41 protein-coding genes and 2 pseudogenes are annotated in these 43337 nt (G+C 57.3%); 33 read left to right on the forward strand and 10 right to left on the reverse strand.

Annotation, left to right across the window (positions count from 1 at the left end; all coding sequences use genetic code 11):
- Nucleotides 1-172 precede the first annotated feature (172 nt).
- Nucleotides 173-1426, forward strand: a complete 1254-nt coding sequence (locus GWQ22_RS05505; RefSeq protein WP_042037133.1) for a valine--pyruvate transaminase — start codon at nt 173-175, stop codon at nt 1424-1426.
- Between the two features lie 91 nt (nt 1427-1517).
- Here GWQ22_RS05505 and GWQ22_RS05510 read toward each other — a convergent pair.
- Both GWQ22_RS05510 and GWQ22_RS05515 read right to left on the reverse strand, forming a co-directional pair.
- Nucleotides 1518-1919: pseudogene (locus GWQ22_RS05510) on the reverse strand (Hsp20 family protein); the annotation flags it as partial.
- 92 nt (nt 1920-2011) lie between these two features.
- The gene (locus GWQ22_RS05515; RefSeq protein ID WP_042037136.1) at nt 2012-2425 is read right to left on the reverse strand and encodes an Hsp20 family protein; all 414 of its coding nucleotides are present in this window, start codon (nt 2423-2425) and stop codon (nt 2012-2014) included.
- A 282-nt stretch (nt 2426-2707) separates the two neighbouring features.
- Here GWQ22_RS05515 and GWQ22_RS05520 point away from each other — a divergent pair, with 282 nt between their 5' ends.
- The 4 genes from GWQ22_RS05520 (at nt 2708) to GWQ22_RS05535 (ending at nt 4958) form a co-directional block, all read left to right on the forward strand.
- Nucleotides 2708-3478, forward strand: a complete 771-nt coding sequence (locus tag GWQ22_RS05520; protein WP_275929694.1) for an MBL fold metallo-hydrolase — start codon at nt 2708-2710, stop codon at nt 3476-3478.
- 98 nt (nt 3479-3576) lie between these two features.
- On the forward strand, nt 3577-3741 hold the full coding sequence (locus GWQ22_RS05525; RefSeq protein ID WP_275929713.1) for a hypothetical protein: 165 nt from the start codon (nt 3577-3579) through the stop codon (nt 3739-3741).
- A gap of 65 nt (nt 3742-3806) precedes the next feature.
- Nucleotides 3807-4511 carry a YafY family protein gene (locus GWQ22_RS05530; protein ID WP_275929695.1) on the forward strand — a complete coding sequence of 235 codons (705 nt, stop codon included), beginning with the start codon at nt 3807-3809 and terminating at the stop codon, nt 4509-4511.
- A gap of 69 nt (nt 4512-4580) precedes the next feature.
- Nucleotides 4581-4958, forward strand: a complete 378-nt coding sequence (locus tag GWQ22_RS05535; RefSeq protein ID WP_275929712.1) for a VOC family protein — start codon at nt 4581-4583, stop codon at nt 4956-4958.
- A 112-nt stretch (nt 4959-5070) separates the two neighbouring features.
- On the opposite strand, the gene gyrB is transcribed toward GWQ22_RS05535, so the two are convergent.
- Genes gyrB through dnaA form a run of 4 tightly spaced genes read right to left on the reverse strand, consistent with a single transcriptional unit; the run spans nt 5071 to nt 11080 of the window.
- Complete coding sequence (gene gyrB, locus GWQ22_RS05540; protein ID WP_042037145.1) at nt 5071-7485, reverse strand: DNA topoisomerase (ATP-hydrolyzing) subunit B; 2415 nt, start codon at nt 7483-7485, stop codon at nt 5071-5073.
- Entirely contained in the window at nt 7482-8585 is a 1104-nt protein-coding gene (gene recF / locus GWQ22_RS05545; protein WP_275929696.1) for a DNA replication/repair protein RecF, read from the reverse strand. Before recF ends, gyrB begins: the two co-directional genes overlap by 4 nt.
- A 2-nt stretch (nt 8586-8587) precedes the next feature.
- Entirely contained in the window at nt 8588-9691 is a 1104-nt protein-coding gene (dnaN, locus tag GWQ22_RS05550) for a DNA polymerase III subunit beta (RefSeq protein ID WP_275929697.1), read from the reverse strand.
- 18 nt (nt 9692-9709) lie between these two features.
- Nucleotides 9710-11080 carry a chromosomal replication initiator protein DnaA gene (gene dnaA / locus GWQ22_RS05555; protein WP_043135284.1) on the reverse strand — a complete coding sequence of 457 codons (1371 nt, stop codon included), beginning with the start codon at nt 11078-11080 and terminating at the stop codon, nt 9710-9712.
- Between the two features lie 311 nt (nt 11081-11391).
- Here dnaA and GWQ22_RS05560 point away from each other — a divergent pair, with 311 nt between their 5' ends.
- From GWQ22_RS05560 to glmU, 23 genes are all read left to right on the forward strand, one after another.
- Nucleotides 11392-12150 (forward strand): amino acid ABC transporter substrate-binding protein, encoded by a 759-nt coding sequence (locus GWQ22_RS05560; protein ID WP_275929698.1) that lies wholly within the window; start codon nt 11392-11394, stop codon nt 12148-12150.
- Nucleotides 12151-12819, forward strand: a complete 669-nt coding sequence (locus GWQ22_RS05565) for an amino acid ABC transporter permease (RefSeq protein WP_157013389.1) — start codon at nt 12151-12153, stop codon at nt 12817-12819. It abuts the gene before it with no gap.
- Between the two features lie 12 nt (nt 12820-12831).
- Nucleotides 12832-13566 (forward strand): amino acid ABC transporter ATP-binding protein, encoded by a 735-nt coding sequence (locus GWQ22_RS05570; RefSeq protein ID WP_275929699.1) that lies wholly within the window; start codon nt 12832-12834, stop codon nt 13564-13566.
- Nucleotides 13567-13836: 270 nt separating this feature from the next.
- Entirely contained in the window at nt 13837-13971 is a 135-nt protein-coding gene (gene rpmH / locus GWQ22_RS05575) for a 50S ribosomal protein L34 (RefSeq protein WP_005307156.1), read from the forward strand.
- Nucleotides 13971-14330, forward strand: coding sequence for a ribonuclease P protein component (gene rnpA / locus GWQ22_RS05580; protein ID WP_042037151.1), 360 nt, complete (start codon nt 13971-13973; stop codon nt 14328-14330). The genes rpmH and rnpA overlap by 1 nt, the downstream gene beginning before the upstream one ends.
- Nucleotides 14297-14545: a membrane protein insertion efficiency factor YidD gene (gene yidD, locus GWQ22_RS05585; RefSeq protein WP_010635605.1), complete on the forward strand. Its 249-nt coding sequence runs from the start codon at nt 14297-14299 to the stop codon at nt 14543-14545. The genes rnpA and yidD overlap by 34 nt, the downstream gene beginning before the upstream one ends.
- A gap of 5 nt (nt 14546-14550) precedes the next feature.
- Nucleotides 14551-16197 carry a membrane protein insertase YidC gene (gene yidC / locus GWQ22_RS05590; RefSeq protein ID WP_042037152.1) on the forward strand — a complete coding sequence of 549 codons (1647 nt, stop codon included), beginning with the start codon at nt 14551-14553 and terminating at the stop codon, nt 16195-16197.
- Between the two features lie 99 nt (nt 16198-16296).
- Nucleotides 16297-17658, forward strand: a complete 1362-nt coding sequence (mnmE, locus tag GWQ22_RS05595) for a tRNA uridine-5-carboxymethylaminomethyl(34) synthesis GTPase MnmE (protein WP_275929700.1) — start codon at nt 16297-16299, stop codon at nt 17656-17658.
- Between the two features lie 541 nt (nt 17659-18199).
- Nucleotides 18200-18649, forward strand: coding sequence for an FMN-binding protein MioC (mioC, locus tag GWQ22_RS05600; protein WP_275929701.1), 450 nt, complete (start codon nt 18200-18202; stop codon nt 18647-18649).
- A gap of 509 nt (nt 18650-19158) precedes the next feature.
- Nucleotides 19159-21048, forward strand: coding sequence for a tRNA uridine-5-carboxymethylaminomethyl(34) synthesis enzyme MnmG (mnmG, locus tag GWQ22_RS05605; RefSeq protein WP_212514633.1), 1890 nt, complete (start codon nt 19159-19161; stop codon nt 21046-21048).
- A 21-nt stretch (nt 21049-21069) separates the two neighbouring features.
- Entirely contained in the window at nt 21070-21696 is a 627-nt protein-coding gene (rsmG, locus tag GWQ22_RS05610; RefSeq protein ID WP_108535733.1) for a 16S rRNA (guanine(527)-N(7))-methyltransferase RsmG, read from the forward strand.
- Nucleotides 21697-21722: 26 nt separating this feature from the next.
- Nucleotides 21723-22526 carry a ParA family protein gene (locus tag GWQ22_RS05615; protein ID WP_042037160.1) on the forward strand — a complete coding sequence of 268 codons (804 nt, stop codon included), beginning with the start codon at nt 21723-21725 and terminating at the stop codon, nt 22524-22526.
- The gene (locus GWQ22_RS05620) at nt 22523-23431 is read left to right on the forward strand and encodes a ParB/RepB/Spo0J family partition protein (protein WP_275929702.1); all 909 of its coding nucleotides are present in this window, start codon (nt 22523-22525) and stop codon (nt 23429-23431) included. The genes GWQ22_RS05615 and GWQ22_RS05620 overlap by 4 nt, the downstream gene beginning before the upstream one ends.
- A gap of 190 nt (nt 23432-23621) precedes the next feature.
- Nucleotides 23622-24029: an ATP synthase subunit I gene (locus GWQ22_RS05625; RefSeq protein ID WP_042037162.1), complete on the forward strand. Its 408-nt coding sequence runs from the start codon at nt 23622-23624 to the stop codon at nt 24027-24029.
- Between the two features lie 8 nt (nt 24030-24037).
- A complete protein-coding gene (atpB, locus tag GWQ22_RS05630) occupies nt 24038-24817 on the forward strand; it encodes a F0F1 ATP synthase subunit A (RefSeq protein ID WP_042037163.1) in 780 nt (259 codons plus the stop codon).
- 24 nt (nt 24818-24841) lie between these two features.
- Nucleotides 24842-25084, forward strand: a complete 243-nt coding sequence (gene atpE / locus GWQ22_RS05635; protein ID WP_042037164.1) for a F0F1 ATP synthase subunit C — start codon at nt 24842-24844, stop codon at nt 25082-25084.
- A 57-nt stretch (nt 25085-25141) separates the two neighbouring features.
- Entirely contained in the window at nt 25142-25612 is a 471-nt protein-coding gene (gene atpF, locus GWQ22_RS05640) for a F0F1 ATP synthase subunit B (protein ID WP_042037194.1), read from the forward strand.
- A gap of 13 nt (nt 25613-25625) precedes the next feature.
- Nucleotides 25626-26159, forward strand: a complete 534-nt coding sequence (gene atpH, locus GWQ22_RS05645) for a F0F1 ATP synthase subunit delta (protein WP_212514636.1) — start codon at nt 25626-25628, stop codon at nt 26157-26159.
- Nucleotides 26160-26174: 15 nt separating this feature from the next.
- Nucleotides 26175-27716, forward strand: coding sequence for a F0F1 ATP synthase subunit alpha (gene atpA, locus GWQ22_RS05650; RefSeq protein ID WP_042037166.1), 1542 nt, complete (start codon nt 26175-26177; stop codon nt 27714-27716).
- 43 nt (nt 27717-27759) lie between these two features.
- The gene (gene atpG / locus GWQ22_RS05655) at nt 27760-28626 is read left to right on the forward strand and encodes a F0F1 ATP synthase subunit gamma (RefSeq protein WP_042037167.1); all 867 of its coding nucleotides are present in this window, start codon (nt 27760-27762) and stop codon (nt 28624-28626) included.
- A gap of 33 nt (nt 28627-28659) precedes the next feature.
- Nucleotides 28660-30048, forward strand: a complete 1389-nt coding sequence (atpD, locus tag GWQ22_RS05660) for a F0F1 ATP synthase subunit beta (RefSeq protein WP_042037168.1) — start codon at nt 28660-28662, stop codon at nt 30046-30048.
- A gap of 18 nt (nt 30049-30066) precedes the next feature.
- On the forward strand, nt 30067-30495 hold the full coding sequence (locus tag GWQ22_RS05665) for a F0F1 ATP synthase subunit epsilon (RefSeq protein ID WP_042037169.1): 429 nt from the start codon (nt 30067-30069) through the stop codon (nt 30493-30495).
- A gap of 94 nt (nt 30496-30589) precedes the next feature.
- Nucleotides 30590-31951, forward strand: a complete 1362-nt coding sequence (gene glmU / locus GWQ22_RS05670; protein ID WP_275929703.1) for a bifunctional UDP-N-acetylglucosamine diphosphorylase/glucosamine-1-phosphate N-acetyltransferase GlmU — start codon at nt 30590-30592, stop codon at nt 31949-31951.
- Nucleotides 31952-32002: 51 nt separating this feature from the next.
- Here the strand turns inward: glmU and creD are convergent, their stop codons facing one another.
- The 4 genes from creD to blrA form a co-directional block, all read right to left on the reverse strand.
- Nucleotides 32003-33394 carry a cell envelope integrity protein CreD gene (gene creD, locus GWQ22_RS05675; protein ID WP_275929704.1) on the reverse strand — a complete coding sequence of 464 codons (1392 nt, stop codon included), beginning with the start codon at nt 33392-33394 and terminating at the stop codon, nt 32003-32005.
- Between the two features lie 118 nt (nt 33395-33512).
- Nucleotides 33513-34307: a class D beta-lactamase gene (gene blaOXA / locus GWQ22_RS05680; RefSeq protein ID WP_275929705.1), complete on the reverse strand. Its 795-nt coding sequence runs from the start codon at nt 34305-34307 to the stop codon at nt 33513-33515.
- A 77-nt stretch (nt 34308-34384) separates the two neighbouring features.
- Nucleotides 34385-35806 (reverse strand): beta-lactam sensor histidine kinase BlrB, encoded by a 1422-nt coding sequence (gene blrB / locus GWQ22_RS05685; RefSeq protein WP_275929706.1) that lies wholly within the window; start codon nt 35804-35806, stop codon nt 34385-34387.
- A gap of 34 nt (nt 35807-35840) precedes the next feature.
- Nucleotides 35841-36515, reverse strand: a complete 675-nt coding sequence (gene blrA / locus GWQ22_RS05690; protein WP_275929707.1) for a beta-lactam response regulator transcription factor BlrA — start codon at nt 36513-36515, stop codon at nt 35841-35843.
- 123 nt (nt 36516-36638) lie between these two features.
- On the opposite strand from blrA, the gene GWQ22_RS05695 reads away from it, so the two are divergent.
- The 5 genes and pseudogenes from GWQ22_RS05695 to GWQ22_RS05715 form a co-directional block, all read left to right on the forward strand.
- Nucleotides 36639-37412 (forward strand): DeoR family transcriptional regulator, encoded by a 774-nt coding sequence (locus tag GWQ22_RS05695; RefSeq protein WP_275929708.1) that lies wholly within the window; start codon nt 36639-36641, stop codon nt 37410-37412.
- 48 nt (nt 37413-37460) lie between these two features.
- The gene (gene glmS / locus GWQ22_RS05700; RefSeq protein ID WP_275929709.1) at nt 37461-39293 is read left to right on the forward strand and encodes a glutamine--fructose-6-phosphate transaminase (isomerizing); all 1833 of its coding nucleotides are present in this window, start codon (nt 37461-37463) and stop codon (nt 39291-39293) included.
- A gap of 134 nt (nt 39294-39427) precedes the next feature.
- Nucleotides 39428-40243 (forward strand): TnsA endonuclease N-terminal domain-containing protein, encoded by an 816-nt coding sequence (locus GWQ22_RS05705; protein WP_275929710.1) that lies wholly within the window; start codon nt 39428-39430, stop codon nt 40241-40243.
- Nucleotides 40233-42305 (forward strand): Mu transposase C-terminal domain-containing protein, encoded by a 2073-nt coding sequence (locus GWQ22_RS05710; RefSeq protein ID WP_275919810.1) that lies wholly within the window; start codon nt 40233-40235, stop codon nt 42303-42305. Before GWQ22_RS05705 ends, GWQ22_RS05710 begins: the two co-directional genes overlap by 11 nt.
- A 244-nt stretch (nt 42306-42549) precedes the next feature.
- A pseudogene (locus tag GWQ22_RS05715) lies at nt 42550-43101 on the forward strand (ATP-binding protein); the annotation flags it as partial.
- Nucleotides 43102-43337 lie beyond the last annotated feature (236 nt).

A 43337-nucleotide genomic window follows, 5' to 3' on the forward strand; every position in this document is an offset into this window, starting at 1 on the left:
GTCGCAAAATGCATCCTGCTCGGTCATTTTAAAACCAACAGTTGGTGCTTTTAACCACGCTTAAACTTTTGGCCATGTTCCACGTGGAACGTCCCATTTTTTTGATCGACACCCGCTTTTAAACTGAGCTATGGTGCTACATCCCCGTAACTGACTCTGGATCCGTCACCGAATGGAATTTTCCTTGTTCGGCGAGAAGTTCACTCGCCACGCCGGTATTACCCAACTCATGGATGACCTCAATCAGGGGCTGACCAATCCGGACGCCATCATGCTGGGTGGCGGTAATCCGGCCCCCATCCCCGCCATGCTGGAGCGCTTTCAGGCCGAGGCCAAAACCCTGCTCGACAACGGCGAACTGGTCAAAGCCATGGCCAACTACGATGGCCCCCAAGGCAAGGACAGGTTCACCAAGGCGCTGGCAGCCCTGCTCAGCAAAGAGCTGGGTTGGGATATTTCGGCCCGCAATATCGCCCTGACCAACGGCAGCCAAAATGCCTTCTTCTATCTGTTCAACCTGCTGGCTGGCGAGTTCGCCGATGGCCGCAAGAAGAAAGTGCTGTTCCCGCTGGCCCCTGAATATATCGGCTACGCCGACTCGGCCCTCACCGATGACTACTTCGTGGCGTACAAACCCACCATGGAGAAGCTGCCCGATGGCCAGTTCAAATACCATGTGGATTTCGAAAGCCTGCAGGTGGGCGACGATATCGGGGTGATCTGCGTCTCTCGTCCAACCAACCCGACTGGCAACGTGCTGACCGATGACGAGATAGAGCACCTGGATCAGATCGCTCGCGACAAGGGCATTCCGCTGCTGATCGACAACGCCTACGGCGTGCCCTTCCCGGGCATCATCTTCAGCGAAGCCAAGCCGTTCTGGAACGCCAACACCATCCTCTGCATGAGCCTCTCCAAGCTGGGCTTGCCGGGCACCCGCTGCGGTATCGTCATCGCCGATGAGAAGATCATCCAGGCCATCACCAACCTGAGCGGCATCATCAACCTGGCGCCGGGCAGCCTGGGGCCAGCCATTACCATCCCCATGATCGAGAGTGGCGAGATCATCGCCCTGAGCGAGCAGGTAGTGAAACCCTTCTACCGGCAGAAGGCCGAGCTGGCGGTAGCGCTGCTGCGTGAAGCGATCCCGGATCCGCGCTTCCACATCCACAAGCCGGAAGGCGCCCTCTTCCTCTGGCTCTGGTTCGAAGACCTGCCCATTCACTGTCAGGAGCTTTACGAGCGACTGAAAGCGAAGAACCTGCTGATAGTTCCGGGTCACTACTTCTTCCCCGGCATCGACGACCCCGAGTGGCGCCACAGCCAGGAGTGCATACGCCTCAACTACTCCCAGAGCGAGGAGCTGGTGCGCCGTGGCATCGCCATACTGGCGGACGAGATCAACGACCTCTACGGCAGCAACTAACCTGCGAGCCAAAAACAAAAAGGCCTGCAATCGCAGGCCTTTTCATTTCCCATGGCTTAGTTTGGCAGCGCCAGTGGCTCGGCTTTGCCGATGGGATGGCGCGAGGCTTGAGCGCCTCCGGCAGTTCGCGGGCCAAGTCGATGATCAGCAGACCATGCTCGAGCTTGGCACCCTGCACCTCAACGTGCTGACTCAGCTTGAAGGCGAGCTTGAAGTCACGCTCGGCGATACCCTGATCGAGGAACTGGCGCTCACCGGCAGCTGCCTTGCACCCCTTCACCTTGAGGGTGCCATTTTCGGTTTCCAGCTCCAGCTCTTCGCGCTCGAAACCAGCCACAGCGACCGTGATGCGATAGCCGTCGTGATCGCGCTTTTCAATGTTGTAAGGGGGGTAAGCGGCGGTCTTCTGATCGAACAGACCTTCCAGCTCACGGGCCATCCGCTCGAAGCCGACGGCATTGGAATGGAGATGAGAAAAATCGAGGTTACGCATAATCCTATCCTTCTAACAAGCAACAGGTTTGGTTCTCCACAGGCCCGTCATCGGCACCCGGGAAATTTGAAAATCGCAGTGAATTCGGGCTATCAGCCGTTGATCTCGATCTTGCGCGGCTTCATCGCCTCGGGCACTTCACGCACCAGCTCGATATGCAGCAAGCCGTTTTTCAGGTCCGCCCCTTTTACCCGCACATAGTCGGCCAGCTGGAAGCGGCGCTCGAAACCCCGTTCGGCTATGCCCTGATACAGATAGTTGCGGTCGGTCTCGGCCTGCTTGTTACCCTTCACCGTCAGCAGATTTTCCTGGAAGCTCAGCTCCAGCTCTTCCTGGGTAAAACCCGCCACCGCCATGCTGATGCGGTAGTCGCTGTCACCCAGTTGCTCGATGTTGTAGGGGGGATATCCGGCATTGCCATTGCTGGCCGCAGATTCGATGAGATTGGCCAGACGATCGAAACCGATGGCAGAACGATAGAGCGGAGAAAAGTCGATAGAACGCATAGTATTACCCTCTTATGAGCGATAACGGATGGTTTGCCCTCCTGTCGGACGGGCGTCTGGTCGAAACCTCTGTCGAGCGTTCCGGCCTTGTTACCTATATAGGGGCCCAGTTTTTTGCTTTCAAGGGGGATTCTTTCAGATTTTTTAAATGGCCGCGCCGACCTTTAGATCATCAGCCTATTGGCCCGATAGTGATGATAATCGACCCGTGGGCCACTGATGGCTGGCCGAACCATCCACCATACTTGGTTGCATATCCACCAACCAACATGGAGCCATCCCATGAATATTACCCAGGTTCGCAACGCCACCCTACTGCTCGACTATGCCGGCACCCGCTTTCTGATCGACCCCATGCTATCTGCCAAAGGGGCCTTCCCCGGCTTTGAGGGCACCGCCAGCAGCCAGCTGCGCAATCCGCTGGTCGAGCTACCGCTGCCGATCGATGAACTTGTCGATGTGGATGCTGTTATCGTCACCCACGATCACCCGGATCACTGGGATGACGCCGCCAGAGCACTGATCCCCAAGCATCTGCCACTGTTTGTACAACATCAGAAAGATGCTGACACCATACGCGCCAGCGGCTTTAAAGATGTGCGCCTGCTGAGCGAGCAGGCCGAATTTGCCGGTATTCGCCTGCAGCAAACCGGTGGCCAGCACGGCAGCGATCAACTGATGGCGGTACTGGGCGAACGCATGGGGGAAGTGTGTGGCGTGGTTTTCTCCCACCCCTCCGAGAAATGCCTCTATCTGGCCGGTGATACGGTCTGGAATGCGCAGGTAGAGCACGCTCTGCAACAGCACCAGCCCGAAGTGGCCATCCTCAACTGCGGCGATGCCCAGGTGCCGGGGCTCGGCGCCATCATCATGGGCAAGGAGGATGTCGCCGCCGTTTATCAGGCAGCGCCGCAAGCCACGCTGATCGCCAGCCATATGGAGGCAGTCAACCACGCCCTGCTGTCACGCAAGGAGCTGCGCGACTATCTGGCGAAACAGAGCATGATGGATCGGGTGCGGGTGCCGGAAGATGGCGAGGTGATATCGCTGTGATCCGCAGGAGGGCGGAGGGCCATGCCAGACATGGCCCTTCGGCTTTCACTGCCGAACGCTTATGATGAGGGGTCTGTGCGCAGAGAGGAGACAACACCATGCCCACCCCGATCATTGCCGTGGTGACCTTCGATCACTTCAGCCCTTTTCACTGCGCCATCCCCTGCCTTATCTTCGGCAATATCCTGGCCGAGCTGGTCGGCTTCAAGAGTGCCACCTCCCCCGGCGAGTGGCGACGCTCTTTTCGTGGTAACAACCCTTAATGACGCCCGCTGTACCCGCTCACCCCGCTATGGCAGGCTAACCAGAGATCCCGAGGAGTCATACCATGTCCCGTTCCGAACGCCTGCTGGCCCTGCTCCAGCTGCTGCGCGGCCACCGTTACGCCATCACCGGCACAGAGCTGGCCAGCCAGCTTGGCATTAGCCTGCGCACCCTCTACCGGGATATGGCGACCCTGCAGGCGCAAGGCGCCCATATCGAGGGAGAACCGGGGATCGGCTATGTGCTGCGCCCCGGCTTCATGCTGCCACCGCTGATGTTCAGTGAAGAGGAGCTGGAAGCGCTGGTGCTGGGTTCCCGCTGGGTGGCCGAACATACCGACAGCGCCCTGAGTGCCGGTGCCCGCAGTGCGTTGGCCAAGATAGAGGCCGTGCTGCCCGACGAGTACCGCCAGCAGCTCCACGCCAATACCCTGCTGATCGGCTCATCCCGCCACGACGCCTGCACCGATGAAGCCCCCCTGCGCAGTGCCATTCGTCAGCAGCGCAAGATAACCCTGAGCTACCGCGACCTGAGGGAAGCGAGTTCCGAGCGCACCGTCTGGCCATTTGCCCTTGGCTACTTCGAGCAGGTGCGGGTACTGGTGGCCTGGTGCGAGCTGCGGCAGGACTTTCGCCATTTCCGGGTGGACCGCATCAGCCAGCTGACACTGGAGCAGACAGGCTATCCCAGGAGCCGGGCTATCTTGCTCAAGGAGTGGCGCGCCGCCCAGCAGATCCCGCAACCAACATTCATTGCTGACAGAAACTGACAGCAGGTAGCGCCATGCTGACGAGGTCGGCGCAGATGCGCCCTCCCCGAATCAAGGAGCGTCACCATGTTGTTAGTCCCGTCATTCACCATTCTCTATGTCGCCAATCCTGCTCTCAGCGCCCTCTTCTATCGCGAGCTGTTTGGTCGTCCGCCAGTAGAAGAATCCCCCACCTTTGCCATGTTCGTATTTGAATCGGGGGCAAAACTGGCGCTCTGGTCCAGTGCCACGGTCGCACCCGCCGTTACCCAGAGTGCTGGTGCCATGGAGCTGGCCTTCCTGCTGCCAGATGAAGCCAGTGTTGATACGGGCTTGGCCGAATGGCAGGCGCGCGGCCTGACCATCATCCAGCAGCCGAGCCGAATGGAGTTTGGCTATACCGGCATGGCGCTTGACCCCGATGGTCATCGCCTGCGCCTCTACTGCCTGGCTCCGGAACTGGGCTAAGTCGGTACCATCAACACCAAGGCGGTTTCACGTGGAACGTACGATTTCCCCGCCCCTGAAAACGAGAAAAGCCGCTCACAAGGAGCGGCTTTTTGCTGTCTGACTGCGTCAATTAGACGTCGAGGTTGGCCACGCGCAGGGCGTTGGTCTCGATAAAGTCACGACGGGGCTCTACTGCATCACCCATCAGGGTGGAGAAGAGCTGGTCGGCACCGACGGCATCGTCTATGGTGACGCGCAGCATGCGACGCGCTTCCGGATCCATGGTGGTTTCCCACAGCTGGTCCGGGTTCATCTCGCCCAGCCCTTTATAGCGCTGGATGTAGATGCCGCGCTTGCCTTCGCCCATCAGCCAGTCGACCGCTTCCACGAAGTTGGCAACCGGCTTGACCTTCTCGCCACGCTTGATGAAACCGCCTTCCTCGATCAGGTTGGCGATCTCCTTGCCAAGTGAAACAAGCTGACGGTACTCACCGGACTGCAGGAAGTCGTAGCTGATCGCGTATTCACGGTCGACCCCGTGCTGACGCACCACAGCATGGGGGACGAACAGACGACGCTCTTCATCACGACGCACCTGGATCTGGTACTGGATACCGTGGTTGCTCTCGTTGAGCACGGCCTCCATGCCCTGACACCAGGCCAGCAGGTCGCTCTCGCTGGCCAGCAGGGTTTCGTTCAACTCAGGCTGATAGATAAGCTGAGTCAACACGGCATCCGGCGCCCGACGGGACATACGGGTGATCAGGTGAGACACGGCACGGTGCTGGTTGACCAGACGCTCCAGCGCCTCGCCACCGATGGCCGGGGCAGACTCGTTGACGTGCAGGGTTGCACCATCCAGCGCCATGGCGGTCTGGTACTGCAGCAGTGCATCTTCGTCTTTCAGATATTGCTCCTGCTTGCCCTTCTTGACCTTGTACAACGGCGGCTGGGCTATGTAGATGTAGCCACGCTCGATGATCTCCGGCATCTGACGATAGAAGAAGGTGAGCAACAGGGTACGGATGTGCGCACCATCGACGTCAGCATCCGTCATGATGATGATGTTGTGGTAACGCAGCTTGTCCGGATTGTACTCGTCACGACCGATGCCGCAGCCCAGAGCGGTGATCAGGGTGCCCACCTCTTGCGAGGAGATCATCTTGTCGAAACGGGCCTTCTCCACGTTCAGGATCTTGCCCTTGAGCGGCAGAATAGCCTGGTTCTTGCGGTTGCGACCCTGCTTGGCGGAGCCGCCAGCAGAGTCCCCTTCCACGATGTAGAGTTCGGAGAGGGCCGGGTCTTTCTCCTGGCAGTCTGCCAGCTTGCCGGGCAGGCCGGCGATGTCCAGCGCACCCTTGCGGCGAGTCAGCTCGCGCGCCTTGCGGGCCGCTTCACGGGCACGGGCCGCATCGATGATCTTGTTGACCACTATCTTGGCATCGCCCGGGTTTTCCAGCAGGAACTCGCCAAGCTTCTCGCCCATCGCCTGTTCAACCGCAGTCTTCACTTCGGAAGAGACCAGCTTGTCCTTGGTCTGGGAGGAGAACTTGGGATCCGGCACCTTGACCGAGATGACCGCAATCAGACCTTCACGCACGTCGTCGCCGCTGGCGGCCGACTTGGCCTTCTTGCTGTAATCCTCTTTGTCCATATAGGTGTTGAGGGTGCGGGTCAGCGCGGTCCGGAACCCTACCAGGTGAGTACCACCATCCCGCTGCGGGATATTGTTGGTAAAGCAGTAAACCCCTTCCTGATAGGCATCGTTCCACTGCATGGCGACTTCGACGCCGATGCCGTCCTGCTCTATGGAAAAGTGGAACACCTTGGGGTGGATCGGGGTCTTGTTCTGGTTCAGGTATTCCACGAAGGCCTTGATACCGCCCTCGTAGCAGAAATGCACCTCGCGGCCATCCCGCTCGTCCTGCAGACGGATGGAAACACCGGAGTTGAGGAAGGAGAGCTCGCGCAGACGCTTGGCCAGGATCTCGTAGTGATACAGGGTATCGGTAAAGATGGTCGGGCTCGGCCAAAAGCGCACCTCGGTACCCGTGCCACTGCTGCTGTCGCCAATCTGCTTGAGCGGCGCCTGCGGCTCACCCAGGTGATAGGTCTGCTCGTAGACATGGCCGTTGCGACGAATGGTCAGCAACAGCTTGTCAGAGAGGGCGTTAACCACTGAGACGCCCACGCCGTGCAGGCCACCTGACACCTTGTAGGAGTTGTCATCGAACTTACCGCCAGCGTGCAGCACGGTCATGATGACCTCTGCGGCGGAGCGGCCCTCCTCTTCGTGCATGTCTACCGGGATACCCCGGCCGTTGTCACGCACGGAAACGGAACCGTCAGAATGGATCTTGACCAGAATATCGGAGCAGTAGCCAGCAAGAGCCTCGTCAATGGAGTTATCGACGACCTCAAACACCATGTGGTGCAGACCTGAGCCATCATCCGTATCGCCGATGTACATCCCCGGGCGCTTGCGGACCGCATCCAGGCCCTTCAGTACCTTGATATTCGAGGAGTCGTAAGTATTTTCACTCATAGCTTACTCTCTGCCTTCTCTAACGTTTCGGAGATCTTGCCTTGTTCCACGTGGAACAACTTGCAGTCATTCGCATCCATCATGTCTGCGAGCTGACCGGTATCGATGGCGGTGATAAACACCTGGGACGCACACCGCTTCAGCCTTGCGGCCAGCAAGCGGCGCTTGTCGACATCCAGTTCAGAGGCAAAATCGTCAATTAAAAAAATACAGCCACGGCTGCTATGTTGATTCAAATAGAGCCCTTGGGCCAGTCGCATGGCACAGACCAACAACTTCAGCTGACCCCTGGACAAAATATCCTGAGCGGGCACACCATTCGCCTTGAGTCGCACATCGGCCTTCTGTGGGCCTACCCCTGTGTAACCCAACGAACGATCCCGCTCAAACCCCGCCTCCAGCAAGTCGCCGAGGGGAGTGTCTTTCTCCCAGCCCCGATAGAAACCGAGACTGATGTCGAATTCCGGCAGAAAATCTGCCGTCATCTCCTTGATCAGGGGCGTAATGGCCTGACAATAGCTCGCACGGAACATGGCCAGTTCCCCCCCGAGCCGCACCAGCTCCTGATCCCAGAACGCCAGCTGGCGATACTGGGTACTCTGGCGCAGCAGGGCGTTGCGCTGTTTCAACAACCGCCGCACTCGTCCCCACAGGGAGAAAAAGGTCGGTTCCTGATGGAAGACCCCCCAATCCAGCCAGGCCCGGCGAGCCTGGGGACCGCCCGTCAGCAGGTTGAAGCCATCAGGATGGATCAACTGCACCGGCAACAGCTCGGCCAGATCGGCCAGTCGCTGGGCCTGGGCCCCGGCGATCTTGAGCTGGGTCTCGCCACTCTTGTCCTTGGCGAGTCCAATGGGTACCTGACGCCCCTCCAGTTCGCACTGGGCAAACAGGGTAAAGGCCCGCTCCCCTTGGCGGATGACCCGCCCGGTCAGGTGAGTACGAAAGGAGCGACCAAGGCCAAGGTAGTGAATGGCTTCCAGCACGCTGGTCTTGCCACTGCCATTGCACCCGACCAGGATGTTGAGGCCGGGGGACAGCTTGAGACTGGCCTGCTGGATATTGCGAAAGTCGCTGAGCTGGAGTTTGACCAGGGCCACGACTAGATCCGCATCGGCATCACCACATACTGAGCATCCTGATGATCAAAATCCTCAATAATGGCACTGCTGATGGAATCGCTCAGGCTAATCCGAATTTGGTCACATTTTAACGTATTCAGCACGTCCAGCACATAAGAGACGTTGAAACCTATCTCCATCTCGCTGGCATCGTATTGTACGTCAAGCAGCTCTTCGGCTTCTTCCTGTTCCGGATTGTTGGCGGTAATGCGCAGCAGGTTTTCCTGCAGATTGAGACGCACTCCACGGAATTTCTCGTTGGAGAGGATGGCCGCACGGGCAAATGCCTGACGCAGATCCTCACGACCGGCGATCAGGGCCTTGTCGCTGTTGCGCGGGATAACCCGGCGCCAATCCGGGAATCGGCCATCCACCAGCTTGGAAGTGAAGATGAAGCCGTCCAGCGCAGCGCGCAGGTTGCTGCGACCGATCTGCAGCCGTACCGGCTTGTCCTCCGCTTCCAGCAGACGCACCAGCTCCAGCACACCTTTACGGGGCAGGATAACCTGATGATCGGGCAGCGATTCTTCCACTACCTCGCGACGGCAGGTCGCCAAACGGTGGCCATCAGTCGCCACGGTGCGCAGGCCGTGGCCCTCGCTCTCGAACAGCATGCCGTTCAGGTAGTAACGCACGTCCTGGCTGGCCATGGAGAACTGGGTGGCATCGATCAGCTTCTTCAGCTCCAGCTGGCCGATGTCGAATTCGAGCACGGATTCCCAATCCTCGATATTCGGGTATTCGCTGGCCGGTAGAGTCGACAGGTTGAAACGAGAACGACCGGAACGGATGATCAGGCGCTCGCCTTCGGTGTTGAGGCGGATGTCCGCCCCTTCCGGCAGGCCGCGACAGATATCCAGCAGCTTGCGCGCCGGCACTGTGGTGCGGCCATCCTGGCTCTCATTATTGAGATAGACCTGACCTATCATCTCAACTTCCAGGTCAGTCCCGGTCAGCGACAGCAGACCCTGGCTGACATCAAGCAGCACATTGCCAAGGATCGGCAGGGTCGGCCGGCCACCCAGGGCACCGGACACCAGTTGCAGAGGACGTAACAGGGCCTCACGGCTAATTTCGAGCTGCATCTGTGCTCTCCGTTCTTATCAGGAGGAAAGGGTTCGGATCAGGTTGGAATAGTCTTCCTTGATGTCGTGGCTCTCCTCCTTCAGCTGCTCGATCTTGCGGCAGGCATGAAGAACGGTAGTGTGGTCACGGCCACCAAAGGCATCACCTATCTCCGGCAAACTGTGGTTGGTCAGCTCCTTGGCCAGTGCCATCGCCAGCTGGCGTGGACGGGCAACGGAGCGTGAGCGGCGTTTTGACAGCAGATCCGCCAGCTTGATCTTGTAGTACTCCGCCACCGTCTTCTGGATATTGTCGATGGTGACCAGCTTCTCCTGCAGCGCCAGCAGATCGCGCAGCGCTTCGCGCACGAAATCGATGTTGATGGCACGACCGGTGAAGTTGGCATTGGCGATCACCCGGTTGAGGGCGCCTTCCAGTTCACGGACGTTGGATCGCAGACGCTTGGCAATGAAGAAGGCCACTTCGTCCGGCAGGTGGATCTGGTTCTCATCCGCCTTGCGCATCAGGATGGCGACACGGGTCTCCAGCTCCGGTGGCTCGATCGCTACCGTCAGGCCCCAGCCGAAGCGGGACTTGAGGCGATCCTCGACACCATTGATCTCCTTCGGATAGCGATCCGAGGTCAGGATGATCTGCTGGTTACCTTCGAGCAATGCATTGAAGGTATGGAAGAACTCCTCCTGGGAGCGCTCCTTGTTGGCAAAGAACTGGATGTCATCGATGAGCAGGGCATCGACGCTACGGTAATAACGCTTGAACTCTTCAATGGCGTTATTCTGCAGCGCCTTCACCATGTCCTGCACAAACCGCTCGGAGTGCATGTAGATGACTTTGGCGTCTTTCTTGCGCTCCTTGATGGCGTTGCCAACGGCGTGCAGCAGGTGGGTCTTGCCCAGACCGGTACCGCCATAGAGGAACAGCGGGTTGTAAGCGCCACCCGGGTTGTCGGCTACCTGACGGGCAGCCGCACGGGCCAACTGGTTGGACTTACCCTCGACGAAGTTCTCAAAGGTATAGTTCACGTTGGTGTTGCTTTTGTGGTTCGGCTCAGGCTTGGCTTCAGCCTTGCTTTCCCAGCTCTTCTGCAAGTTATTCACAGGCGCAGCACCCCGCGCCGGCGCTCTTGCGACCGCGACAGGATGGGGACGATTACCTATATCAAAACGCAGGGTGGGGCCGTCGACCCCACAGAGTTCGTTGATGATGCCATTAACCCGGATGAGATACTTGTCTCGTACCCAGTCCAGAACAAAGCGATTCGGTGCATACAGGGTCAGAGTATTGTCACTCAACTCCGCTTGAAGCGGCCGGATCCACATGCTGAATTCTGCCGAGGGCAACTCATCTTGCAGCCGGTTAAGGCACTGCTGCCATAGCGAAGCAGTCACTCTAAACTCCCGTCAATTGATTAACTAAAGACCGGCTATTCTACGTTTTTAGCGGCTGGATCTCTAGCTGCCACCTAGCGGATCCAGCAAATAAGATCCTTGACTTTCAAGGATCCAGCACCGCTGGATCTGATTTCATCCCCAAAGTTACCCACAGCCTGATCCATCCTGAATGGCATCAAAGATCCAGACCTGAACCGGTTATTTTATATAACCAAATATCATTTATTCTTTGGCTTTTATTCCAATAACATCAGCGCACATTCAGTGATTACAACTAAAAATACAGAACAACAGAGAGAGGAATCCCCATGACATCATCCATCAAGCTGGTCTCCGGTGCCGCCATTCTGCTGGCAGCCCTGTCCGGTCAAGCCATCGCCCAGGAAACCATCAAGGTCGGCATGTCCGGCAAATATTTCCCGTTCACCTTCGTCAAGCAGGACAAGCTGCAGGGCTTTGAGGTGGATATGTGGAACCAGATTGGTGAGCGCACCGGCTATAAAGTCGAGTTCGTGACCGCCAGCTTCTCCGGCCTGTTCGGCATGCTGGATACCGGCCGCATCGATACCATCTCCAACCAGATCACCATCACAGACGAGCGCAAGGCCAAGTACGCCTTCTCCCAGCCCTATGTCTATGACGGCGCCCAGATAGTGGTCCGCAAGGGCAACAGTACCATTCACGGCATCAAGGATCTGGAAGGCAAGAAGGTCGCTGTCAACCTTGGCTCCAACTTCGAAGAGCTGCTGCGCAAGAACGACCCGAACAAGAAGATCGATATCCGCACCTATGACTCCAATTTCGAGCAAGATGTCGCCCTGGGTCGCATCGATGCCTTCGTGATGGACCGCGTCTCCACCGCCCAGCTGATCAAAGAGTCCAAGCTGCCGCTGCAACAGGCCGGCGCACCTTTCGAGACCATCGAGAACGCCCTGCCCTTCCTGAATACCCCGGAGAAACAGGTGCTGCTGAAGAAGGTGGACGACGCCCTGACCGCCATGCGCAAAGATGGCACCCTGCGTCAAATCTCCGAGAAATGGTTCGCTTCCGACATCACCGACAAATAAATGATGGAATTTGACCTCGAGTACACACTAGGGCTGTTCCCCATCCTGCTCAAATACCTGGGCACCACGATGGAAATGGCCCTGTGGGGATTCGTCTTGGCACTCGTATTGTCGCTGACCCTGGCGATAGTACGGGTGTTTCGCATCCCTGTGATCCACTGGCTGGCAATGCTCTATATCTCGTTCTTTCGAGGTACTCCCCTGCTCGTCCAACTGTTCCTGCTCTATTACGGACTGCCGCAATTGTTCCCCATCTTCGTGGGGATGGATGCCTTTACCGCCGCCATCGTCGGACTGACCCTGCACTTCGCTGCCTACATGGCCGAGTCGATCCGCGCCGCCATTCTGGGCATTCACAAGAGCCAGATGGAAGCGGCTCTCAGTATCGGCATGAGCCGTTACCAAGCGATGCAAAGGATCATATTGCCGCAGGCGGCCCGCATAGCAACGCCGTCGCTGATGAACTACTTCATCGACATGATCAAAAGCACCTCGCTGGCATTCACCCTGGGCGTAGCAGAGATCATGGGCAAGGCGCAGATGGAAGCCTCCTCCTCCTTCAAGTTCTTCGAGAGCTTCATGGCGGTGGCCCTAGTCTACTGGGTGGTGGTCATCATCTTCACCCGCTTGCAGCACCTGCTGGAAGTTCACCTGAACCGAGCCTATTAAAGGAGGTCTGCGATGATCAAATTAACCGGCCTCTCCAAGGCATTTCAGGACAACAAGGTGCTCAACAGCATAGATCTGGAGGTCAGGAAGGGGGAGATAGTGGTCATCATAGGTCCCTCCGGGACCGGCAAATCGACCCTGCTGCGCTGCCTCAACCTGCTGGAAACCCCGGATGCAGGCTCCCTTGCCATCGATGACCTGCAGCTGGACCTGGCCAACGCCAGCGAGCAGCAAGCCATTGAGCTGCGCAAACGTGCCTCCTTCGTGTTCCAGAACTACGCGCTGTTCGCCAACAAAACGGCGCTGGACAACATAGCCGAGGGGCTGATCACCGTCTGGAAGCAGCCGAAGGCTGAGGCTCGCACCACAGCCCTCGGCATCCTCAAGGACATCGGGCTTGCCGACAAGCAGGATGCCTACCCGGCGTCCCTCTCCGGCGGCCAGCAGCAACGGGTCGGCATCGGCCGCGCCATGGCGGCTCACTCCAAGGTCATTCTGTTCGATGAGCCCACCTCGGCCCTCGATCCCGAGTGGGTCGACGAGGTACTTGGGTTGATGAAGGAACTCGCCCGCCAGCACCAGACCATGGTAGTGGTGACCCATGAGATTGAATTTGCTCGTGATGTTGCCGATCGGGTGATCTTCATGGAGGGGGGCCGGATCGTGGAACAGGGCCCGCCGGATCAGATATTGGTCGATCCCAAGGATCCCCGCACCCGGGAATTCTTGCGAAAAGTGCTTAAATAGCTCTCTCTTTTGGCGGCCTTGCCGCCTTTTTTATTGGAGGATCCTTGTTTAACCCCGGGTTGCCAGTATAATCCGGAGCCCTTGATCCTCCGGATCCTGCCAGCTTCTCCTGCTTACTTATGAGTCAGGGCAAGATGAGAGGGAACGGTGGATTGACTAAAAGCCGAACTCTGTTTAGAATTCGGCCTCTTTTGCTAGTCGTCACACGCTATAGCTGGCGCGTCGGCTAAGTGTGACAATCAAAACTGTACAGAAATACGGAATCGAATCATGAAACGTACTTTTCAACCGTCCAACCTGAAGCGCAAGCGCTCTCACGGTTTCCGCGCCCGCATGGCAACTGCCAACGGTCGTAAAGTTCTGGCCGCTCGTCGTGCCAAGGGTCGTGCCCGTCTGGTAGTTTAATGCCAACGCCGCACACCTTCTCTCGGGAGTTACGTCTGTTAACTCCCGAACACTTCAAACGCGTTTTCGCCGAGCCTGTCCGGGCCGCTTCTCCGCAAATTACTCTTCTCGCCTGTCCCAACACCCTCGAACATCCCCGTCTTGGCCTCGCTGTGCCCAAAAAAGCACTCAAGCGTGCCGTCTGGCGTAATCGTGTCAAACGAGTGGTCCGGGAAAGTTTCCGCCTCAATCAAGCCAACCTGCCCGCTATCGACATCGTCGTGATCGCCAAGGGCGGCGTCAAAGAGATGGACAACGAGGAGCTGTTCAAGTTACTGGAAAAGCTATGGCGCACTCTGTCACGCCGTTGCAATGGGTAGCTGTCAAACTGATACGCCTGTATCAGCTAATCATTAGCCCTCTGCTCGGGCCGCGCTGCCGTTTCACGCCAACTTGTTCCCAATTTGCGATAGAAGCAATCCGACTTCACGGTTTCATAAAAGGCGTTTGGTTAGCCAGCAAACGTCTATTAAAATGCCATCCCTTATCCGAGGGTGGTTATGACCCGGTTCCGCAACCAAAGCGAAGAAACTGAAGACTATGGAATCACAACGCAATCTCATCCTGATCGGTTTGCTGTTCGTGAGCTTTCTGCTCTGGCAACAGTGGGAGTCTGACAAGGCTCCGAAGCTGGCCCCGACTACCGTGGCCCAAACCGAACATTTCGTACCTGAAGCCGGTCAGACCGGTGATATTCCTCAGGTTTCCGAGCAAACCAACACGAACGCCGCACGCAAGCTGATCACCGTCTCCTCCGACGTGCTCAAGCTGACCCTGGACACCCAGGGCGGTGACATAGTGTCTGCCGAGCTACTGGCCCACAAGCAGGAAGAAGGCCAGGATCAACCCTTCGTCCTGCTGACCAGTCAGCCTGACCGCCTCTATGTCGCCCAGAGCGGCCTGGTAGGTCGCGACGGTCCTCACAGCCAGGTCCAAGGTCGTCCTACCTATGAAGCCACCCAGACCAGCTACCAGCTGGCCGATGGTCAGGATCAAGTCGTCGTTCCGATGACCTGGACCGACAGCAAAGGTGTGGTCTTCACCAAAGAGTTCGTGCTCAAACGTGGTGACTATGCGATTGGTGTCGAATACAAGATCGACAACAAATCCACCGAGCCGGTCCAGGTACAGTTCTACGGTCAGCTGAAGCAGACCATGACCACACCCAAGGATCAGGAAGGTCACGCCATGGTAGCCAGTGCTTACCGTGGTGGCGCCTTCTCCAGCGAAGATAGCCGCTACAAGAAGTACACATTCGGCGATATGAAGGATGCCGACCTGAACAAGACCACCAAAGGTGGTTGGGTCGCCATGCTGCAACACTACTTCGTCTCTGCCTGGGCACCGAATGCCGACGATATCAACAGCTTCTACAGCCGCGTGATCCCTGGTAAAGACCAGGCCATCATCGGCTTCAAGGCGCCGCTGGTAGACGTGGCTGCAGGCGAGCAGGCCGAAGTGACCAGCACGCTGTGGGTGGGTCCCAAGCTGCAAGACGAGATGTCCAAGGTGGCAAACCACCTCGACCTGACCGTCGACTACGGCTGGCTCTGGTTTATCGCCCAACCGCTGCACTGGTTGCTGACCGTGTTCCACGGTTTCGTCCAGAACTGGGGTCTGGCCATCATCATGCTGACCCTGCTGGTGCGCGGCATCATGTTCCCGCTGACCAAGGCCCAGTACACCTCCATGGCCAAGATGCGCATGCTGCAGCCCAAGCTGGCCGCACTGCGTGAGCGCTTCGGTGACGATCGCCAGAAGATGTCTCAGGGCATGATGGAGCTGTACAAGAAGGAGAAGGTCAACCCGCTGGGTGGCTGTCTGCCGATCCTGGTCCAGATGCCGATCTTCATCGCCCTTTACTGGGCCCTGATGGAATCTGTTGAGCTGCGTCATGCGCCATTCATCCTGTGGATCACCGACCTGTCGGTGAAGGACCCCTTCTTCGTGCTGCCAATCCTCATGGGTGCTTCCATGTGGTATCTGCAGAAGATGAGCCCGACCACGGTGACAGACCCGATGCAGCAGAAGGTGATGCAGTTCATGCCGATCATCTTTACCTTCATGTTCCTCTGGTTCCCGGCTGGCCTGACCCTGTACTGGTTGGTGAGCAACCTCATCTCCATTACCCAGCAGACCATCATCTATCGTCAGCTGGAGAAGAAAGGCCTGCACACTCGCAACTGATGCGCAGCTAATCTTCCCCCTGATAACAAAAGAGGCGGCCTTGGGGCCGCCTTTTTTATTACAATGTCCCCCAATTACCGAGCAAATGAGCCAAGCAAGATGACAACAGATACGATCGTGGCCCAGGCCACCGCGCCCGGCCGTGGCGGCGTTGGCATAGTCCGGGTCTCAGGCCCCGCCGCCGAACAGGTCGCCGAGATAGTGCTCGGCAAGCGCCCGCGGGTGCGCTACGCCGAATATCTGCCGTTCAAGGATGAGCAAGGCCAGCCGCTGGATCAGGGCATTGCCCTGCTGTTCAAGGCCCCCAACAGCTTCACCGGCGAGGATGTGCTGGAGCTGCAGGGTCACGGTGGCCCCGTCATCATGGACATGCTGGTGCGCCGTATTCTGCAGATAAAGGGGCTGCGCCCTGCCCGTCCCGGCGAGTTCAGCGAGCGCGCCTTCATGAACGACAAGCTGGATCTGGCCCAGGCCGAGGCCATCGCCGATCTGATCGAAGCCTCCAGCGAACAGGCCGCCCGCAGCGCCATGCACTCCCTGCAGGGGCAGTTCTCCAGCAAAATCCAGCAACTGGTGGAGAGCCTGATCCGGCTGCGCATCTATGTCGAAGCCGCCATCGACTTCCCGGACGAGGAGATCGACTTCCTCTCCGACGGCAAGGTGGCTGGCGATCTCTACGCCATCATGGGGTCACTGGACGGTGTGCGCAGTGAGGCCAAGCAAGGCGCCCTGCTACGAGAAGGGATGAAGGTAGTGATAGCCGGTCGGCCTAACGCAGGTAAATCCAGCCTGCTAAATGCCCTGGCAGGGCGCGAGTCCGCCATCGTCACCGAGATAGCCGGCACCACCCGCGACGTGCTGCGCGAGCACATCCACCTGGATGGCATGCCGCTGCACATCATAGATACCGCCGGTCTGCGCGACACCCAAGATCAGGTGGAAAAGATCGGCATCGAGCGTGCCTGGGCCGAGATAGAACAGGCCGACCGTGTGCTCTTTATGGTGGATGGCACAACGACCGATGCTATCGACCCGCGGGAAATCTGGCCGGAATTTGTTGATCGGTTGCCAAAAAACATCGGCCTCACTGTGGTGCGCAACAAGGCCGACCTGACCGGCGAGGATCTGGCCCCTCGCAATGAGCTGGGTCACGCCGTCTACCGCATCTCCGCCAAGACAGAGCTGGGGCTGCCCGCCCTGCGCGACCACCTGAAAGCCTGCATGGGCTTCCAGGGCAACACAGAGGGGGGCTTCATGGCTCGCCGCCGCCACCTGGATGCGCTGGAGCGCGCCGCCGAGCGGTTGCTGGTGGCCAAAGATCAGCTGGAAATCTATGTCGCCGGTGAACTGGTGGCCGAAGAGCTGCGTCTGGCGCAGGAGTCACTCTCGGAGATCACCGGCGAGTTCAGCTCCGACGATCTGCTGGGTCGCATCTTCTCCAGTTTCTGCATCGGCAAATAAGTCGGTACGGCAAACAGTAAAAAGCCCGGGTTCTTCCCGGGCTTTTTTTGTGCGTTTTTCATCCTAAAACCGAGAAGCGGCGCAGACACCACATGAAGTAAGCGCCCCCTAACAGGGTGGAAACCAACCCGACCGGCACCGCCTGCGGAAAGAGGATCTGCTGGCTGATACCATGAGCAAAAACGGCCTACGATGGAGCAATCAGCACGCCTTTAATCAGCCAAACGGGGTTGTCTGATGCCAGCTCGGCCGCATGGATGATCGAAGACAATGAACAGCAGAGGCATTGTTTGTACATAAAACAACCCATGTAAAACCCAAACCATAAACCTGATTTCAGCAATAGTGCACGCGCCACAACAGAAAAGGGACTCGTAAGGTAACCACTATTTAGGAAGAAATTCAGAGAGGCTGCAGAAAGATCGCCGGGATTGATCCGGCGGCATTATCTGGCTGGATCCATTATCCCCAAGCTTTATCCATATTTATCCACACCCTTTGGCGGTAGAATCCGGGTTCCGCATTTTTCAGGATCCATTCCATGGCCAAACTCAATCTCGTCGTCGGCTCCATGCTGGGCGCCGCCGAATATGTCGCAGACCACGTCGCCCATCTGCTGGAACAAGCGGGCCATCAGGCCGAGATCCACAATCCGGCCAAGCTGGTCGAGGTGCTCGCCGAGCCGGACGCCATCCTGCTGGTGGTCACTTCCACCCACGGTGCCGGCGACATACCCGACAACCTGCAACCCTTCGCCAAGGATCTTGCCGAGCAGCATCCGGATCTTAATGCCTTGAAATATGGCGTGATCGCCCTCGGCGACAGCAGTTATGACACCTTTTGTCAGGGTGGCAAGACGCTGGATCGGCTACTGGCAGAGTGCGGCGCCAGCCGGATCGGGGATCGTTTCGACATCGATGTCACCCAACACGAGATCCCGGAAGATGCCGCCGAAGCCTGGATCCAGAGCTGGATGCCGTTGATCGCCTGATCAGGGCCAGGGAGATCCTGCAGAAAAGCCTTGATCTCCCCGTTTATCCCCCGATCGCTATCCACCAGGTTATTAACAGATTGATCCTGACAACTTGTTCTACATGTTTACCCACAACGACCGGGGGTAATGTGTATAACTACCGTGTAAAGCTCTGCAAAACCTATAGTTATCCATGTATGAGATCCAGCCCGCTAGCCGCCTGTGTATAAAAGCACTGGTTATCCCCCTGTTCACGGGGCCAGGATCCAAGCTTTTCCACAAGCTGGGATCGCCTTTAACCAGATGATCTTTATGATCAAAAAGCGCTTATCAACAGAAATGGTGGATCCTAATAAAAGATCCAATAAAAGATCGATCTAAAGATCCTTAAGATCTATTAAGTGGATCTTCCCTCCATACTGACCGTTAAGTAGACATTCCCCTCAGGGCGCGAAACAGATAGAATGTTCCGCCCCTCAGCCTAGGCAAACAACGATCTTCAGGCGTGCAGATCAAGGTGATCCCCAATGCAATACCATGAACAATTTGATGTGATCGTCGTCGGTGGCGGTCATGCAGGAACCGAAGCAGCAACAGCGGCAGCCCGTATGGGTCTGAATACCCTGTTGTTGACCCACAATATCGATACGTTGGGACACATGTCCTGTAATCCGGCGATCGGCGGGATCGGCAAGGGACACCTGGTCAAGGAAGTTGACGCCCTCGGCGGGATCATGGCGCGAGCCGTCGATCTTGGCGGGATCCAGTTCCGTACCCTGAACTCCTCCAAGGGGCCCGCGGTACGAGCCACCCGTGCTCAAGCGGATCGACTGCTCTACAAAGCCGTCGTACGTCAGATGCTGGAGAACTACCCGAACCTGAAGATCTTCCAGCAAGCCTGTGATGATCTGATCATGGACGGGGATCGTGTTGCCGGTGTGGTGACCCAGAGCGGGATCCGCATCAGCGGCAAGACGGTGGTGCTGACCGTAGGCACCTTCCTGAATGGCTTGATCCACATCGGGATGGAAAACTACAAGGGCGGCCGCGCCGGGGATCCTCCCTCGATCGCCCTGGCTCAACGGCTGCGCGAGATGCCGCTGCGCATCGATCGTCTCAAGACGGGTACACCACCGCGGATCGATGCTCGCAGCGTTGATCTCTCCGTCATGCAGGCCCAGTACGGCGATGATCCGCGCCCCGTCTTCTCGTTTATCGGCGACGCCAGCCAGCACCCACGCCAGGTGCCCTGCTACGTCACTCACACCAACGAGCGTACCCACGATGTGATCCGCAACAATCTGGATCGCAGCCCCATGTACGCCGGGGTGATCGAAGGGATTGGCCCACGCTACTGCCCGTCGATCGAAGACAAGATCACCCGCTTCGCGGACAAAACGGCGCACCAGATTTTTGTCGAGCCGGAAGGCCTGACCACCCACGAACTCTATCCGAACGGGATCTCCACCAGCCTGCCATTCGACGTGCAGGTGCAGATAGTGCGTTCCATTCGTGGTTTCGAAAATGCCCATATCACCCGCCCCGGCTATGCCATCGAATATGACTTCTTCGATCCACGGGATCTCAAGGCCAACATGGAGAGCAAGTGCATCGGCAATCTGTTCTTCGCTGGCCAGATCAACGGCACCACGGGTTACGAAGAGGCGGCAGCCCAGGGCCTGATGGCCGGTTTGAACGCCGGTCTGCGTGCCCAGGACAAGGATCCCTGGCATCCGCGCAGGGATCAGGCCTACATGGGCGTGATGATGGACGATCTCTCCACCCTGGGAACCCGCGAGCCCTACCGCATGTTCACCAGCCGCGCCGAATATCGCCTGCTGCTGCGGGAAGACAACGCTGACCTGCGTCTGACCGCCATCGGCCGTGAGCTGGGTCTGGTGGACGACGAACGCTGGGGCAAGTTCAACGTCAAGATGGAACAGGTGGAGCTGGAGCAACAGCGCATGCGTTCGACCTGGATCCACCCGCAACATCCGTCGCTGGAGGCAGTCAACGCTCTGGTCAATGCCCCGCTGACCCGCGAGCAGAGTCTGGAAGAGTTGCTGCGTCGTCCCGAAGTGACCTACGATGCGCTGATGGCCATCGAGGGGGTGGGGCCGGCACTGAGCGATCACGCCGCCGCCGATCAGGTGGAGATCCAGATCAAGTACGCCGGTTACATCGAACGTCAGCACGACGAGGTGGAGAAACAGCTTCGCAACGAGAACACCCTCTTGCCGCTGGACATGAACTACCGCGACGTCAACGGTCTCTCCAACGAGGTGATCGCCAAGCTGAGCGATGCCAGGCCGCAGACCATAGGTCAGGCTTCCCGGATCTCCGGCATCACCCCGGCTGCCATCTCCATCCTGCTGGTTCACCTGAAAAAACACGGCCTGCTGCGCAAAACCGCCTGAGGATTCTTACCGTTGGAAAACATGCTGGAAAGATTGAACGGCCTGCTTATGCAGGCCGGTATTGTTATCACCGACACCCAAAAGACCCAGTTGGTTCAGCTTGTCGAGTTGCTGCACAAGTGGAACAAGGCTTACAATCTCACCTCGGTGCGTGATCCGGACGCCATGCTGGTCAAGCATATCCTCGACAGTCTGGTGGTGAGTCCTCACCTGCACGGTGAACGTTTCATCGATGTGGGGACCGGTCCAGGGCTGCCTGGCTTGCCGCTGGCCATCATCAATCCGGACAAGCAGTTCGTGCTGTTGGACAGTCTGGGCAAGCGGATCAACTTCATCCGCCAGGTGATCCAGGAGCTGGGCTTGACCAATGTGACGCCCGTCAAATCCCGTGTTGAAGAGTATCAACCCGACGTCGGGTTTGATGGTGTACTGAGTCGGGCCTTTGCCTCGCTGGAGGACATGCTGACCTGGTGTCATCATCTGCCGTCGGCCCAGGGCAGCTTCCTGGCGCTCAAGGGGCAATACCCCGGGCCCGAGCTGGCTCAACTGCCTGCCAACATACGTCTGGTCGCCTCCCATCAACTGGTGGTGCCGGAACTGGAAGGCGAACGTCATCTGCTGGAATTTAAACATGTCCAGCCCGAATAGGGTCGCAGTTTCATTTAGGGGATAGTGTGGGAAAAGTCATCGCCATAGCCAACCAGAAGGGTGGAGTGGGTAAAACCACCACCTGTGTGAATCTGGCCGCCTCCCTGGCCGCCACCCGGCGCAAGGTGCTGGTGATCGATCTGGATCCGCAGGGCAATGCCACCATGGGCAGCGGTGTCGACAAGTACGAAGTCGAACGGACTGCCTATGAGCTGCTGATCGAAGACGCCCCCATTGGCGAGGTGATCATCCCCGAAACCTCGGGGGGCTATCACCTCATCGCCGCCAACGCCGACGTGACTGCGGCCGAAATCCGCCTGATGGAATTCTTTGCCCGCGAAATCCGCCTGCGCAATGCGCTGGCCTCGGTACGGGACAAATACGATTACATCTTCATCGACTGCCCGCCTTCTCTCAACATGCTGACCGTGAACGCCATGGCCGCCGCCGATTCCGTGCTGGTGCCCATGCAGTGCGAATACTATGCACTGGAAGGGCTTACCGCCCTGGTCGACACCATCAGCAAGCTGGCAGCCGTGGTTAATCCGGAGCTGAAGATCGAAGGGGTGCTGCGCACCATGTTCGATCACCGCAACCGGCTGGCCAATGATGTGTCCGATCAGCTGAAACAGCATTTCGGGGACAAGGTCTATCGCACCATCATCCCCCGCAACGTAAGACTGGCGGAGGCACCGAGCTTCGGTGCTCCGGCCATGCACTATGACAAATCATCGGTGGGTGCCAAGGCCTATCTGGCGCTGGCGGGCGAGATGCTGCGCCGCCAGGAGCAGGAGCGTCAGGTGACCATCGCAGACCGAGAGAGCATATGACGCCGAAAAAACGTGGACTGGGCAAGGGGCTGGACGCCCTGCTCAGCACCAGCACGGCCGCGCGCCAGAAACAGGTGATGAGCGACCAGCGTACCGAGCAGGCTATGGCCCCCACCAATCAGGGTGAGCTGCGCAGGCTGCCGGTGGAGTGGTTACAGTCCGGCAAGTACCAGCCACGCAAGGACATGTCGCAGGATGCACTGGAAGATCTGGCCAATTCCATCCGCGCCCAAGGGGTGATCCAGCCGATCGTGGTGCGCCCCCTTGGCGAGCAATCCTTTGAAATCATCGCCGGCGAGCGACGTTGGCGTGCCTCCCAGCTGGCCCGCCTCGACGTTGTGCCCTGCATCGTCAAGGATGTGCCTGACGAGGCCGCCGTCGCCATCGCGCTGATTGAGAACATCCAGCGTGAAGATCTCAATGCCATCGAAGAGGCGGTCGCCCTGCAGCTGCTGCTGACCGAATTCGAGCTGACCCACCAGCAGGTGGCCGAGGCGGTAGGCAAGTCCCGCACCACGGTCACCAACCTGTTGCGTCTCAATCAGCTCAACGACGACGTCAAGCGTTTCGTCGAGCACGGTGATCTCGATATGGGTCATGCCCGCGCCCTGCTGGCTTTGAGTGGCCAGGCCCAGTCCGAACTGGCCAAGCTGGTTGCCCAGAAGGGGCTGACAGTGCGAGATACCGAGAAGCTGGTTCAAAAAACACTCGAACCGGCAAAAGCCAAGGTTGAACCTGTCCGTGATCCGCAGTTTGGTTACCTGGAGCGCCAGATTTCAGAAAAAATTGGTAATCAGGTACAACTTCAGCCGGGGAAGCAGGATAGCGGCAAGTTAGTAATAAGTTACGAGAACTTAGCCGGTTTGGACCGGGTATTGGGCTATTTTGGCCTGTCAGAAACGTGATTTTTACGCTTTTTGTAGTAATAAAACATCTATTCCTTTTGATATGAACGTAACCTTGATTCTGTACGGAAAGCCGCAAAAATTAAGGGTTTTTGTCATATTGCAATCACCGCCTTCAAGGGTATAATTTGACCGGCTTTTTGGGCTGTCATTTCGTGTGTGTCAACATGTCGATTTTTACAGTTCTGTAATGTTCAGGGGGCATTTGGTGGAGCAAAAATTAGCCTGGAAAGGTTTGACACTGGCCTTGGCTATACTTGCTTGCCAACTTACCCTGATCTTGGTTGTGAGTGCCGTTTGGGTTCACCTGAGAGGCATTCCTGCTGGATACGCGTCCCTCTATGGGGGAGGTGTATATCTGATTCCACAACTCCTGTTCAGTCTCTTTACGTTGAGCCGGAAGCTTGGCCCCGGGAGTGCGGGCTGGGTGTTGTGGGATTTTTGTGTTGGAGCAGGGATCAAGCTGGTAAGTACAGTCGCACTCTTCGTGACTGTACTCCTGTACGTCGAGGTGGAGCATCTCCCCCTTTATGTCACCTATTCGCTATCCCTGTTTTTCCAATGGGTCATAACGATCGTTCTCAATAACCGCTACTAGGAAAACTCATGGCTGCAACCGGAGAAGCCCTGACTACTCAGGGATACATCTCCCACCACCTGCACCATCTGCAAGTGGGTTCGGGGTTCTGGACGGTAAATATCGACTCCATGATATTTTCCGTTATCCTCGGCGCTCTGTTTATCTGGATATTCCGCAAGGTGGCCGTGACGGCGACCAGCGGTGTGCCAGACAAGCTTCAGTGTTTTGTAGAAATGGTTGTCGAGTTTGTGGATGACACTGTCAAGGGTATCTTCCACGGTAAGAGCAAGCTGATCGCTCCGCTGGCACTGACCGTGTTCATCTGGGTTTTCCTGATGAACTTGATGGACCTCATCCCGGTTGACTACCTGCCCTACACAGCACAATTGCTGGGCGTCCCCAACTTGCGAGTAGTTCCTTCCGCCGATGTTAACATCACTATGTCCATGGCTCTGGGAGTCTTCGCCTTAATCATCATTTACAGTATCAAGATGAAAGGTGTCTCGGGCTTTGTGAAAGAGTTGACCCTCAGCCCTTTCAATCACTGGGCATTTATCCCTGTTAACATTGCGTTGGAGTTGGTTACCCTGCTGTCCAAACCCGTTTCTCAGGGTTTGCGTCTGTTTGGTAACATGTATGCCGGTGAACTGGTATTTATCCTGATCGCTGGTCTGCTACCGTGGTGGTCCCAATGGCTGCTTAGCGTGCCTTGGGCACTGTTCCACATTCTGGTAATTACTCTGCAAGCCTTTATCTTCATGGTGTTGACCATTGTCTATTTGTCGATGGCCAGTGAAGACCATTAATCCTGTTACGTTTACTCGCTCTGTTTGGAGAATATAAAGATGGAAATGATTTACTTTGCCGCTGCAATCATGCTGGGTATGGCCGCTGTCGGTGCCGCTATCGGTATCGCTCTGCTGGGTGGCAAGTTTCTGGAAGGCGCTGCGCGTCAGCCTGACCTGATGCCTATCCTGCGTACCAACTTCTTCATCGTAATGGGTCTGGTCGATGCAATCCCGATGATTGTGGTCGGTATGGCTCTGTACCTGATTTTCGGGGTTGCAGCCTGATAAGTGATGCTGTTGTTATCACTTTCTTTTTAAATTTCATATAGAGAGGTCTTGGTTGTGAGTATCAATGCCACCCTCCTCGGTCAGACAATTGCTTTCATCATTTTTGTCTGGTGCTGCATGAAGTTTGTATGGCCGCCCCTGATGGCTGCCATCGAGGCTCGTCAGAAAAAAATTGCTGATGGCCTCTCTTCCGCAGAGCGTGCCAAGAAAGATCTGGATTTGGCCAAGGCCAACGCCACCGATCAGCTGAAAGAAGCCAAGCTTCAGGCTGCAGAAATCATTGAGCAGGCTAACAAACGTAAAGCCCAGATCATTGATGATGCTGCTGTCGGAGCCCAGACTGAGCGGGAAAAAATCCTGGCTCAGGGCCGAGCCGAGCTCGAAGCTGAACGTCATCGTGCCAAAGAAGAACTGCGTAAGCAGGTTGCTGCTCTTGCCATTGCTGGTGCAGAGAAGATCCTGGCGCGTCACATCGACCAGGCTGCCAACAGCGACATCGTCGACAAACTGGTAGCAGAACTGTAACGGGAACGGGGCTATGTCTGAACTGACTACAATCGCTCGCCCCTACGCCAAGGCTGCTTTCGAGTTTGCCGTTGAGCACAAGGCGGTTGACCAGTGGCTGGGGATGCTCGGCTTCGCTGCACAAGTAGCGGAGAACGGGACAATTCACTCACTGGTACACGGCTCTGTGGCTGCCGAAGAGCTCGCAAACCTGTTTGTGGGCGTCTGCGGTGAGCAACTCGACGAGCATGGCCAGAACCTGATCCGGGTGATGGCCGAGAATGGTCGCTTGGGTGTGCTGCCGGCGGTCGTTGCTGAATTTGTAGCGTTCAAGGCTGAACTGGATAAAGAAGTTCAGGCTGACGTGATTTCGGCGACCGAACTGACCGACCAGCAGAAAGCCGCTATTCAGGCTTCTCTGGAACAACGTCTCGCGCGCAAAGTGAAGCTGAATTGCAGCATGGATGCGTCCTTGATGGCCGGGGTGCTCATCAAGGCCGGTGATCTGGTAATCGACGGCTCTGTCCGCGGTAAGCTGGATCGCATGGCTGACGCGCTGCAATCTTGATTGGGGTATTAGAGCATGCAACTGAATTCCACTGAAATCGCCGAGCTTATCAAGCAGCGCATCGCGCAGTTTGATGTCAAAAGCGAAGCGCGTAACGAAGGTACCATCGTCTCTGTGAGCGACGGTATCATTCGTATTCACGGCCTGGCCGATGCCATGCAAGGTGAGATGATCGAGCTGCCGGGCAACCGCTTTGCTCTGGCATTGAACCTGGAGCGTGACTCCGTCGGTGCTGTGATCATGGGTTCCTATGACGGTCTGTCAGAAGGAATGAAAGTAAAAGGCACTGGCCGTATTCTGGAAGTGCCTGTCGGTCGTGGTTTGTTGGGCCGGGTGCTGAACACCCTGGGCCAGCCGATCGACGGTAAAGGTCCGGTCGACAACGACGGCTTCTCGCCGATCGAAGTGATCGCCCCGGGCGTTATCGAGCGCAAGTCCGTTGACCAGCCGGTTCAGACCGGTCTGAAAGCCATCGATGCCATGATCCCCATCGGTCGTGGCCAGCGTGAGCTGATCATCGGTGACCGTCAGGTGGGCAAGACCGCCATCGCGATCGACACCATCATCAACCAGAAAGACTCCGGCATTAAGTGTGTCTACGTTGCGATTGGCCAGAAGGCCTCCACCATCGCCAACGTGGTGCGCAAGCTGGAAGAGCACGGTGCCCTGGCCAACACCATAGTGGTGGTTGCCTCTGCCTCCGAAGCGGCGGCCCTGCAGTACCTGGCTCCGTATGCCGGTTGCTCCATGGGTGAGTACTTCCGTGACCGCGGTGAAGACGCGCTGATCATCTATGATGACCTGTCCAAGCAGGCCGTAGCTTATCGCCAGATCTCCCTGCTGCTGCGCCGTCCGCCAGGACGTGAAGCTTACCCGGGTGACGTTTTCTATCTGCACTCCCGTCTGCTTGAGCGTGCTGCTCGCGTCAACGCCGAGTACGTAGAGAAGTTCACCAAGGGTGAAGTGAAAGGCCAGACCGGTTCTTTGACCGCATTGCCGATCATCGAAACCCAGGCCGGTGACGTGTCTGCATTCGTACCGACCAACGTGATTTCCATCACAGATGGTCAGATCTTCCTGACGTCACAGCTGTTTAACTCCGGTATTCGTCCGGCGGTTGACCCGGGTATCTCCGTATCCCGTGTGGGCGGTGCCGCTCAGACCAAGATCGTCAAGAAGCTGTCCGGTGGTATCCGTACCGCACTGGCCCAGTATCGCGAGCTGGCGGCATTTGCCCAGTTCTCTTCCGATCTGGACGAGGCGACTCGCAAGCAGCTGGACCATGGTCAGAAAGTGACCGAGCTGATGAAGCAGAAACAGTACTCTCCGATGAGCGTGGCCCAGCAGTCGCTGGTGCTGTTCGCCGCCGAGAAAGGCTATCTCTCCGATGTCGAGCTGAACAAGATCGTCGACTTCGAAGCCGCTCTGCTCTCTTACGCCAATACCCAGCATGGTTCGCTGATGGCTGAAATCAATGCCAAAGCAGACTACAACGACGCGATCGTTGGCAAGCTGACTGCGTTGCTGGATGACTTCAAGGCAACCCAGACCTGGTAAGCGTGTGTGGCAGCGCGAGCTGCCACCTGATGGAGAGTAAGAGATGGCCGGCGCAAAAGAGATACGTAACAAGATCGGGAGTGTGAAAAACACTCAGAAGATCACCGGCGCTATGGAGATGGTGGCAGCAAGCAAGATGCGCCGTGCGCAGGAACGCATGTCTGCCAGCCGTCCGTACGCTCAAACCATGCGCAAGGTGATCGGCCATATCGCCCAGGGGAACTTGGAATACAAGCACCCCTACCTCATGGAACGTGAGGTCAAGCGAGTGGGTTACATCGTCGTCTCCACCGACCGTGGCCTGTGTGGCGGTTTGAACATTAACCTGTTCAAGGCTGCCCTCAATGATATGAAGCAATGGAGCGCGAAAGGTGCCAAGGTTGACCTGGCATTGATCGGCAACAAGGCCTCCAACTTCTTTGAACGGCACGGCGCCAAGGTGAAAGCTCATGTCGCAGGACTGGGTGACAACCCGAGCGTCAATGACCTGATTGGTTCAGTCAAAGTCATGCTGAAGGCTTACGACAACGGTGAGATTGACAAGCTGTACCTGGTGTACAACAAGTTCGTCAACACCATGGTGCAGCAACCACGAGTCGATCAACTGCTGCCTTTGCCCGTAACTGAAGACAGCAAGCTCGCCAAGCAGCAACCCTGGGATTACCTCTATGAGCCGGATCCCAAGCAACTGCTGGATACCCTGTTGATTCGCTACGTCGAATCCCAGGTGTACCAGGGGGTGGTAGAAAACTTGGCAAGTGAACAGGCAGCCCGAATGGTTGCCATGCAAGCCGCGACTGACAACGCCGGTAACCTGATTAACGATCTGCAACTGGTATACAACAAGGCCCGTCAGGCCAGTATTACCCAGGAGCTGACAGAGATCGTATCCGGTGCTGCTGCGGTGTAAGGCAAGGGTTATCAAAGGTTTAGAGGATTTGACATGAGTAACGGTTTCATCGTCCAAATCATCGGCGCTGTGGTGGACATCGAGTTCCCGCAGAATGCCGTGCCCCAGGTGTACGATGCACTGAAGGTCGTCAGCGAAGGTCAAGGCTTGGGTCTGGTGCTGGAAGTGCAGCAACAGATCGGCGGCGGCGTCGTTCGTTGCATCACCATGGGCTCCTCCGACGGTCTGCGTCGTGGGTTGGAAGTAATGAATAGCGGTAAATCCATCCAGGTGCCGGTCGGTGTATCGACTCTGGGTCGGATCATGAACGTACTGGGCGATCCGATCGACGAAAAAGGTCCGATCGGTGAAGAAGAGCGTTGGTCCATCCACCGCGCGGCCCCCAGCTACGAAGATCAGTCCAACAGCAACGACCTGCTGGAGACCGGCATCAAGGTTATCGACCTGGTATGCCCGTTCGCCAAGGGTGGTAAAGTCGGTCTGTTCGGTGGTGCCGGTGTCGGCAAGACCGTCAACATGATGGAGCTGATCCGTAACATCGCCATCGAACACAGTGGTTACTCTGTATTCGCCGGTGTGGGTGAGCGTACCCGTGAGGGTAACGACTTCTACCACGAGATGATGGAGTCCAACGTACTGGACAAAGTATCTCTGGTTTACGGTCAGATGAACGAGCCGCCCGGAAACCGTCTGCGCGTGGCGCTGACCGGCCTGACCATGGCCGAGAAGTTCCGTGACGAAGGTCGTGACGTGCTGTTCTTCGTGGACAACATCTACCGTTATACCCTGGCCGGTACCGAAGTATCCGCACTGCTTGGCCGTATGCCGTCTGCAGTAGGTTACCAGCCGACCCTGGCCGAGGAGATGGGGGTTCTGCAAGAGCGCATCACCTCCACCCGGACCGGTTCCATCACCTCAGTCCAGGCCGTTTACGTGCCTGCGGATGACTTGACCGACCCGTCTCCGGCGACCACCTTCGCCCACCTGGACGCCACCGTCGTTCTGTCCCGTCAGATCGCGGCACTGGGTATCTACCCGGCCGTTGACCCGCTGGACTCCACCTCCCGTCAGCTGGATCCGCTGGTGGTAGGCAAGGAGCACTACGAGACCGCTCGTGGTGTACAGACCGTACTGCAGCGCTACAAAGAGCTGAAGGACATCATCGCCATCCTGGGTATGGATGAACTGTCAGAAGAAGACAAACTGACCGTAGCCCGTGCCCGTAAGATCGAGCGTTTCCTGTCTCAACCGTTCTTCGTGGCAGAAGTGTTTACCGGTTCTCCGGGCAAATACGTGCCGCTGAAAGAGACCATCCGTGGTTTCCAGGGCATCCTGAAAGGCGAGTACGACGATCTGCCTGAGCAGGCGTTTTACATGGTTGGCAGCATCGACGAAGTCGTCGAGAAATCCAAGAAACTGTAAGCCTCGATAGGAGGGCCCATGGCTGAGATGATCTCCTTTCACCTGGATGTGGTGAGCGCCGAAGGGAAACTTTTTTCCGGTCGGGTGCAATCTGCTCAGGTATCAGGCTCCGAAGGTGAGCTGGGTCTCCGTCACGGTCATGCTCCGTTGCTGACTGCCATCAAGCCGGGCCTGGTCCGCTTGATCAAGCAAAATGGTAGCGAAGAGGTGTTGTATATTTCCGGCGGCATGCTGGAAGTGCAACCCGAATCCGTGACCGTGCTGGCGGACACTGCGATTCGTGCTGACGACTTGGATGAGGCGAAAGCCCAGGAAGCCAAGCGCGCAGCCGAAGAGCGGATCCACAGCTCCCATGGTGATATCGACTACGCCCAGGCCGCCACCGAGCTGGCCAAGGCGATGGCCCAATTGCGGGTTATCGATATCGTCAAAAAGAATTACCGCTAATAACGGTGATGCAAAAAGCGACCTTCGGGTCGCTTTTTTTTTACTCGTTGGATAGACTCCGCCGAGTATTTATTCATGTTCCAAAGGTCGAGTTATGTCCCTCAATGTCGTGATCCTGGCGGCGGGTAAAGGTACCCGCATGCGTTCAGTCCTGCCCAAGGTGCTGCACCCGGTAGCCAATAAACCCATGGTTTCCCATGTGATTGACACCGCCCGCAAGGTGGGTGCCGAGCAACTGCATCTGGTGTATGGCCACGGTGCCGAGTTGTTGAAGGAGCGGATCCTTGCGCCCGACCTGAACTGGGTTTTGCAGGCGCAGCAACTGGGTACCGGCCATGCCGTTGCCCAGGCAATCCCGTTCTGGAAAGATGAAGATGACGTGCTGGTGCTGTACGGCGACACCCCGCTGATCCAGCCGGAGACCCTGCAACGGCTGCTGGCCGCCAAGGCTGACAACGGCATGGCGCTGCTGACAGTGGTGCTGGACAACCCGACCGGTTACGGCCGCATAGTGCGCGCCAACGGTCAGGTGGTCGGCATCGTCGAGCAGAAGGATGCCAATGCCGAGCAGCTGACCATCCGTGAAGTGAACACCGGCGTGCTGGTGGCCAACGGCGCCGACTTGCGTGGCTGGTTGTCGCGCCTGGATAACAATAATGCCCAGGGCGAACTCTACCTGACCGACGTGATCGCCATGGCCCATGCCGACGGTTGCCCCATCGCCGCCGTCCATCCGGACAGCGCCATGGAAGTGGAAGGTGCCAACAACCGGGTTCAGCTGGCACAGTTGGAGCGCAGCTACCAGAAGATGCAGGCCGAGCAGCTGATGATCGCCGGTGTCACCCTGATCGACCCCGCTCGTTTCGATCTGCGCGGGTCGCTCGAGATCGGTGAAGAGGTGGTGATCGACGTCAACGTCATCATCGAGGGTAAGGTGACGCTCGGCAACCACGTGCGTATCGGTGCCGGTGCCGTGTTGAAGGATTGCGTCATTGGCGATCACACCGAAGTGAAGCCCTACTCCGTCATCGAAGGTGCCCAGATTGCCGATCAGTGCTCGGTCGGCCCGTTTGCCCGTCTGCGCCCCGGGTCCGTACTGGAGCAGGATGCGCACGTTGGCAACTTTGTCGAGATGAAGAAATCCCGTCTCGGGGTCGGTTCCAAGTGTGGTCATCTCACCTATCTGGGAGATGCCGAGGTCGGTGCCAAGGTGAATATCGGTGCCGGTACCATCACCTGCAACTACGACGGCGTGAACAAGTTCCAGACCATCATAGAGGATGATGTGTTTGTCGGTTCCGATACCCAGCTGGTGGCGCCGGTGCGCATCGGCAAGGGCGCGACCCTGGGGGCGGGCTCCACCATCACCAAGGATGTAGCCGAGAACGAGCTGGTGATCACCCGGGTGCCCCAGCGTCACATCAAGAACTGGGCACGTCCGGTCAAGAAGAAGTGATGCCCGATCAATAAAATGCAACCGGCGCCTGATGGCGCCGGTTTTTTTGGCTTATAGCTGATGGTTGGTGTCACTGGTCGATGGCTGGGGCGCAGCCCATGTGGTGACGGGGGCGTTGTAGTCCATCACCTGATACCAGTCGAGCTTGCGGGTCAGCACCATGATCAGCGCCAGTATGGCGAACAGCAGCAGGGCGCCGAGCAGCAAAGCAATCTCCTGTGCTTGCAGCAGACCGAACAGGATGGCGTAGACCAGCCCGAGCAGCGCCGCAAAGCCGATCCCCTGTTTCGGGCCACCCAGCACATGGCTGAGGTAAAAGCCGTTGAGCAGCACGCTGGCCAGTGCGGCGACCAGATAGGCCCAGCCAAAGCCGAGGTGCTCGGTCAGCGCCAGCAATACCAAATAGAAGATGGCCAGCCCCATGCCCACCAGCGCGTACTGGATTGGGTGGACCCGCAGCCCCTTGAGCAGCTCGAACATGAAGAAGCTGATAAAGGTGAGGCCGATAAACAGCAGGGCATATTTGGCCGCCCGCTCGTTGAGCTGATAGTGATCCACCGGCTGCACCAGGCTGACGCTGAAGGCGGGCAGCGGCTCCTCCCCTCCCTGCATCATGCGATTGAAACGGCTCTCCATGTCGGTGGCAAACCAGCTGCTCTGCCAGCTGGCGTCGAACCCCTGGGCGGTGAGGGTGCGGCTGCCCGGCAGAAAGTCGCCGATGAAGTTGGGGTGGGGCCAGTTGCTGGCGAGGTTGAGCTTGCTGTCCTGGCCGAGGGGCACCACTTCCAGCTCATTCATCCCCTGCAGATCCAGCTCGATATGAAAAGTACCGCCCTCCCCCGGTAGCGCGGCGAGCGGCGCATGGATGCCGGCCAGCCCGTCACCCAACAGGGCGCCGGGGGCAAACGGGATACTCTGTTCACCCAATTGCAGCTCCGGCACGCGGTTGATGCCGCGGGCATCGGACAGCACCAGGCTCAGATAGGGTGTCCCAGCCACCAGCGCCGGATCGGTGCCATCGACGCTCAGTTCTGGCTCGCCGCTTATCGGGGCCTTGCTGTTCAGCCCGGTGGGCAGGCGTCCGGAGAGGGAGAGCTGGGCGTGATAGACCTGAGCCTGATAGATGCCGAGCTTGCGGGGGGTGACCTCCATGTTGGCCCGCACCTCCAGTTGCTCCGGCAGCAGGTAGCGGTAGATCTGCTGCTTGCGTTCGAAGCGCTTGCCATCCTGTTCCACTGTGACAATGCGGGTGTAAGGCTGCACCACAACCGGCCCCATCAGCCGCTGCGGACCACTGCTGCTGGCCATGATGCTGTGAATGGCCTGACTGCGGTAAGCCTGACGCTCCCGGTTCAGCTCCATGATGGATTGCACCGGCACCATTAGCAGCAGGCTGAGCAACAGCAGCAGAAAGATCTTGTGGGTGAATATCTGTTTGACCATGACACGTCTCCTTGTTGGATGGAACGAGTCTGTCAGCGCGAAGTGAAGGGGAGATGGGCTTGTGTGAAGTGGGGGTGAAGGGGGATAAAAAAACCGGCGCCTTGCACCGGTATTGGCATCACAGCCTCTTCAGCTGTTCGGGCAGGGCGGCAAACACCGCTTCCTTCGCCTTGAGCGAGGCGAATTGCTTGCCGGGTTTTTGCACTACCGTGTGGACGAAGATGAGCTGCTTGCCCGGCTTGCTGGCCCAGCCGACAAACCAGCCGATCTGCTGATCCCGGTTGAGGCTGCCATCCAGCAGCTTGGGGTAGCCCATGCCGGTCTTGCCGTGGATCTGCCAGCCGTCAATATCGGGCTGACGCAGGATATTGGCCGTGTGCTGCAGGGTCTGGGCGGAGACCGGCAGCTTGCCGCTCACCAGCTTGCCGAGGAAGCGAGCCTGCTCCTGGGGGCTGATGGCGAGGCTGGAGCTGAGCCAGGCCTGGGTCAGACCGTCGTGCTTGCCGGGGTTGCCCGAGAGATCCCGGTTGCCGTAGTCGAAGCGATCGACGTACTGCTGAAAGCGCTCCATCCCCAGCCACTCGGTGAGGCGCTGGGAGTACCAGATCACAGAGTAGGTGAGCCAGCGGCTCGGGGTTGTGGTCTCGCGCCAGGCGGGCAGCCAGTCATCGTCGCCGGGTTTGAACGGCAGGGCCGGCAGTGTTTCATCCACCAGGAAGCCGCTGTCATACCCCATCAGTGCCAGCGGGATCTTGAAGGTGGAGGCGGGAGTCAGCTGGCTGGAGCAATCCCCCTGGCTGCTGATGGGCTTGCCGCTGCCATCGGCAAACAGCAGGCAGCCGGAGGCGGCGCTGGTCGGCAGCGAGAATAGCAGGCCTGCAGCGAGCAGGCCGGGTAACAGAGTGCGTGACATGGGGTCTCCTTGGGCAAATGGGGCTAAGGGCCGGGAGGAGCGAGTATGACGCCGCTTTATGTGGCCAGTGTGAAGAGTCAGCCGGTGGGCAGCCAGAGCTCGGCCAGCACACCGCCATCGGGCTGGTTGCCGAGGCTCAGGTGGCCGCCGTGTTGGCGGGCCACCTCGGAGGCAAAGCTGAGCCCCAGGCCGCTGCTCTTGCCCTTGTCAGGCCTGGGCAGGGAGTAGAAACGCTCGAAGATACGTGGCAGGGCATAGTCCGGAATGCCGGGCCCCTGATCCCGTACCCGAAAGCCGTAACCGTCGGCGTGCATCTCGCCGGTCAATCTGATCGTGCTGCCAGCGGGTGAGAAGTCGAGGGCGTTGTCCAGCAGGTTGCCGAGGGCCTGCTCCACCAGAAGCGAGTCCCACTTCTGCTTCTGGGCCTCGCCTAGTTCGGCCACCAGCGTCACCTGGCGGCGCTGTGCGATGATCTGGCGGGCATCGAGCGCCCGTCTCCCCAGCCTGGCGGGGTCGGTGGCCTGGCGATCCAACCCCTGCCCCGACTCCAGTTTGGCCAGTTGCAGCATACGTTCTATCAGCTGCTGCATGCGGGCCGTCTCCAGATTGATGTTGCCGATAAAGCGCCGCGCCACCTCGGGTGGCGGCGCTTCCACCAGCAACTCCCCTGCCCCGCGAATGGCGGCCAGCGGGCTTTTGAGCTCGTGGGTCAGGCTGTGCACATAGGCTTCGATATAGGCCTTGCCATCCAGCTGGCGGCGCATGGTCTCCAGAGATCGGCCAAGCCGGTCCAGCTCGGGGCTGTAGAGCGGTGGCAGGCTGGCCGGCTGGTTGTGGCTGACCGCATCGGCGTAGTGCACCAGCTTGCCGATGGCGCGGTTGAGCCACCACACCAGCAGGGCGCCGATCAGCAGCGAGATGAACAGCAGCAGGGCCGCCCCCTGTAACAGCTGGTGCTCGCTGCGCTCTATCATGGGCAACAAAGTGCGGTTGGGCTTGGCGACCGTGAGGGATCCCAGGATATCGTCCCCTTCCCGCAGCGGCGCGGCCACGTGCATCACGGAACTGGCGGGATCGTCGGGATCGCTGCGGGTGCTGCGGGCTCCGTATTCACCGCGCAGTGTGCGATAGACATCGTTCCAGCGCGAGTAGTCCTTGCCCAGATCCATCCCGTCCGAGTCGTAAACCACCTTGCCCCAGCGGTCGACTACGTAGATGCGGTACTCTGCCTGCTGTTTGAGGTGGCCGTCGATCAGGGCATTGATGGGACTCTGGTTGAGGCGGGCGAAGGCGCTGGCCAGCCTGCCATCCGCCACCTTTCCTTCCTGCAGATCGTCCAGTGCCAGCGGCGCCAGCATCTGGGCCATGTCGACCAGGGTATCTTCGGTGGCGCTGCGTACCCCGGGTTTTATCTCCTCGACGAAGATCTCCAGTACGAACCAGGCGGCCAGTGCGAAGATCAGTACCAGCCCGCACAGCAGTTGCAGTCCAATTCTCATGTCGACTCCCGGCCGGTGCCCGGCCGCAGCATGTTCATGCCAGTTCCAGGCTGTAGCCCAGCCCGCGATGGGTCAGGATCAGGTTGGCGTCCGGGTCGCGCTCCCGCAGCTTGGCGCGGATGGTCTTGATATGGGTATCGACGGTGCGATCCAGGCTCTCCTCCGCCCCGCTCCATACCCGATCCATCAGCTGCTGGCGGGAGTAGACCCGGCCCGGTGCCTGCATCAGCGTCTTGAGCAGCAGGTATTCGTAGCGAGTGAGCGCCAGTGGCTGACCGTGAAAGCTGATGCGGGCCCGCTCCTCATCCAGTGCCAGCAATTGGCTCGGTTGGGGGAGTGTGGGCTGGCTACGGCGCAGTATTACCCGCACCCTGGCGCAAACTTCCCGTGGCGAGAAGGGCTTGGCCACATAGTCGTCTGCCCCTATCTCCAGCCCGATCAGTCTGTCTATCTCCTCGCTGCGGGCGGTGAGGAACATCAGGGGCACGTCGGTCAGCGCCCGCACCTGCTTGCATAGCTCGAAGCCGCTGATGTCTGGCAGCCCCACATCCAGGATCAGAAAATCGGGCCGCGTCTGTTCCAGTCGCGTCAACAGCGACTGACCAAGGGGAAACCACTCCACCTCGAAGCCGTCGGTTTGCAGCGCATAGATCAGGGTGTCGGCGATGCTGGCCTCATCTTCCACCAGCCAGATGACTTTTTTTTGCATGGCGTCCTCGTCGCAAATCAGCGTCCCCATTCTGGCATCGAACCAAATCGGATCCTATTTGCTGTTTTATTTTTCCAAAAAAGGCGCTAAAATTTCGATATTATTTCGAATCGAAACTTAAAGATGACCAAACGTAATACTCAGCAGCGCCGCCACACCATAGTGAGCCTGGTGCAGGAGCAGGGTGAAGTGAGCGTCGATACCCTGGCCAAGCACTTCTCCACCTCTGAAGTGACCATCCGCAAAGATCTGGCTGTGCTGGAAACCGGTGGCCTGCTGTTGCGTCGTTACGGTGGTGCCATACCCCTGCCCAGCGAGATGGTGGTGGACTGCAATCCCGAGCAAGTTTCGAAACGAAAGTTGGCCATAGCCCGTGCTGCCGCCGAACGGATCCGCGATCACAATCGCATCATCATCGACAGCGGCAGTACCACCAGCGCCATGATCCCCATGCTGGGAAACAAGCGCGGCCTCATCGTTATGACCAACTCCCTTAACGTGGCCGGCGCCCTGCGGGAATTGGAAAATGAGCCTATTCTGTTGATGACGGGTGGCACTTGGGACCCTCACTCTGAATCCTTCCAGGGTCAGGTAGCGGAGCAGGTATTGCGCTCCTATGACTTCGACCAGCTGTTCATTGGCGCCGATGGCATAGACCTGGAGCGGGGCACTACCACCTTCAACGAGCTGGTTGGTCTGTCACGGGTCATGGCTGAGGTGTCGCGGGAGGTCATCGTCATGGTTGAGTCGGAGAAGATAGGCCGCAAGATCCCCAACCTCGAGCTGCCTTGGGCGAACATCCAGACCCTGGTGACCGACGAAGGCTTGGCCACCTCGGCCAGAGAACAGATTCAAGCCCGGGGGATCACGCTGATCTGCGCCCCCGTGGCGGCTTAACCTGAATATCCAAACGAATTTCCATTTTTACCTTTTGAGGAGAAGTCTATGTGTGGCATCGTCGGGGCCGTCGCCCAACGTGATGTGGCTGAAATTCTGGTCGAAGGCCTGCGCCGTCTGGAATACCGTGGCTATGACTCGGCCGGTGTGGCCGTGTTCAGCGCTAACCAGCCGCTGCAGCGGGTTCGCCGTCTGGGCAAGGTGGCCGAACTGGCCAAGGCGCTGGAGGAGCAGTCCGTCCACGGTGGTACTGGTATCGCCCACACTCGTTGGGCCACCCACGGCGAGCCGTCCGAGCGCAATGCCCACCCCCACATCTCCGAGCACATAGTGGTGGTACACAACGGCATCATAGAGAACCATGAAGAGCTGCGGGCCGAGCTGCAAGGGCTGGGCTATGTGTTTAGCTCCGACACCGATACCGAGGTGATTGCTCACCTGGTGCACCACGAGCTGAAATCCGCCCCCAGTCTGCTGGTGGCCATGCAGGTTGCGGTGAAGCAGCTGCGCGGTGCCTACGGCACAGTCGTGATGGACAGCCGTGACGACAGCCGCGTTGTGGTGGCCCGCTCCGGTTCCCCGCTGGTGATCGGTCGCGGCATCGGCGAGAACTTCATTGCCTCCGACCAGATGGCCCTGCTGCCAGTGACCCGTCGCTTCATCTTCCTGGAAGAGGGCGATGTGGCCGAGGTGACTCGTCGCGACGTGCACATCTTCGATACCCATGGGGAGGCCGTGGTGCGCGAAGAGCTGGAGTCCGAACTCTCTCACGATGCCGGTGACAAGGGCGAGTACCGTCACTACATGCTCAAAGAGATCTACGAGCAGCCCAAAGCCATTACCAATACCCTGGAAGGCCGTCTGGGCACAGATCACGTTGTGGTCGAGTCGTTCGGCAACGGCGCCCGTGCCATCTTCGACAAGGTCGAGCACGTCCAGATTGTCGCCTGCGGTACCTCCTATAACTCAGGCATGGTCGCCCGCTACTGGTTCGAAGAGATCGCCGGTGTCTCCTGCGACGTGGAGATCGCCTCCGAGTTCCGCTATCGCAAGTCGGTCGTACGCCCCAACAGCCTGTTGGTGACCCTCTCCCAGAGTGGTGAGACCGCCGATACCCTGGCCGCCCTGCGTCTGGCCAAGCAGTCCGGCTACATGAGCTCGCTGGCCATCTGCAATGTGCCGGGCTCCTCCCTGGTGCGCGAGTCGGATCTGGCCTTTATGACCCGTGCCGGTGCCGAGATCGGTGTGGCCTCCACCAAGGCGTTCACCACCCAGCTGGCTGGCCTGCTGATGCTGGTGGCCTCCGTTGGTCACTGCCGTGGCAACCTGAGTGCCGCCGCCGAGGCCGAGTTGGTCAAGGCGCTGCAAGCATTGCCACTGCGCATCAAGGAGAGCCTGGCGCTGGCCAAGGACATCGAGGCTATGGCCGAAGAGTTCGCCGACAAGCACCACAGCCTGTTCCTCGGCCGTGGCAGCCAGTTCCCCATCGCCATGGAGGGAGCGCTCAAGCTCAAAGAGATCTCCTACATCCATGCCGAAGCCTATGCCGCTGGTGAACTGAAACACGGCCCGCTGGCGCTGATCGATGCCGAGATGCCCATCATAGTCGTGGCACCGAACAACGATCTGCTGGAGAAGCTCAAGTCCAACGTGGAAGAGGTCCGTGCTCGTGGCGGTATCCTTTACGTGTTCGCCGATGCGAACGCCGGTTTCAAGAGCGATGCCACCATGCGGGTGATGAGCCTGAACCACGTGGAAGAGATGATAGCCCCTATCGTCTATACCGTGCCGTTGCAGCTGCTCTCCTACCACGTCGCGCTTATCAAAGGCACGGATGTGGATCAGCCGCGCAACCTGGCGAAATCGGTGACTGTGGAATAAGCCGTTGTCAGAAAGGAAAAAAGATGTGTTGGTAGAATAAAGTTTGATAAAAATAATAAACTTTGATAGTTAATAATATAGTTTGATATTTTTATGGCCCTCGCTATGCTCAAAAGAGCAGCGAGGGCCTTTTCATGTCTGACAGCAACAAACCACTCCATCCCAAGGATCGGAAGCGCTTAAAAACACGCGGCCTAGGTAGCGGCAAGGACTATGTGCCTTTTGTCAGAGTGGATGACCTCAGTAGCCAAGGTGAGAGCATTCGCGTCTGCAGCTCAACGGTAGGACGAGTCCATCACCTGTTGTCAGGTATCGAACTGGCGGCATTCTTGGTGTTTGATTGGTACCCCACAACCGTCGACATTCGGGAACAATCTCCTATACCCATTGATGATTCGTTGGATGTCTGTCGTCAGTTAGGTATCCGTCATCCCCAAGTCGGTGAGTATTTGCATGTTGTGACCACGGATCTGCTCATCGACTTTGCAGATCGAACCCAGTTGGCGATAGCCGTGAAGCCATCAACAGAATTGGGTAGGGAACGCGTTATTGAAAAACTCCAGATAGAGAAGGCCTATTGGGAGAGCAAAGGCGTTCAGTGGCGATTGTTTACAGAAAGAGAAGTACCTGATGGATTGAAAGAGAATCTTGGTTGGCTACGTCCTTATTTGGATACAGAAACAGCCAAGACATTTGAGTTTAGCTTTTCCGATATTGAAGATCTCATTTTTCGACTCCGTCAGCAGCCGAAAGGCAAGATATCCCGCTTGTGTGGGAAACTTGATGATGAGTATCAGCTTGAACCAGGATTTCATATCAGTGTCTTGCGGTATGCAGTTGCCCATCATGTCATCATGGCCCCTATCGAAAAGCCATTCCATGGTTGGTTCAGTGATGAGCTTGAAATGCAGGCACACCAGATGAGCAAAGGGGTAGGACATGCTTCTTAATCAGGTGTTCATAGATCCTCAGTCCAAGCAGCGGTATAGGGTCGTGCTGGAACAGTTAAAACAACTGATGTTGATTGACATTGATGATACCAATGCTTGGCCGTTTCCCATGACTGAGGATGATCTCCAGTTGGCGGAGTTCATGCCGATCAATGATCCCTTCCCCCTGCCCTACGTTGAACCAAACAGTGTGGCCCAAGCCAAGCGTGATGAGGCATTCTCAGCATTGGAGCCATTATTTGCCCAGTACATCAGTCTGTTCGATAAAACTCAGCGTAATGTACTGATCAAATCCTTGCTGGGACAAATAGATAAACCCCGGCTGTATGTTACTAGACAGTTGCGTCGCTATTGGCAGCGTGGCATGGCCCCCAATGCTTTAGCTCCAGATTACCATCGTTGTGGTGGACGCGGAAAAGAGCGTCGGCAGGTTGAAGTCAAATTGGGCCGCAAGCGCACAGTATCGGAAGGCATCGGAACAATAATCACCGATGAGGTGGCTGATTTGTTTCGCTTGGCTATTGAAGGCTTTTATCTGATCAATAACAAATTACCGATAGGAGGCGCCAAAGACAAAGCCGTTGGCCTGTACAAATCACGCTTTCCCAATGCGGATAAAACCAGCATTCCGACAATGGCACAGTTCAGCTATTTCTATAAAACCAATTACTTGGCTACGGATGTTGCTAAGAAAAGAACGCCATCGATTGTCTATAACAAGGATAAGCGACCTATTGTCAGTACTTCTGGTTACATGAATTTTGGCCCTGGGGCTCGATATGAAATTGATGCCACTATTGGGGATATCTATCTGGTGTCAGATCATGATCCGAATGTGATTATCGGTCGCCCAGTCATCTACTTTGTGAAAGATGTCTTCAGTCGCATGATTGTGGGTATGTATGTGGGTCTAGAGAATCCATCATGGGTGGCGGCCATGATCGCGTTGGCCAACGCATTCACTGACAAAGTGGCATTTTGCCTGCAATACGGTATCACAATAGAATCTTCCCAATGGCCCAGTATGGGGATCCCGGCAGGCATCATGGCTGACCGCGGCGAACTGCTCTATCGGCAGGCTGATGTATTGGTTAATCGTTTCAATATTCAATTGAGTAATGCGCGAGCCTATCGTGGCGATGATAAAGGGATATGCGAACGGGCATTCAATACCATGCAGGCAGGTTTCCGACCTTATGCTGGTGGTATCGTTGAGCCCATCAACGGTAAAAAACGTATTGGCCGTCGATATGAACTGGACGCAGAGCTCAGTCTGAGTGCCTTTACCGAACTGATGATTCGATTGGTCATCAATCACAACACACATCATGTTGTTTCAGGATATGACCTGGCCCCTGATATGCCAGAGGACTTGCCTGCTGTTCCTCTTGAGCTGTGGAATTGGGGGATCCAGCACCGCACCGGAAAACTAAAACCATGTGATGATACATTGGCCAGAATTAATTTGCTGCCATACGAAGAGGCTACAGTCTCTGAGCTAGGCATCACCCTTAAAGGACTGATTTACACCTGCCAGGAGGCATTGAAGGCTGGTTGGTTTGATCGAATCCGGCAAAATCGACCAAGCAAAGTAGAAGTATCTTTCGATCCTCGACGAACCAATACGGTCTACCTTCGACCTGATGGCAGCTATGAGTCCTATTGGATATGTGAACTTTCAGATCGCAGTCGTCGGTTCCGTGATTTGAGCTTTGCTGAGGCAGGCAAACTGTTGGCGGCTACGCGTAAAACGCAAGCGAGCGCCAGACAGAGTGAGGCTTTTGAAAAGCCGGATCTACAAACTGACATCGAACAACTGGTGGCCAGGGAGAGAGCTAAAAAAACAGGGCGATCAGGAACATCTGATGCTGAACGCTTGCGTGGCATACGGGATAACCGTCTTCATGAAAAGGAGGCAGAACGCACTCGATCCAGTGTAAAACTCTCCTCGACAGCAGCTTCACCTAAGAAGTCGGCAGACGTGATAGCTTTTCGCTCTGACGAGCTCGTGCAACTGGATTACCCGGATCTAGATGCCTTTCTGGGGGATGATGATGAGTAAGTTGCCAATTGCCCATTATATTGCAGGGGAGATTGAAGAGTATCGTGATCAGCCTTTGATCAATGCGTTACCGCAAATCAACTCACCACAGGATACGGCGCAGATGCTGAACCGTTACCCTAAAGTGGATGAGTCAGAAATAGTCCTGCCAGGACATATTCGTCGTCATGCCATGATGCGTATATTGGACCAGTTTCTTTACCCCACAAGGTTGCATCTACAACTGGAGCAGATGATCTCCAGCATGATCCGCAGGGGCTACCTCAGCCGGAATATTGCTGATCGAACTTATCAACGTAATCTGGATGATGCCAGTCGTACCGATTTTCAGGCCGTTGCTCGTAATGCAGGGAATGAGGCGCTGGTAAGCTCTGTGATTGGATGCTCGGGAGCCGGTAAATCGACAGCAGTTGAGGCCATTTTGCAGAGCTATCCTCAGGCCATATTTCACCTAGAGTACCAGCATACCCAATTGGTTTGGCTGAAAGTGGAGTGCCCACATGATGGTTCAGTCAAAAATCTCTGCACGAACTTCTTTCGTGCTGTTGATGATGCCCTGGCAACGGACTATCAGCAGCTTTACGCCAAAGCCCGCTCTTCAGCTGAATCGATGTTGGGGGATATTGCCCGAGTTGCGGCGTTGCACTCGGTCGGCTTGCTGGTCATCGATGAGATACAGCATCTGGAAAAATCCCGATCTGGTGGTGCAGGGAAGATGCTGAATTTTTTTGTTACCCTGACCAATGTCATCAAGGTACCTGTGCTGTTCATTGGCACACCTAAGGCTCTAGAACTGTTTAGTCCGACCATGCGGTCAGCGCGACGTGCTACTCAGTTTGGCAGTTTGAACTGGAATCGCTTTTCCCGAGCAGAAGAGAACGGACCTGATGGTGAATGGGAGCGTTTCATCGTAAGCGCCGTTAAATCGACCTACTTGCCTTTACCGTATTGCGCCACTTTTTTTGCAATCGGCTCCAGCGGGACGTTCCATGGCAGCAGGGCTTCGAGCTTTTCCAGGGTATCGGCCTCGCC

Source organism: Aeromonas sp. 1HA1 (genome assembly GCF_029237385.1).
Lineage (GTDB): Bacteria > Pseudomonadota > Gammaproteobacteria > Enterobacterales > Aeromonadaceae > Aeromonas > Aeromonas popoffii.

Excerpts from the sequence above, each read along its gene's own strand:
- GWQ22_RS05625 (WP_042037162.1), top strand. The coding sequence starts at position 23,622 with ATGTTCAGGGGGCATTTGGTGGAGCAAAAATTAGCCTGGAAAGGTTTG.
- atpB (WP_042037163.1), top strand. The coding sequence starts at position 24,038 with ATGGCTGCAACCGGAGAAGCCCTGACTACTCAGGGATACATCTCCCAC.
- dnaN (WP_275929697.1), bottom strand. The coding sequence starts at position 9,691 with ATGCAGCTCGAAATTAGCCGTGAGGCCCTGTTACGTCCTCTGCAACTG.
- glmS (WP_275929709.1), top strand. The coding sequence starts at position 37,461 with ATGTGTGGCATCGTCGGGGCCGTCGCCCAACGTGATGTGGCTGAAATT.
- atpA (WP_042037166.1), top strand. The coding sequence starts at position 26,175 with ATGCAACTGAATTCCACTGAAATCGCCGAGCTTATCAAGCAGCGCATC.
- creD (WP_275929704.1), bottom strand. The coding sequence starts at position 33,394 with ATGGTCAAACAGATATTCACCCACAAGATCTTTCTGCTGCTGTTGCTC.
- rnpA (WP_042037151.1), top strand. The coding sequence starts at position 13,971 with ATGCCAACGCCGCACACCTTCTCTCGGGAGTTACGTCTGTTAACTCCC.
- GWQ22_RS05710 (WP_275919810.1), top strand. The coding sequence starts at position 40,233 with ATGCTTCTTAATCAGGTGTTCATAGATCCTCAGTCCAAGCAGCGGTAT.
- GWQ22_RS05520 (WP_275929694.1), top strand. The coding sequence starts at position 2,708 with ATGAATATTACCCAGGTTCGCAACGCCACCCTACTGCTCGACTATGCC.
- blrA (WP_275929707.1), bottom strand. The coding sequence starts at position 36,515 with ATGCAAAAAAAAGTCATCTGGCTGGTGGAAGATGAGGCCAGCATCGCC.
- GWQ22_RS05570 (WP_275929699.1), top strand. The coding sequence starts at position 12,832 with ATGATCAAATTAACCGGCCTCTCCAAGGCATTTCAGGACAACAAGGTG.
- GWQ22_RS05705 (WP_275929710.1), top strand. The coding sequence starts at position 39,428 with ATGTCTGACAGCAACAAACCACTCCATCCCAAGGATCGGAAGCGCTTA.
- mnmG (WP_212514633.1), top strand. The coding sequence starts at position 19,159 with ATGCAATACCATGAACAATTTGATGTGATCGTCGTCGGTGGCGGTCAT.
- GWQ22_RS05695 (WP_275929708.1), top strand. The coding sequence starts at position 36,639 with ATGACCAAACGTAATACTCAGCAGCGCCGCCACACCATAGTGAGCCTG.
- GWQ22_RS05530 (WP_275929695.1), top strand. The coding sequence starts at position 3,807 with ATGTCCCGTTCCGAACGCCTGCTGGCCCTGCTCCAGCTGCTGCGCGGC.
- rsmG (WP_108535733.1), top strand. The coding sequence starts at position 21,070 with ATGCTGGAAAGATTGAACGGCCTGCTTATGCAGGCCGGTATTGTTATC.
- GWQ22_RS05560 (WP_275929698.1), top strand. The coding sequence starts at position 11,392 with ATGACATCATCCATCAAGCTGGTCTCCGGTGCCGCCATTCTGCTGGCA.
- yidC (WP_042037152.1), top strand. The coding sequence starts at position 14,551 with ATGGAATCACAACGCAATCTCATCCTGATCGGTTTGCTGTTCGTGAGC.
- GWQ22_RS05525 (WP_275929713.1), top strand. The coding sequence starts at position 3,577 with ATGCCCACCCCGATCATTGCCGTGGTGACCTTCGATCACTTCAGCCCT.
- atpD (WP_042037168.1), top strand. The coding sequence starts at position 28,660 with ATGAGTAACGGTTTCATCGTCCAAATCATCGGCGCTGTGGTGGACATC.
- GWQ22_RS05515 (WP_042037136.1), bottom strand. The coding sequence starts at position 2,425 with ATGCGTTCTATCGACTTTTCTCCGCTCTATCGTTCTGCCATCGGTTTC.
- gyrB (WP_042037145.1), bottom strand. The coding sequence starts at position 7,485 with ATGAGTGAAAATACTTACGACTCCTCGAATATCAAGGTACTGAAGGGC.
- GWQ22_RS05620 (WP_275929702.1), top strand. The coding sequence starts at position 22,523 with ATGACGCCGAAAAAACGTGGACTGGGCAAGGGGCTGGACGCCCTGCTC.
- blrB (WP_275929706.1), bottom strand. The coding sequence starts at position 35,806 with ATGAGAATTGGACTGCAACTGCTGTGCGGGCTGGTACTGATCTTCGCA.
- atpG (WP_042037167.1), top strand. The coding sequence starts at position 27,760 with ATGGCCGGCGCAAAAGAGATACGTAACAAGATCGGGAGTGTGAAAAAC.
- GWQ22_RS05665 (WP_042037169.1), top strand. The coding sequence starts at position 30,067 with ATGGCTGAGATGATCTCCTTTCACCTGGATGTGGTGAGCGCCGAAGGG.
- mioC (WP_275929701.1), top strand. The coding sequence starts at position 18,200 with ATGGCCAAACTCAATCTCGTCGTCGGCTCCATGCTGGGCGCCGCCGAA.
- GWQ22_RS05565 (WP_157013389.1), top strand. The coding sequence starts at position 12,151 with ATGATGGAATTTGACCTCGAGTACACACTAGGGCTGTTCCCCATCCTG.
- atpH (WP_212514636.1), top strand. The coding sequence starts at position 25,626 with ATGTCTGAACTGACTACAATCGCTCGCCCCTACGCCAAGGCTGCTTTC.
- yidD (WP_010635605.1), top strand. The coding sequence starts at position 14,297 with ATGGCGCACTCTGTCACGCCGTTGCAATGGGTAGCTGTCAAACTGATA.
- glmU (WP_275929703.1), top strand. The coding sequence starts at position 30,590 with ATGTCCCTCAATGTCGTGATCCTGGCGGCGGGTAAAGGTACCCGCATG.
- rpmH (WP_005307156.1), top strand. The coding sequence starts at position 13,837 with ATGAAACGTACTTTTCAACCGTCCAACCTGAAGCGCAAGCGCTCTCAC.
- GWQ22_RS05505 (WP_042037133.1), top strand. The coding sequence starts at position 173 with ATGGAATTTTCCTTGTTCGGCGAGAAGTTCACTCGCCACGCCGGTATT.
- blaOXA (WP_275929705.1), bottom strand. The coding sequence starts at position 34,307 with ATGTCACGCACTCTGTTACCCGGCCTGCTCGCTGCAGGCCTGCTATTC.
- mnmE (WP_275929700.1), top strand. The coding sequence starts at position 16,297 with ATGACAACAGATACGATCGTGGCCCAGGCCACCGCGCCCGGCCGTGGC.